General features: G+C 73.1%; 52 protein-coding genes (1 of these 52 cut by a window edge). 23 read left to right on the plus strand and 29 right to left on the minus strand.

What is annotated here, in order from left to right; genetic code table 11:
• Window positions 1–116: 116 nt before the first annotated feature.
• The 3 genes from ACFVGY_RS26125 to ACFVGY_RS26135 all read right to left on the minus strand — a co-directional run bounded on the left by ACFVGY_RS26125 (window position 117) and on the right by ACFVGY_RS26135 (window position 3,472).
• The gene (locus ACFVGY_RS26125) at window positions 117–1,805 is read right to left on the minus strand and encodes a transporter (RefSeq protein WP_385681316.1); all 1,689 of its coding nucleotides are present in this window, start codon (window positions 1,803–1,805) and stop codon (window positions 117–119) included.
• Window positions 1,802–2,644, minus strand: a complete 843-nt coding sequence (locus tag ACFVGY_RS26130) for an ABC transporter ATP-binding protein (RefSeq protein WP_385681318.1) — start codon at window positions 2,642–2,644, stop codon at window positions 1,802–1,804. Before ACFVGY_RS26130 ends, ACFVGY_RS26125 begins: the two co-directional genes overlap by 4 nt.
• A 144-nt stretch (window positions 2,645–2,788) precedes the next feature.
• A complete protein-coding gene (locus ACFVGY_RS26135) occupies window positions 2,789–3,472 on the minus strand; it encodes a bifunctional DNA primase/polymerase (protein WP_385681320.1) in 684 nt (227 codons plus the stop codon).
• Window positions 3,473–3,692: 220 nt separating this feature from the next.
• On the opposite strand from ACFVGY_RS26135, the gene ACFVGY_RS26140 reads away from it, so the two are divergent.
• Both ACFVGY_RS26140 and ACFVGY_RS26145 read left to right on the plus strand, forming a co-directional pair.
• A complete protein-coding gene (locus ACFVGY_RS26140; protein ID WP_385681322.1) occupies window positions 3,693–5,072 on the plus strand; it encodes a transcriptional regulator in 1,380 nt (459 codons plus the stop codon).
• A 130-nt stretch (window positions 5,073–5,202) separates the two neighbouring features.
• Complete coding sequence (locus tag ACFVGY_RS26145; protein WP_385681324.1) at window positions 5,203–6,537, plus strand: hypothetical protein; 1,335 nt, start codon at window positions 5,203–5,205, stop codon at window positions 6,535–6,537.
• A 50-nt stretch (window positions 6,538–6,587) separates the two neighbouring features.
• Here the strand turns inward: ACFVGY_RS26145 and ACFVGY_RS26150 are convergent, their stop codons facing one another.
• The gene (locus tag ACFVGY_RS26150) at window positions 6,588–7,871 is read right to left on the minus strand and encodes an ABC transporter substrate-binding protein (RefSeq protein WP_385681326.1); all 1,284 of its coding nucleotides are present in this window, start codon (window positions 7,869–7,871) and stop codon (window positions 6,588–6,590) included.
• A gap of 196 nt (window positions 7,872–8,067) precedes the next feature.
• On the opposite strand from ACFVGY_RS26150, the gene ACFVGY_RS26155 reads away from it, so the two are divergent.
• Together ACFVGY_RS26155 and purU are read left to right on the plus strand one after the other, a co-directional pair.
• Window positions 8,068–8,514 carry a hypothetical protein gene (locus ACFVGY_RS26155; RefSeq protein WP_360634721.1) on the plus strand — a complete coding sequence of 149 codons (447 nt, stop codon included), beginning with the start codon at window positions 8,068–8,070 and terminating at the stop codon, window positions 8,512–8,514.
• A 14-nt stretch (window positions 8,515–8,528) separates the two neighbouring features.
• The gene (purU, locus tag ACFVGY_RS26160; protein WP_385681328.1) at window positions 8,529–9,404 is read left to right on the plus strand and encodes a formyltetrahydrofolate deformylase; all 876 of its coding nucleotides are present in this window, start codon (window positions 8,529–8,531) and stop codon (window positions 9,402–9,404) included.
• A gap of 55 nt (window positions 9,405–9,459) precedes the next feature.
• Here the strand turns inward: purU and ACFVGY_RS26165 are convergent, their stop codons facing one another.
• Both ACFVGY_RS26165 and ACFVGY_RS26170 read right to left on the minus strand, forming a co-directional pair.
• Complete coding sequence (locus tag ACFVGY_RS26165; protein ID WP_385681330.1) at window positions 9,460–10,776, minus strand: hypothetical protein; 1,317 nt, start codon at window positions 10,774–10,776, stop codon at window positions 9,460–9,462.
• Complete coding sequence (locus ACFVGY_RS26170; RefSeq protein ID WP_385681332.1) at window positions 10,773–11,336, minus strand: RNA polymerase sigma factor; 564 nt, start codon at window positions 11,334–11,336, stop codon at window positions 10,773–10,775. Before ACFVGY_RS26170 ends, ACFVGY_RS26165 begins: the two co-directional genes overlap by 4 nt.
• Before the next feature lie 314 nt (window positions 11,337–11,650).
• Here ACFVGY_RS26170 and ACFVGY_RS26175 point away from each other — a divergent pair, with 314 nt between their 5' ends.
• Window positions 11,651–12,169, plus strand: a complete 519-nt coding sequence (locus tag ACFVGY_RS26175; protein ID WP_385681334.1) for an EF-hand domain-containing protein — start codon at window positions 11,651–11,653, stop codon at window positions 12,167–12,169.
• A 196-nt stretch (window positions 12,170–12,365) separates the two neighbouring features.
• Here the strand turns inward: ACFVGY_RS26175 and ACFVGY_RS26180 are convergent, their stop codons facing one another.
• Both ACFVGY_RS26180 and ACFVGY_RS26185 read right to left on the minus strand, forming a co-directional pair.
• Window positions 12,366–13,643: an acyltransferase family protein gene (locus ACFVGY_RS26180; protein WP_385681336.1), complete on the minus strand. Its 1,278-nt coding sequence runs from the start codon at window positions 13,641–13,643 to the stop codon at window positions 12,366–12,368.
• Between the two features lie 192 nt (window positions 13,644–13,835).
• Window positions 13,836–15,410, minus strand: coding sequence for a class I adenylate-forming enzyme family protein (locus ACFVGY_RS26185; RefSeq protein ID WP_385681338.1), 1,575 nt, complete (start codon window positions 15,408–15,410; stop codon window positions 13,836–13,838).
• Window positions 15,411–15,588: 178 nt separating this feature from the next.
• On the opposite strand from ACFVGY_RS26185, the gene ACFVGY_RS26190 reads away from it, so the two are divergent.
• The 4 genes from ACFVGY_RS26190 to ACFVGY_RS26205 all read left to right on the plus strand — a co-directional run bounded on the left by ACFVGY_RS26190 (window position 15,589) and on the right by ACFVGY_RS26205 (window position 19,774).
• Window positions 15,589–16,806 (plus strand): amidohydrolase family protein, encoded by a 1,218-nt coding sequence (locus ACFVGY_RS26190; protein ID WP_385681340.1) that lies wholly within the window; start codon window positions 15,589–15,591, stop codon window positions 16,804–16,806.
• Window positions 16,806–17,960 carry an acyl-CoA dehydrogenase gene (locus ACFVGY_RS26195; RefSeq protein WP_385681342.1) on the plus strand — a complete coding sequence of 385 codons (1,155 nt, stop codon included), beginning with the start codon at window positions 16,806–16,808 and terminating at the stop codon, window positions 17,958–17,960. The genes ACFVGY_RS26190 and ACFVGY_RS26195 overlap by 1 nt, the downstream gene beginning before the upstream one ends.
• A 4-nt stretch (window positions 17,961–17,964) precedes the next feature.
• On the plus strand, window positions 17,965–19,014 hold the full coding sequence (locus tag ACFVGY_RS26200; protein ID WP_385681344.1) for an acyl-CoA dehydrogenase family protein: 1,050 nt from the start codon (window positions 17,965–17,967) through the stop codon (window positions 19,012–19,014).
• A gap of 289 nt (window positions 19,015–19,303) precedes the next feature.
• Complete coding sequence (locus tag ACFVGY_RS26205) at window positions 19,304–19,774, plus strand: ATP-binding protein (protein WP_385681346.1); 471 nt, start codon at window positions 19,304–19,306, stop codon at window positions 19,772–19,774.
• A 203-nt stretch (window positions 19,775–19,977) separates the two neighbouring features.
• Here the strand turns inward: ACFVGY_RS26205 and ACFVGY_RS26210 are convergent, their stop codons facing one another.
• From ACFVGY_RS26210 to ACFVGY_RS26235, 6 genes are all read right to left on the minus strand, one after another.
• On the minus strand, window positions 19,978–20,679 hold the full coding sequence (locus ACFVGY_RS26210; RefSeq protein ID WP_385681347.1) for a response regulator: 702 nt from the start codon (window positions 20,677–20,679) through the stop codon (window positions 19,978–19,980).
• A complete protein-coding gene (locus ACFVGY_RS26215) occupies window positions 20,676–21,938 on the minus strand; it encodes a sensor histidine kinase (protein ID WP_385681349.1) in 1,263 nt (420 codons plus the stop codon). Before ACFVGY_RS26215 ends, ACFVGY_RS26210 begins: the two co-directional genes overlap by 4 nt.
• 139 nt (window positions 21,939–22,077) lie before the next feature.
• On the minus strand, window positions 22,078–22,809 hold the full coding sequence (locus ACFVGY_RS26220) for a hypothetical protein (protein ID WP_385681351.1): 732 nt from the start codon (window positions 22,807–22,809) through the stop codon (window positions 22,078–22,080).
• A gap of 309 nt (window positions 22,810–23,118) precedes the next feature.
• A complete protein-coding gene (locus ACFVGY_RS26225) occupies window positions 23,119–23,454 on the minus strand; it encodes a hypothetical protein (protein WP_385681353.1) in 336 nt (111 codons plus the stop codon).
• Window positions 23,455–23,797: 343 nt separating this feature from the next.
• The gene (locus ACFVGY_RS26230; RefSeq protein WP_385681355.1) at window positions 23,798–23,995 is read right to left on the minus strand and encodes a DUF397 domain-containing protein; all 198 of its coding nucleotides are present in this window, start codon (window positions 23,993–23,995) and stop codon (window positions 23,798–23,800) included.
• Window positions 23,996–23,999: 4 nt separating this feature from the next.
• Window positions 24,000–24,851 carry a Scr1 family TA system antitoxin-like transcriptional regulator gene (locus ACFVGY_RS26235; protein WP_385681357.1) on the minus strand — a complete coding sequence of 284 codons (852 nt, stop codon included), beginning with the start codon at window positions 24,849–24,851 and terminating at the stop codon, window positions 24,000–24,002.
• A 339-nt stretch (window positions 24,852–25,190) separates the two neighbouring features.
• On the opposite strand from ACFVGY_RS26235, the gene ACFVGY_RS26240 reads away from it, so the two are divergent.
• Together ACFVGY_RS26240 and ACFVGY_RS26245 are read left to right on the plus strand one after the other, a co-directional pair.
• A complete protein-coding gene (locus ACFVGY_RS26240; RefSeq protein ID WP_385681359.1) occupies window positions 25,191–25,616 on the plus strand; it encodes an ATP-binding protein in 426 nt (141 codons plus the stop codon).
• 92 nt (window positions 25,617–25,708) lie between these two features.
• The gene (locus ACFVGY_RS26245; protein WP_385681361.1) at window positions 25,709–26,242 is read left to right on the plus strand and encodes a hypothetical protein; all 534 of its coding nucleotides are present in this window, start codon (window positions 25,709–25,711) and stop codon (window positions 26,240–26,242) included.
• Here ACFVGY_RS26245 and ACFVGY_RS26250 read toward each other — a convergent pair.
• Entirely contained in the window at window positions 26,161–27,087 is a 927-nt protein-coding gene (locus ACFVGY_RS26250) for a cyclase family protein (RefSeq protein WP_385681363.1), read from the minus strand. The two genes, ACFVGY_RS26245 and ACFVGY_RS26250, sit on opposite strands and share 82 nt — an antisense overlap.
• 108 nt (window positions 27,088–27,195) lie before the next feature.
• On the opposite strand from ACFVGY_RS26250, the gene ACFVGY_RS26255 reads away from it, so the two are divergent.
• Genes ACFVGY_RS26255 through ACFVGY_RS26265 form a run of 3 tightly spaced genes read left to right on the plus strand, consistent with a single transcriptional unit; the run spans window position 27,196 to window position 30,523 of the window.
• A complete protein-coding gene (locus ACFVGY_RS26255) occupies window positions 27,196–28,116 on the plus strand; it encodes an SDR family NAD(P)-dependent oxidoreductase (RefSeq protein WP_385681365.1) in 921 nt (306 codons plus the stop codon).
• Window positions 28,117–28,131: 15 nt separating this feature from the next.
• Window positions 28,132–29,451 (plus strand): acyl-CoA dehydrogenase family protein, encoded by a 1,320-nt coding sequence (locus ACFVGY_RS26260; protein ID WP_385681367.1) that lies wholly within the window; start codon window positions 28,132–28,134, stop codon window positions 29,449–29,451.
• Window positions 29,452–29,455: 4 nt separating this feature from the next.
• Window positions 29,456–30,523, plus strand: coding sequence for a Zn-dependent alcohol dehydrogenase (locus tag ACFVGY_RS26265; protein ID WP_385681369.1), 1,068 nt, complete (start codon window positions 29,456–29,458; stop codon window positions 30,521–30,523).
• 186 nt (window positions 30,524–30,709) lie between these two features.
• Here the strand turns inward: ACFVGY_RS26265 and ACFVGY_RS26270 are convergent, their stop codons facing one another.
• Entirely contained in the window at window positions 30,710–31,369 is a 660-nt protein-coding gene (locus tag ACFVGY_RS26270; protein WP_385681370.1) for a flavin reductase family protein, read from the minus strand.
• A gap of 304 nt (window positions 31,370–31,673) precedes the next feature.
• On the opposite strand from ACFVGY_RS26270, the gene ACFVGY_RS26275 reads away from it, so the two are divergent.
• Window positions 31,674–32,471: a VOC family protein gene (locus ACFVGY_RS26275; protein WP_385681371.1), complete on the plus strand. Its 798-nt coding sequence runs from the start codon at window positions 31,674–31,676 to the stop codon at window positions 32,469–32,471.
• A 24-nt stretch (window positions 32,472–32,495) separates the two neighbouring features.
• On the opposite strand, the gene ACFVGY_RS26280 is transcribed toward ACFVGY_RS26275, so the two are convergent.
• The 3 genes from ACFVGY_RS26280 to ACFVGY_RS26290 form a co-directional block, all read right to left on the minus strand.
• Window positions 32,496–33,386, minus strand: coding sequence for an enoyl-CoA hydratase/isomerase family protein (locus tag ACFVGY_RS26280; protein WP_385681373.1), 891 nt, complete (start codon window positions 33,384–33,386; stop codon window positions 32,496–32,498).
• A gap of 271 nt (window positions 33,387–33,657) precedes the next feature.
• On the minus strand, window positions 33,658–35,892 hold the full coding sequence (locus tag ACFVGY_RS26285; protein ID WP_385681375.1) for an acetate--CoA ligase family protein: 2,235 nt from the start codon (window positions 35,890–35,892) through the stop codon (window positions 33,658–33,660).
• A gap of 330 nt (window positions 35,893–36,222) precedes the next feature.
• Complete coding sequence (locus tag ACFVGY_RS26290) at window positions 36,223–37,563, minus strand: flavin-containing monooxygenase (protein ID WP_385681377.1); 1,341 nt, start codon at window positions 37,561–37,563, stop codon at window positions 36,223–36,225.
• Between the two features lie 197 nt (window positions 37,564–37,760).
• On the opposite strand from ACFVGY_RS26290, the gene ACFVGY_RS26295 reads away from it, so the two are divergent.
• Together ACFVGY_RS26295 and ACFVGY_RS26300 are read left to right on the plus strand one after the other, a co-directional pair.
• Complete coding sequence (locus ACFVGY_RS26295) at window positions 37,761–38,213, plus strand: DoxX family protein (RefSeq protein ID WP_385681379.1); 453 nt, start codon at window positions 37,761–37,763, stop codon at window positions 38,211–38,213.
• A 38-nt stretch (window positions 38,214–38,251) separates the two neighbouring features.
• Window positions 38,252–38,668: a Zn-ribbon domain-containing OB-fold protein gene (locus ACFVGY_RS26300; RefSeq protein ID WP_385681381.1), complete on the plus strand. Its 417-nt coding sequence runs from the start codon at window positions 38,252–38,254 to the stop codon at window positions 38,666–38,668.
• Between the two features lie 27 nt (window positions 38,669–38,695).
• Here ACFVGY_RS26300 and ACFVGY_RS26305 read toward each other — a convergent pair whose 3' ends face one another.
• Window positions 38,696–39,373: a pyridoxal 5'-phosphate synthase gene (locus tag ACFVGY_RS26305; RefSeq protein WP_385681383.1), complete on the minus strand. Its 678-nt coding sequence runs from the start codon at window positions 39,371–39,373 to the stop codon at window positions 38,696–38,698.
• A gap of 129 nt (window positions 39,374–39,502) precedes the next feature.
• A complete protein-coding gene (locus ACFVGY_RS26310; RefSeq protein ID WP_385681385.1) occupies window positions 39,503–40,705 on the minus strand; it encodes an acetyl-CoA acetyltransferase in 1,203 nt (400 codons plus the stop codon).
• Between the two features lie 145 nt (window positions 40,706–40,850).
• On the opposite strand from ACFVGY_RS26310, the gene ACFVGY_RS26315 reads away from it, so the two are divergent.
• Window positions 40,851–42,122: an acyl-CoA dehydrogenase family protein gene (locus ACFVGY_RS26315; RefSeq protein ID WP_385681448.1), complete on the plus strand. Its 1,272-nt coding sequence runs from the start codon at window positions 40,851–40,853 to the stop codon at window positions 42,120–42,122.
• Window positions 42,122–42,595 (plus strand): nitroreductase family deazaflavin-dependent oxidoreductase, encoded by a 474-nt coding sequence (locus tag ACFVGY_RS26320; RefSeq protein ID WP_385681387.1) that lies wholly within the window; start codon window positions 42,122–42,124, stop codon window positions 42,593–42,595. The genes ACFVGY_RS26315 and ACFVGY_RS26320 overlap by 1 nt, the downstream gene beginning before the upstream one ends.
• A 149-nt stretch (window positions 42,596–42,744) precedes the next feature.
• On the opposite strand, the gene ACFVGY_RS26325 is transcribed toward ACFVGY_RS26320, so the two are convergent.
• Window positions 42,745–43,392 carry a TetR family transcriptional regulator gene (locus ACFVGY_RS26325; RefSeq protein WP_179176458.1) on the minus strand — a complete coding sequence of 216 codons (648 nt, stop codon included), beginning with the start codon at window positions 43,390–43,392 and terminating at the stop codon, window positions 42,745–42,747.
• 309 nt (window positions 43,393–43,701) lie between these two features.
• On the opposite strand from ACFVGY_RS26325, the gene ACFVGY_RS26330 reads away from it, so the two are divergent.
• The 3 genes from ACFVGY_RS26330 to ACFVGY_RS26340 all read left to right on the plus strand — a co-directional run bounded on the left by ACFVGY_RS26330 (window position 43,702) and on the right by ACFVGY_RS26340 (window position 48,004).
• Entirely contained in the window at window positions 43,702–44,517 is an 816-nt protein-coding gene (locus ACFVGY_RS26330) for a VOC family protein (RefSeq protein ID WP_385681390.1), read from the plus strand.
• A gap of 368 nt (window positions 44,518–44,885) precedes the next feature.
• On the plus strand, window positions 44,886–47,393 hold the full coding sequence (locus ACFVGY_RS26335) for a PQQ-binding-like beta-propeller repeat protein (RefSeq protein ID WP_385681392.1): 2,508 nt from the start codon (window positions 44,886–44,888) through the stop codon (window positions 47,391–47,393).
• A 116-nt stretch (window positions 47,394–47,509) separates the two neighbouring features.
• Window positions 47,510–48,004, plus strand: a complete 495-nt coding sequence (locus tag ACFVGY_RS26340) for a peptidylprolyl isomerase (RefSeq protein WP_385681394.1) — start codon at window positions 47,510–47,512, stop codon at window positions 48,002–48,004.
• A 95-nt stretch (window positions 48,005–48,099) separates the two neighbouring features.
• On the opposite strand, the gene ACFVGY_RS26345 is transcribed toward ACFVGY_RS26340, so the two are convergent.
• The 7 genes from ACFVGY_RS26345 to ACFVGY_RS26375 form a co-directional block, all read right to left on the minus strand.
• A complete protein-coding gene (locus ACFVGY_RS26345) occupies window positions 48,100–48,609 on the minus strand; it encodes a hypothetical protein (protein ID WP_385681396.1) in 510 nt (169 codons plus the stop codon).
• Window positions 48,610–48,611: 2 nt separating this feature from the next.
• Window positions 48,612–49,142, minus strand: coding sequence for a hypothetical protein (locus tag ACFVGY_RS26350; protein ID WP_385681398.1), 531 nt, complete (start codon window positions 49,140–49,142; stop codon window positions 48,612–48,614).
• A gap of 32 nt (window positions 49,143–49,174) precedes the next feature.
• Window positions 49,175–50,515 (minus strand): hypothetical protein, encoded by a 1,341-nt coding sequence (locus ACFVGY_RS26355; RefSeq protein ID WP_385681400.1) that lies wholly within the window; start codon window positions 50,513–50,515, stop codon window positions 49,175–49,177.
• 32 nt (window positions 50,516–50,547) lie between these two features.
• Window positions 50,548–51,012, minus strand: coding sequence for a hypothetical protein (locus ACFVGY_RS26360; protein ID WP_385681402.1), 465 nt, complete (start codon window positions 51,010–51,012; stop codon window positions 50,548–50,550).
• A gap of 286 nt (window positions 51,013–51,298) precedes the next feature.
• Window positions 51,299–52,075 carry an enoyl-CoA hydratase/isomerase family protein gene (locus ACFVGY_RS26365; protein WP_385681404.1) on the minus strand — a complete coding sequence of 259 codons (777 nt, stop codon included), beginning with the start codon at window positions 52,073–52,075 and terminating at the stop codon, window positions 51,299–51,301.
• Window positions 52,072–52,518: a Zn-ribbon domain-containing OB-fold protein gene (locus tag ACFVGY_RS26370; protein WP_385681406.1), complete on the minus strand. Its 447-nt coding sequence runs from the start codon at window positions 52,516–52,518 to the stop codon at window positions 52,072–52,074. Before ACFVGY_RS26370 ends, ACFVGY_RS26365 begins: the two co-directional genes overlap by 4 nt.
• A gap of 33 nt (window positions 52,519–52,551) precedes the next feature.
• Window positions 52,552–53,703: a lipid-transfer protein gene (locus ACFVGY_RS26375; RefSeq protein ID WP_385681410.1), complete on the minus strand. Its 1,152-nt coding sequence runs from the start codon at window positions 53,701–53,703 to the stop codon at window positions 52,552–52,554.
• Window positions 53,704–53,941: 238 nt separating this feature from the next.
• Here ACFVGY_RS26375 and ACFVGY_RS26380 point away from each other — a divergent pair, with 238 nt between their 5' ends.
• On the plus strand, window positions 53,942–55,237 hold the 5' portion of the coding sequence (locus ACFVGY_RS26380; RefSeq protein ID WP_385681412.1) for a FadD3 family acyl-CoA ligase. It continues 318 nt past the right edge of the window; only the first 1,296 of its 1,614 coding nucleotides appear in the window; it begins with the start codon at window positions 53,942–53,944; its stop codon lies off the right edge, out of view.

The raw sequence follows: 55,237 nt of genomic DNA on the forward strand, positions 1-55,237 counted from the left end.
TCCCCCCCCCACCCCCTATATAAACAGTTGTTTGGGGGGCGGCGGGGTATTTTTTTTAAAACACCCCCCCCCCCCCCCCGGGCCGGGTCACCCCCCTTCCCCGTACAAACCGGCGCTCAGCCCTTGCTGACCGCCTGCAGGATCTCCGGCAGCTTCCGGGCCACGACCGGAGCCGCCAGCCGGACACCCGCCCAGGCCGCCACCGCGCCCCAGACCACGCCCAGCGGGAGCAGGATCCAGGACAGCGACTGCATCCCGTCGTCCACCTTGAACCAGATCGCCAGCGCGATCATCGGCGAGCAGATCACCGCCGACGACAGCAGGCCGCCGGCGATGCCCGTCCACGCCAGACCAGCCTGGCCCGGGGCGACGTTCTTGAAGGCGCCGTCCGTCGGGATGGAGTACGGGTAGTGGGCCGAGGCCAGCGCTCCCGTGCCCAGCATCGCCCCCAGCAGGGACAGCGCCATGCCCAGGCCGGCCGGGAGGCCCTGCCAGTTGTCCACCAGCGCGGCGGTGAGCACCGTGACCAGGACCGTGTACGGCACGGTGACCAGGGCCAGGGCGTAGGCGCGGCCGCGCAGCTCCACGAGCGCGTCCCGGGTGCCCCCGATGGTCTGCGCGACCATCCAGAACGCCGAGGTGTCCTGCCCGAACTGGTTGTACATCTGCGCGCCGAGCATGCCCGCGCCGAAGCAGGCCAGGTAGACCGAGCCCGTGCCCTGCAGCGCGTTGAACACCGGGATGATCAGGCCGACCGCCAGGGCCGACACCCACGACATCTTGGTCTTCGGCTCCCGCACCGCATAGCGCAGGGTGCGCTGGACGGTCGCGCTCGTACGTCCCTCCGGCAGCCACGACCAGATGCCGCCGCCAGCCGACTGCCGCTTCTCCTTCGAGCTCGCCGCGGCGAGCGTCGAGCCGTCCGGGGTGACCATCAGCTGGGTCAGGCTGCGCTCCCACAGCCACATCAGCAGCGCCACGGCGAGGACGGTCAGCGCCAGCTGGGCGGTGGCCGTCCCGTACGCGCCCTGGCTCGCCGAGTCCACCATGCCGATGGCCGTGGCGGGCGGCAGCCACTGCACGACTGCCGCGGCCGGCTCCAGCTGGGCCAGGCCCCCGGCCTCCATCAGGCGCTGGCTCGCGAAGTTGGCGAGCTGCGCGCCCACCGCGATCACCAGGCCGCTGAGCACCGCGATGTCGCGGCCCTTGCGGCTGCTCAGCAGCCGGACGTTGGCCGTGGCGACGGTGCGGGCCAGCGCGACGCAGCCGAGCACCAGCAGCGGTACGGCCACCACACCGGCCACGATGCCCGCCCACCCCCGTGCGACGGCCACCACCGAGCCGACCGCCACGCACAGCGTGAACAGCGGCCCGATGCCGATGAGGGAGGAGGCCAGCAGGGCCCGCACCAGCGGGCGCGGCCGCAGCGGCAGCATGACCAGCCGGCTCGGGTCGAGCGTCTCGTCCCCGGTGGGGAAGAACAGCGGCATGAACGACCAGCCGAGCGCCAGGATCGCGGCGAGCAGGACGACGGCGGTGCCGGCCCGCGCGTGCCCGTGCAGCATGGCCAGGCCCAGCGTCACGAGGACGGCCACCGCCAGCGAGAACACCAGCGAGGTGACGTAGGCGGCCTTGCGCTTCGACGACCCCTTCAGGCCGTTGCGTATCAGGGAGAGCTTCAGTCGGACGAACACGGCGGTCGGGTCCACCGCGGTGGCGGCCCGGCCGGCCGCCGCCGTCGTCGTGGGAGCGGGCGCCGGCCCCGGTGCGGGCGCGGAAGCGGAGGGGGAGGCGGTGGTGCTCATCGGGCGGCCTGCCCGCCCAGCCAGTCCAGCGAGTCGCCCGCGGTGCGCCCGCCGGCGCCGACCAGCTCCAGGAACGCGGCCTGCAGCGAGGGCGCTTCGCCCCGTACCTCGGCCAGCGGACCCGCGGCGCGGATCCGGCCGCCGGCCATGACGGCGACCCAGTCGCACAGCGACTCGACCAGCTCCATCACGTGGGAGGAGAAGACGACCGTGGCGCCCGAGGAGGTGTACCGCTCCAGCACCCCGCGGATGGTCTGCGCCGACACCGGGTCCACGCCCTCGAACGGCTCGTCCAGGAACAGCACTTCCGGGTTGTGCAGCAGGGCCGCGGCCAGCCCGATCTTCTTGCGCATGCCCGTCGAGTAGTCGACGACCAGCTTGTGCTGCGAGGCCGCGAGGTCGAGGACGTCCAGCAGCTGTGTGGCCCGCTTGTCGGTCTCCTCGCCGGGCAGGCCGCGCAGCCGGCCCATGTAGCCGAGCAGTTCACGGCCCGACAGCCGCTCGAACATCCGCAGGCCCTCGGGCAGCACGCCGATCCGGGACTTCACCTCGACCGGGTCCGTCCACACGTCGTGGCCGGCCACGACGACCCGCCCCATGTCCGGGCGCAGCAGCCCGGTCACCATCGACAACGTCGTCGTCTTGCCCGCACCGTTCGGGCCGACCAGGCCGATGAACTTCCCCGCCGGCAGCTCCAGATCGATGCCCGCGACCGCCACCTGGTCGCCGAAGCGCTTCCAGAGGCCTTCCACCCGTACCGCTGCCCGCCCGTCGGACGGCGCCGGTCGCGCGCCACCCGTCCCGGAGGTTCCGCCCGTCGCATCACCCTGGTTCGGCATGCGTCTGCCTCTCGTTCTCGTCCCCGTGGTCCTACGCCTTCACCATAGGGCGGCCCCAAGAGGCAGGGCAGTTACGTATGTCATGACTTTCGGCCGCGAAACGCACCTGGTCCGGGGGCGCGCTTCTTCGCGTGTGAGGGGCTGTCAGGGCGTGCGGCGTGCGGTCCGTTCCGCCGCGGCCTCGCGTCCACACGCGTACGCCAGGGCGTCGATCAGCTCCTCGGCATCCGGCAGCCACCGGTTCGCGGGCGTGGGGCGGCGTGCCCACTGGACCGAGCCCCGGCCGCCGAAGCGGGTCGGCGGGGCGGCGACGTACTCGCCCTCACCGCGCACCCGCAGGTCGATCGCGGTCGGTGACCAGCCGTACCGGCGGACCATATCCGGCACCTTCACCGAGGCGCCCGGCAACACGAAGAACAGCATCCGGTGGTCGGGCGTCAGCGTGACCGGTCCGAGGGTGCGCTCCATGCGCTCCAGCCGGGCGAGCGCCAGGAATCCGGCGGAGTCCGGGACGTCCAGTGCGTCGAAGGTGCGGCCCGTCGGCAGCAGGATCGACGCTTCGGGGCGCTTCCCCCACACCTGCCGGACCCGGACGGCGCTGCCCGTGGCGAGCGTCGCCCACTCCTTCACCGCGGGGTGCGCACCCGGCGCCGGGCAGTCCGCCGCCTCGCAGGAGCACAGCTCCCGCCCGTCCGCGTGCTCCAGCCAGGTGCCGGCGAAGACGTCCCAGTGCCGTTCTTCCGTGTACCGCACGGCATGGTCCAGCAGCAGCTCGGAGCGCTGCTTGGGGATGGGTGCGGTCTCCGTGACTCCGATGGTCTCTTCCACGACCATCACAACTGCCGGGGTCAGGTGGGGTTACGGGGGTAAACCGGCCGGTGGGGGCTGCATCGATCCTGCATACGGGGCGCACTGGAGCACGAGTGGGGGCGCGCGGGAGGCCGGGGCGCTGGAGGTGGGTAGCGACACGACGCAGAGCGGATGATTCTCCGCACATCAGGCGGGAAGTGATCATTCCAACGATCACCCGCGGCCTCTGGGGGTTTTCATGGCAGCCAGGCCTCTCGTCGCCCGCCAGCCGAACGAACGGCTGCAGGCACTCATTCAGGAAGCCGGGTGCTCGAACGCCGGGCTCGCCCGGCGCGTCAACATGTGCGGGGCCGAGCACGGTCTCGACCTCCGCTACGACAAGACGTCCGTGGCCCGCTGGCTGCGCGGCCAACAGCCGCGCGGCAGGGCTCCCGGAATCATTGCCGAGGCCCTCGGCCGCAAACTCGGCCGGACCGTCACCATCGACGAGATCGGCATGGCCAACGGCAAGAACCTCGCCTCCGGGATCGGCCTGCAGTTCTCCCCGACCGTCGGCGGCGCCATCGAGCAGGTCAGCGAGCTGTGGCGGAGCGACGTCGGGCGCCGGGACTTCCTGTCCGGGTCGAGCGTGGCCGCGTCCGCGCTGGTCGAGCCGAGCCGGGACTGGTTGATCACCGGCGCCGACCCGCAGGTGGCCCGCAACGGGGGCTCGCGCGTGGGCATGCCGGACGTGGAGGCGGTGCGGGCGACCACCGAGGCCCTCAAGGAGCTCGACCACCGCTTCGGCAGCGGGCACGTCCGGCCGGTCGTCGTGCACTACCTCAACTCCGTGGTGTCCGGGCTGATCGGGGGCTCGTACCGGGAGCCGGTGGGGCGCGCCCTGTTCGCTGCGGTGGCCAGGCTGACGGAGCTGGCCGGATACATGGCGGTGGACACCGGGCAGCCGGGGCTGGCGCAGCGCTACTACATCCAGGCGCTGCGGCTGGCGCAGGCGGCCGGGGACCGGGCGTACGGCGGGTACGTGCTGGCGGCGTCCATGAGTCACCTCGCCGCGGAGCTCGGCAATCCGCGGGAGATCGCCCAGCTCGCGCGGGCCGCCCAGGAGGGGACGCGCGGGCAGGCGACCCCGCGGGTGGAGGCCATGTTCTACGCGGCCGAGGCGCGCGGGCACGCGCTGCTGGGCGATGCCCGGGCGGCGGCGGTGCTGTCCTCGCGGGCGGTGACGGCGCTGGAGCGGGCGGAGCCGGAATCCGGGGACGATCCGGTGTGGATCCGGCATTTCGACCAGGCGTACCTGGCGGATGAGCTTTCTCACTGCCACCGGGACCTGGGGCAGGCGGAGCAGGCTGCCCGGCAGGCGCAGCAGGCGCTGGCAGCCCTGCCGGCCGGGAAGCAGCGGCGCCGGGCGATCGGGCTGCTGCTGCTGGCGGCGGCACAGGTGCAGCAGCGGGAGGTGGAACAGGCCTGCCAGACCGCGGCGCAGGCGGCGGAACTGCTGTCGGGGCTCCGTTCGGGCCGCGGCGCGGAGTACCTGGACGACTTCCGGGCGAGGCTCCAGCCGTACCGGGAGGAGGCGGCGGTGCGGGAGTTCGCGGCGCGGTGGGAGGCCGTTGCCTAGCAGGACTCGTGTCCGGGTGTGACGCGAATCATCCCGGAAGGTGGGCCTGACGGGGAGGGCGGGGTCCGGGTAGCGTGAGGCGGCGTTCCGTAGGTGCGCAGTGTTCGGAGTAGTCGGCGAAGGAGTCCCGGTGACGGAGAACGGACAGGGGAGCGCCCCGCAGGCGGATCCGCAGCCCGGTGCGCCGTGGGGCCCCGATCCGGGGTACGCCCAGTCGCCGCACGCCCCCGGCCAGATGCCGCTGGCGCCCGTGCACGCGGAGCCCGTGCACGCGGAGCCCGGGCACGTGCTCGGGCCCGGCTGGGAGGGCCCCGGCCAGCCGCACGGCTACGGCTACCCGCCGCTGCCGGAGGCCGCGACCCAGTACATCCCGCCGGTCCCGGCGGGCCCGGTGCCCGGCGCGCCCGGGATGCCGTACGCCGCGCCGGTCCCGGGCGCCCCGGCGCCGCAGGCGCCCGCCGGCTACGACGAGGCGGCGACGCAGTACATTCCGCCCGTCCCGGCGGGTCCGGCGGCCCCCGGGCACCACGAGGCGGCGACGCAGTACATCCCGCCCGTCCCGGCCGGCCCGGCGGCTGCCCCGCACGACGAGGCCGCGACCCAGTACATCCCGCCGGTCACCGACGGCTTCGACGGGCTGTTCCGCGACGGCGACGGGCTCGCCGGCAGCGACGGGCACACCCAGCAGCTGCCGCCGGTGCAGGAGCCGGTGCTGCGGCAGCCGCGCCCGTATCCGCCGCGCGGCCAGCACCCGCAGCAGCAGTTCCAGCAGCCGGGCGTGCACCCGCAGCAGCAGTACGTCCCGCCACCTCCGCCCGAGCCTGCGCGGCGCGTGCCGCCAGCGGTCATCGCGGCCGTGGTGATCGGCCTGGCCGTGGTCGGGCTCGGGGTCGGCGCCCTCCTCAGCGACGGCAAGAAGCAGAACAACGACCCGGCCGCGGCGGCGGCCGCACCCACCCCGTCGGCGGGCAGCTCGGCCGCGGCGGCCGTCGAGGCGCCGGTGGACCCGGCGAAGGCCCAGGCCATCCAGCTGGACAAGCTCCTCGCGGACAGCAACGACAGCCGGTCCACCGTGATCAAGGCCGTCGACGACATCAAGAGCTGCCGCAACCTCGGCACCGCGGCGAGCGACCTGCGGGACGCGGCGCGGCAGCGCGAGGAGCTGGTCACCCGGCTCCAGGACGTCAAGATGGACCAGCTCCCGAACAACGCGAGGCTGTCCGCGTCGCTCAACAAGGCCTGGAAGGCTTCGGCGGACGCCGACAACAGTTACGCGGCCTGGGCGGACGACCTCGCCGGGGAGAAGAAGGGCTGCAAGGACGGTCGGGCCCGGAGCACGGACGACGCCAACGACGGCAACAAGTCGAGCGCGGAGGCGACGCGGGCGAAGGAGTCGGCCGCGGCCATGTGGAACACGATCGCGGCCAAGTACAACCTCACGAAGCGGGACAAGTCACAGCTCTAGCGCCCCGCAGCCAGCGCCCCGCGCCCCGCAGCCGGCCCCGCGCGCCCCGGTCACGCGGCCCGCGGGGCCTGCTCCAGGGTCTGCGTCATGTCCATCGGCTGCTCGCCCGGCTGGGCGACGAGCCGGCCGGACTGGACGACCTGGAAGGTGACGCGCCCGTTGACGATGCGCGGGAAGCCGGCGAGCGCGCGCATGTTCTCGTACCGCCAGTTCAGGTCGGGGGTGAGGCCGCCGGTCCGGACCGGCTCCGTCTGGTTCAGGGCGCGCGTCACCTTGTGCGGGGTGACGGACTCGCCGGACTTCAGGCGCTTGAGGGCCTCGCCGAGCACGGTGTACGCGATCCAGGTGGTCTGCGTCCCGCTGTCGTCCGGGTCCACGGCGTCGTTGCCGAAGGCGTGCTCGGAGATCACCTTCCGCATCGGCTGCCACAGCGGGTCGCTCGACACCGGGTACCAGCTGGTGACGAGCGCGCCCTCGAACGGGCTCTCCCGGCCGCCGGTGCGGTCGATGAGGGCCTGGCTCACGCTGCCCAGCACGGAGGCGATCTGCGGGTTCTTCTTCTTCTCGTCGGCCCGGCGGAAGGCGTCGAAGAACGTTTCGGTGCGCTGGCCGAGCACGGCCGTCACACAGCCGCGCTCCTTGCCGCCGGAGGAGTTGGCCAGGGCCTCGCGCGCCTGCGGCATGAGGTCGGCGGAGTCCTCGGCGGCGCGGATGTCGGAGGCGTCGCCCGCCTTGCCGGCGCCGTCGGACTTCAGGCCGGCGTTGAGCAGGATCGGCATGGAGTCGCCGGCGAGGGTGTCGGGCCGGACCAGCGCCACCTGGCTGCAGGCGCGCCCCAGCTGGCGGCCGGCGCCGGCGAGGAGCACGGGCTGGCCGCCGTTGACGGGGAAGGAGAGGTTGCTCTGGAACTCCTCGGCGGAGACCCCGTACCCGCCGATGAAGGGGATGCCCTCGACCTCCAGCGGGGCCATGAAGGCGCGGCCGTGCTGGCTGTAGGAGCCGACGACGGCGACGGCCTTCTCGACGATGGCCTTGCGGGCGCAGTCGGCGGCGCCCGACGGGGTGTTCTTCTCGTTGCACGTGATGACGCGCAGTTTGCGGCCGTTGATTCCGCCCGCCGCATTGACCCAGCTCTCGTACGCCTTGGCCATACCGGTCATTCCCGGCATATTGGTTGCCTTGGTGTCCTGCGGGGCGAAGGTCATGACCGTGATGGTGCCCGTGGGGCCGCCCGAGCCTCCGGGGAGCACGCCGCAGCCGACGAGGAGGCTTGCGCCCATCGCGGCGGCAATGGCGGTTCGGAAGCGGTGAGTTGTGCGTCTCCGGTCGGTCATGTCCCAGCACCCTTCCGCCCCACGGGTAACTGGGCAGTGAGACGGGCATAACAGCCGGTGACATCCGGGTGAATGACAGGGGTGTGCTCCTGCACAGGTGCTTCAAGATCGCGTCAGGCCGGAACGTACGATCGAAAGCGTGACATTCGCCCAAGGTTCGAAGAACTCTTCCCGACGCGGCGGCCGCTCCTCCACCATGGGCGGCATGCCCCTGAACGACATGCCGTGGTGGCGCTGGCGCTGCACCGTGCGCTCGGCGCTGCACATGCTTTCCGATCCGGCCTTCCAGGAAGAGGTCTGGCTCGCGGGCGTCGAGGGATACGGGGACGTCACCGACGCCGTGTACCGGCTCGTCGAGGACACCTGGCTCGACAGCTGGTCGGCCGAGAAGTACGTCGGCACGATCTTCCGCGACGTGCAGGAAGCCACCCTCGTCGACGTCGCCGTGCTCCGCGTGCTCCGCATCCTCCACCAGGTCGGCCCCGACGCCCCCGTCTCCGCCTACCTGGAGCACCACGCCTGGCCCGAGGCCGTGCGCGCCGCCCGTGAGGCGCACGTACGGCTGGCGCAGGCGGACGGCGAGGACCCGGACGCGGCACCCCGTTCCCTGGAACTGCTGAGGATCCTCACCCGCCCGGTGTGAAAGGCTGTGGTGCCATGAGCGACGACCCGCAGCCCCAGGCACCCCAGCAGTACGTACTGACCCTGTCCTGCCCCGACAAGCAGGGCATCGTGCACGCCGTGTCCAGTTACCTCTTCATGACCGGTTGCAACATCGAGGACAGCCGGCAGTTCGGCGACCGCGACACCGGCCTCTTCTTCATGCGGGTGCACTTCTCGGCCGAGCCGCCCGTCTCCGTGGAGAAGCTGCGGGCCAGCTTCGCCGCCATCGGCGACTCGTTCCGCATGGACTGGGAGATCCACCGCTCCGACGAGCGCATGCGGGTCGTGCTGATGGTCTCGAAGTTCGGGCACTGCTTGAACGACCTGCTGTTCCGCACCCGGATCGGCGCCCTGCCGGTGGAGATCGCCGCCGTCGTCTCGAACCACACCGACTTCGAAGAGCTGGTCCGCTCGTACGACATCCCCTTCCACCACATCCCGGTGACGAAGGACACGAAGGCGGATGCGGAGGCGCAGCTGCTGGAGCTGGTCCGCGACGAGAACGTGGAGCTCGTCGTCCTGGCGCGCTACATGCAGGTGTTGTCGGACACCCTGTGCAAGGAGCTCAGCGGCCGCATCATCAACATCCACCACTCCTTCCTGCCGAGCTTCAAGGGCGCCAAGCCGTACCACCAGGCGCACGCCCGGGGCGTGAAGCTGATCGGCGCCACCGCGCACTACGTGACGGCCGACCTCGACGAGGGGCCGATCATCGAGCAGGAGGTCGAGCGGGTCGGCCACGAGGTCACGCCGGACCAGCTGGTCGCGATCGGCCGGGACGTCGAGTGCCAGGCGCTGGCGCGGGCCGTGAAGTGGCACAGCGAGCACCGCGTGCTCCTCAACGGCACCCGCACGGTCGTCTTCGCCTGACGCCTCCGAAGGACCGCCGGCCGGGCTGCGCGGGCCCCGCGGCCAGAGGCGGCTGCTAGAGGTGGCTGAGGGAGGCGGCTGCGAAGAGCACGTCGCGGATCGCCTCCCGGTCACCGTGCTGCCCGACGGCCGCCTCCTCCGGCGAGATGTGCCCGGCGGCCAGCTGGCAGAACTCGGCCCCATCCAGTGCGATGCGCGCCACCGTGTGCTCCGCGGACGGCTTCGCCGCCGGCGAGTCCAGGGCGATGTCCCAGCTCCCGCCGCCCGAGCCCTCGATCTCCAGGTGCAGGGTCCGGCCGGGCGCCCCGGCCGCGACCAGCCCCCGCGCCGGGGCCGCCAACCCGGCCCGGCGGCGGTGGGCCAGCGCGCTCGGCAGGAGCCGGGCCGCCAGGTCGATCATCCGGTGCAGGTCCGGCCCCGACGGCGGGTCGTACGGGTAGTCCACCGCCTCCGCGATGTCCCAGGCGTGCACCCAGCACTCGAAGGCCCGCTCCAGGAAGGCGTCCCCGAGCGGCAGTGCGAAGTGCCCGTAGTCCACGGACAGCTCCGCGACGCCGCGGCCCGCGAACGACACCGTCCGCACCAGTGTGTGGCCCTGCTCCCGCCACGGCTCGCGCACCTGCCGGGTGATGGGCTGCACGGCGGAGCCCCAGTAGCGCTCGGTACGGGCCGCCGGGCCCCGCTCCTGCGCTGCCCCCGGACCCAGCGGGTCGTCCAGGCCCAGTGCGGTCGCGATCATCCCGTCCACCGTGAGCAAGTGGCCGATCACCCCGGCGACCGTCGTGCGGCGGGTCTGCCGGCGCTCCTCCTCGAACCACTTGAGCCGGACCGGGGTCTCCCACTCGGAGTCGCCGAAGTCCCGCAGCAGCGCGTCCAGCCGTGCGGTCTCCGTGTCGTACGGGCGCGCCCACGCCGGGACCGGGATCCGGGCGGGCCGTTTGCCCAGGCAGTCCTCCAGCACCCGCGACCGCAGCAGCGGCTTGAGGTCCAGGCTGTCCTCCGGGTGCAGCAGCCCCACTGCGTCGCGTAGCCGCAGCGCCTCCTCCGCGCACGGCGCGCACTCGGTGAGGTGGTCCTCCACCGCCTGGATCTCCTCGGTGGAGCAGGCGGCCAGCGCCCACGCGCCGAGCAGCGACTTGAGCACGGCGTGCGAGCGGGGCTCGGGGGACCGCCCGGGCCGTGCGGGCTGTGCGGGAGGCGCCGGTTCCGGGAGCGGTCGGGGCAGTGGCCGGGGCGCGCGCTGCGGGTCGAGGTCGTCGGCGGGCCCGCGCGGACCCGGTATCCGGGGCGGCCCGCCGATCTGCCGCTCCTCGTGATCGTCGGGTCCGTCGTGCTCGTCGCGTCCGTCGCGTCCGTCGTCGGGACCGTTCATCGGGGCGTTCCATATCCGGGCGGGGCGGCGTCCCCCGGCGGGAGGACGTTGGCGGTCGACAGCAGCTGCAGTCCCAGGCGCAGCCGGCGCCGGGCCTCGTCCTCGCTGATCTGCAGGTCGGCGGCGGCCTGCCGGTAGTCGCGCCGTTTGAAGTACGCGAGTTCCAGGGCGGCGCGCAGCGGCGCGGGCATCGAGGTGACGATGTAGTCGGCGCGGGCGGCGGCGCTGGCGCTGCGCACCTTCTGCTCCAGTTCCTCGCGGGAGCCGCGCCCCCGTTCGGTCTGGCGCAGCCGGGCGACGGCCTGGCCCTGGGCGATCCGGGCCACCCAGGAGCGCATGGAGCCCTGCTTGGGATCGTAGGCGTCCGGGTTCTCCCAGATGTAGCCGAACACTTCGCGGGTGATCCGGTCGGCGGCGGTCTCGTCGCCGAGGACCCGGTGGGCCAGGCTGTGCACGAGCGAGGCGAAGCGGTCGTACAACTCGCCGAGCGCGGCGGCTTCGCCGCGGGCGAGCCGCTGCTGCATGCGGCGGTCCCAGCGCGGTGGTACGTCCTTCGGCATCGTGCCCCCAGCCGTGTGTCGACGCATCGAATGTAATGGGCACGTGCCAGTGCGCGCCTGTTTTGCGGCAACCTCGCCCTGGAAGAGTGGCAGGCCGGGAACGGGCTGTGACGGAATGTGAACGCAGGGGCGCGGCGCGGCACATGAGCCCGGCACATGGGCACGGATGTGCGCGCCCCACCGCGCTTCCCGTGCGCGGGTTCGATGCGGCAGCCTCCTTGACACCTTCGCTTAACGCGCGGGCCGTGAAGGGCTTACGCTCCCGCTTGTCTTGAACTGCACCCCACCGCACATGTGAAGGCGGAACCCCCGATATGGACAGCGCAGAATACGAGCGCAAGATCGCCTCCCGATTCGCCACGTTCGATCAGGACGGCAACGGATATATCGACCGCCAGGACTTCAGCGCGGCCGCCAAGGCGGTGCTGGCCGAATTCGGCACGGCCCCGCGGTCGGAGAAGGGCCAGGCCGTGTTCGCGGGCGCGGAGGCGTTCTGGCAGGGGATGGCCGGTATCGCGGACGTCGACGGCGACCAGCGGGTGACCCGGCAGGAGTTCATCACCGGGGCGGCGAAGCGGCTGCGGGACAACCCGCAGCGGTTCGCGGAGATCGCGCGGCCGTTCCTGCGCGCGGTGATCGCGGTGGTCGACGGTGACGGCGGGGGCGTGACCCCCGCAGAGGCGGCCCGCGTCCTGCGCGTCCTGGGCACCCCGGCGGAGGTGGCCGGGCCGGTGGCGGCGGCCCTGGACGCGGACGGTGAAGGCCGGCTCTCGGAGGACGGCCTCCTGGCCGCCTTCGCGTCGTACTGCGGCGTGGAGGCCCCGGACGCCTGACCCGGGGCACCTGACCCGGGCCGCCCGACCCGGGCTGCCCGACCCGGGCCGTCCGCGGGCTGCCCGACCCGGTGGCCCGACCCCGGGCGTCCGGTCCGCGGGCGGTCCGGGGGCGAGGCCCCGCCCGCGGCCCGGTCCGGGGGTGAGGCCCCCGCGTCGGGAGGCGAGGCCCCGCCCGCGGCGCGGGGCCGTGGGGTTACGGGACCCGCGTGCCCGCGCGGGCCAGATCCTGGTCGCGCTCCGGGTCCGCGCCCGTCCGCGCCTCGTCGCCGCGGTCCGCCTGCCGCGGCAGGACGGGGCGGGACAGGCCGATGTCCTTCAGGCGCATGGCGGGGCGTTCGACGAGGTGCCAGGACAGCACCGCCGCGACCAGGGTGCCGGCCACGCAGAGCGCGAGGTAGGCGGCGAAGCCCCAGCGCGCGCCGCCGAGTGCGACCACGGCCTGTTCCACGACGAAGCCGTAGATGTAGATGCCGTACGAGTAGTCGTGCTTGGCGCCCACCTTCCGGAAGGGCCTGGGCAGCCGGATGGCGAGCCACAGCAGCAGGTAGGCGAGGGCGGGCACGCCCAGGATGTACAGCCAGCCGTAGTGCAGGGCCGCGAGCAGCGTCAGGCCGCTGAGCACGCCCAGCAGGTCGCTGACCGGGATCCGCTCCTTGTAGACCTCGATGAGCGCGCCGATGGCGAAGGCGAAGCCGAGGTAGAAGACCCACGGCACGACGTAGCCGCCGACGACCGCCGCGGTCATGCCCTCGCGCGCCGGGTGCTCCATGATGTTCAGCCGGGGCTCGGTGAGCGCCTCGCCGAGCACGTAGCAGCCGAGGACCGCGGTGACGGCCAGGACGGCGCGCCGTGCGCGGACCACGCCGCCGGCCCGTGCTCCGGCGAGGGCGAGGAGGGCGACGCCGAGGTAGCAGAGGACCTCGTACTCCAGGGACCACAGGGCGCCGTCGAAGGCGCGGTTGTACGCGAGCCCCTTGCTCTCGGCGGTGTCGAGGATCCCCGAGATGCCCCACTGCTGCACCCGGATGGCGAAGTTGGCCCGGACGTAGTCCAACGGGCCGTCGCTGTGCCCCAGGAATCCGGCCAGACCGTGGTGCTGCCGCCAGTACAGGAACGGCGCGACGGCGAAGGCCGTCACCACCAGGCACACCCACAGTCCCGGCAGCAGACGCAGCGCCCGGTGCCACAGGAAGCGGCCGACGGGGAGCCGGTTGCCGCTGCGGGTGACGAGCATGCCGGACAGGATGAAGAAACCGAACACGGACAACTTGCCCATGTCGGTCTGTCCGGCGGAGAAGCTGTAACCGAACTCACGCTGCCCGAAGCCGAGGACGCGCGCGTGGGACAGGACCACGGCGGACGCCAGGAGCAGCCGGAGCAGGCCCAGGCTGTTGTCCCGACCTGAGAAGAGTTCCGCAACGCTTCCGCGGGACCAGCGGAAACGGCTCTGGCGGGGGGTGCGTATGCGCATGACGCCTCTCGAGAACGGACCCGAAGGGCGCTCTGGTGGGTATGAGGAAGACTGATCATTGTGACACGTGGCGCACCGGGGCGGGTGTGCGTGGCTGGAAATCGGCGACCGCCACGGCTGGCCGCCCGGAGTGGCCGGTCCCCGGGCGGGCGCGGACGGCCCCCCGGGCGGGCGCGGACGGCCCCCGGCGGGCTATGCGAAGCGCTCGCGGAGCTTGTACTTGAGGATCTTGCGAAGGGCTTCGTTGCGGGGGAGTGCGTCGAGCAGCTCCAGCTGCTCGGGGAGCTTGTGGGGGGCCAGGCCCTGGGCGCGGAGGTGGTCCGTCATCCGCCGCAGGGTCAGGGGGGCGGCGCCCGGAGGCTGCTCCACGACGGCGCAGACGCGTTCGCCGCGCTCCGGGTCCGGCAGTCCTATCACGGCGACGTCGCCGACCTCCGGGAGCAGGTGGACGAGGTCCTCGATCTCCTTCGCCGAGATGTTCTCCCCCTTGCGGATGATGACGTCCTTGCTGCGGCCGGTGAGGACCAGGTAGCCGTCGGGGGTCAGCCGCCCGAGGTCGCCGGTGATCAGGTAGCCGTCCGTGTCGAAGGGCGACGCCGTGCCGTCCTGGTTCAGGTAGCCCCGGCAGACGGCCTCGCCGCGCAGCCGGACCTCGCCCTCCGTGCCGGCGGGCAGCGGGGTGCCGTCGGGAGCGGTGATGCGGATCGACATGCGGGCGGGCGGGCGGCCCTCGGTGGTGGCGAGGTGCTCCGCCGTGTCGTCCGGCGAGCCCATGGTGATCATCGGGACCTCGGTCATGCCGTAGCCGTGGGTGAGCTGGCAGCCCAGCTCGCGGACCACGGCGTGGTACAGCTCCGGCGGCTTCGGGGCGCCGCCGCCCGCGAGCAGGCGGAGGGCGGGGAGGAGCGGCTCGGACGGGTTCTTGCGCTGCTCGGCGAGGAACATCGAGTAGAAGGCCGTCGAGCCGCCCGCGACCGTGACGCCGTGGCGCCGGTAGCCGTCCAGCGCGTCCGGCATCGCGAACTTCTCGAAGAGCACCGCCGGGAACCCGTACAGGAGCAGCATCACGGTGTAGTCGGGGCCGGCGATGTGCGCGAAGGGGAACGCCATCGACCCGACGTCCCGCGGGCCGAGGTGCAGGGCGTGGGCGAGGCAGGAGCCGCCCGCGATCAGCGAGCGGTCGGTGTGCAGGACGCCCTTGGGGTCCGAGGTGGTGCCGGAGGTCCAGTAGATCCAGCGGACGGAGGTCCCGTCGGCGGGCGGCGCCGGCAGGACGGCCGGGTCCCCGTCCGGGAGGTCGGCGGCCCCGTAGACGCGGAACACGCCGCGCGCCCCGAGCCGCCCGGCCATCGCCGTGTGGTCGAAGCCGCGCCAGACGCCGGGGACGGCGAAGAACTCGGCCTTGGCCTCGCGCAGCGCGAAGCCCACCTCGCGGTCCCGGTAGAAGGGGATCACGGGTGACTGCACGGCCCCGATGCGGGCCAGGGCGAGCGAGAGCAGGACCGTCTCGATCCGGGTGGGCAGCTGCCAGGCGACGACCGTGCCCGGGCGCACCCCCATCCCGTACAGGCCCGCCGCGACCCGTTCGGCGCGGTCGCGCAGCCCGCCGAAGGTGATCGTGCGGTCGTCGGCTGGGGCCGGGGCGGCCTGGATGAGGACGGGTGCGTCGGGGGTGAGCTCCGCCCGGCGGGCGACGAGCGCCCAGAGGGTGGGGGAGTCGTCCAGTTCCCGCGCGGTGTCGGTCGGCGTCCGCGTCGTTCCCGGCATGGCAGCCCTCCGTTCGACCGGTTGCTGACGTTCCGTCAGATGATGGGCAGAGCGTAGGCCCGTGGCGCTTGTCGGTCCAGGGGTGGCGGGGCTAGCGTGGAGCGACCGCATTTCCTGACGGTCCATCAGATCTTCCAGGCTCGATCCGGCTCGATCCGGCTCGCGGTGAGGGGACACAGTGGAACTGCCTCGGATCATCAGCGTCGACGACCACGTCATCGAACCCGCGCACCTCTTCGAGGTCTGGCTGCCCGCCAAGTACCGCGACCGCGGACCCCGGCCGCTCACCGCCGGCATCGGCGAGCTGGAGTACCGGGGCGGCAAGTACGTGATCTCCATGGACCCCGACGGCCCGCCGACCGACTGGTGGATCTACGAGGACCTGAAGTTCCCGTACAAGCGGAACATCGCCGCCGTCGGCTTCGACCGCGACGACATGACCCTGGAGGGCATCACCCGCGCCGAGATGCGCCGGGGCTGCTGGGACCCCGTGGCCCGGCTCGCCGACATGGACCTCAACCACGTCGAGGCCTCCCTCTGCTTCCCCACCTTCCCCCGCTTCTGCGGGCAGACCTTCGCCGAGGCCCACGACAAGGAGGTCGCCCTCGCCTGCGTGCGCGCGTACAACGACTGGATGGTCGAGGAGTGGTGCGGCGACAGCGGCGGTCGGCTGATCCCGCTGTGCATCATCCCCCTGTGGGACATCGACCTGGCCGTTGCGGAGATCCGCCGCAACGCCGCCCGCGGGGTGCGCGCCGTCACCTTCTCCGAGATCCCCACCTACCTCGGTCTGCCCTCCATCCACTCCGGCTACTGGGACCCCTTCTTCGCCGTCTGCCAGGAGACCGGGACGGTCGTCAACATGCACATCGGGTCCTCCTCCCAGATGCCGGCCGCCTCCCCCGACGCCCCGCCCGCCGTCCAGGCCTCGCTCAGCTTCAACAACGCCATGGCCTCGATGATGGACTTCCTGTTCAGCGGGGTCCTGGTGAAGTTCCCGCAGCTCAAGCTCGCGTACAGCGAGGGCCAGATGGGCTGGATCCCGTACGCCCTGGAACGCGCCGACGACGTCTGGCAGGAGCACCGGGCCTGGGGCGGGGTCCGCGACCTGATCCCGGAGCCGCCGTCCACGTACTACTACCGGCAGATGTTCTGCTGCTTCTTCCGGGACAAGCACGGCATCGCCTCGCTCGACGTCGTCGGACGCGACAACGCCACCTTCGAGACCGACTACCCGCACGTCGACTCGACCTTCCCGCACACCAAGGAGGTCGCCCTCGACCACGTCGAGGACCTCGACGAGGAGACGGTCTACAAGCTGATGCGCGGCAACGCCATCCGCATGCTCGGCCTCGACCTGGACCGCGATCGGGCCGGGACCAGGGCGGCACGGTAGTGGACCTCGCGTACACGCAGGAGGAGCAGGAGTTCCGGGCGCGGCTGCGCGAGTGGCTCGCCAAGGTGCTGCCCGAGCTGCCGCCCCAGCCGTCCCCCGACGACTGGCCGGGTCGCCGCGCCTACGACCTCGGCTGGCAGCGCAGGCTGTACGACGCCGGGTACGCCGGCCTGCACTGGCCCGTCGACGCCGGCGGGCGCGGCGCCAGCCCCACCCAGCACCTGATCTTCCTGGAGGAGACCGAGCGCGCCGGGGCGCCCTACGTCGGCGCCAACTTCGTCGGACTGCTGCACGCCGGTCCGACCATCGCCGCCGAGGGCACCGCCGAGCAGCGGGCCCGCTGGCTGCCGCCCGTGCTGCGCGGCGACGAGGTCTGGTGCCAGGGCTTCAGCGAGCCCGGCGCAGGCTCCGACCTGGCCTCCCTGCGCACGCGCGCGGTACGGGACGGCGATGCGTACGTCGTCACCGGGTCGAAGATCTGGACCTCGCACGCGGAGATCGCCGACTGGTGCGAACTCCTCGTCCGCACCGACCCCGGGGCCCCGCGTCACTGGGGCATCTCCTGGCTCGCCCTGCCGATGGACGCCCCCGGCGTGACGGTCAGACCGCTGCGCACCCTCGCCGGGAGCACCGAGTTCGCCGAGATGTTCCTCGACGAGGTGCGCGTCCCGGTCGCCCACCGGGTCGGGGAGGAGAACGACGGCTGGCGGGTCACCATGGTCACCCTCTCCTTCGAGCGGGGCACGGCCTTCGTCGGCGAGGTGGTGGCCTGCCGGCGCACCCTGGCCGGGCTCGCCCGCACGGCCAGGGCCAACGGCCGGTGGGACGACCCGGTGCTGCGGCGCCGCCTCGGCCGGCTGCACGGGGAGTTCGGCGCGCTGTGGCGGCTCACGCAGTGGAACGTGAGTGCGGCCCAGAGGTCCGGCGGGGTCCCCGGGACGGGTGGATCGGTGTTCAAGCTCGCGTACTCGCACGCGCGGCAGGAGCTGTACGACGCGGCCGCCGAGGTGCTGGGCGCGGGCTCGCTCGCACTGGAGGAGGAGTGGGTGCGCGAGCGGCTGTCCTCCCTGTCGTACACGATCGCGGCGGGCACCTCCCAGATCCAGCGCAACATCGTCGCCGAGCGGATCCTCGGCCTTCCGAAGGGCCGGTGAGGGCATGGACTTCCAGCCGACGCAGGAGCAGCGGGACCTGCGGGCGGGCGTACGGGAGCTGCTGGCGCGGCGGTACGGGCGGGAGGTGCTGCGGGCCGCGGTGGACGGCCCGGTGGGCGGCAGCGGCCCGGCGGGCGGCGCGGCCGGCGGTCCGGCAGGCGGTCCGGCCGGGGCGGTGGTCGACCGGGGGCTGTGGCGGGAGCTCGGCGAGGCCGGTTTCTTCGCGCTGCGGCTGCCGGAGGCGGCCGGCGGGGTCGGGCTCGGGCTCGCGGAGGCCGTGCTCGTCTTCGAGGAGGCCGGGCGGGCGCTGCTGCCGGGGCCGCTGGTGGCGACGCACCTGGCGGCCGGGACGGTCCCGGGCGCGGCGCAGGGTACCGCGGTGGTCACGGCCTTCGACCTGGGCGGGGCGCTGGTGACGCACCTCGGCGAGGCGGACGCGGTGCTCGGGTCGGCGGTGCCCCCGGCGGCACTGCTCCGCACGGGTGAGCCGGTCCGCTCGGCGGATCCCCTGACCCCGCTGCACCGCGTGCCCCCACCCGTGGACGCCGCCGGGGCGGACGCGGAGGGACGGGCGCAGGGACGAGCGGAGGCGCGGGCGGAGGGGCGTACGCAGGGGCGGGCGACTGCGTACGGCGACGAGGGCGCGCTGCTGACGGCCGCCCTCCAGCTCGGCAGTGCCCTGCGCACCCTGGAGCTGGCGGTGCGCCACGCGAAGGAGCGCGAGCAGTTCGGGCAGCCGATCGGGGCGTTCCAGGCGGTCAAACACCTGTGTGCGGGGATGCTGGTACGTGCGGAGGTGGCCCGTACGGCGGTCTACGCGGCGGCGGTGACGGCGGACCCCGGGGAGATCGCGGGGGCGAAGCTGCTCGCGGACGGGGCCGCCGTGAGCAATGCGCGGGACTGCCTCCAGGTCCACGGCGGAATGGGCTTCACCTGGGAGGCCGACGTCCACCTGCACCTGAAGCGGGCCTGGCTGCGGGCCGAGCAGTGGCGGACGGCCGGCGAGGCGGAGGAGGCGCTGGCGGCCGATCTGCTGGCCACCGCGGGGCCCTGACGCGGGACGCATGTCCGATTACGGAGAGTTGATATCGGTTTGTGTCCTTGGTTGGGCCCCATGCGGCCCGGATGCGGGGGACTGCTCCGGTACGCTCCCGGGAATGCGAGCGGTAGCGCGGCGTGAGCGCCGCACAGTATGCACCAGGCCTCGTTCTTCGCGCTGGAATATGCCCGAAGCGCTTGTTGTGGTGACTGTACGTCAACCATGCTGCTCTGCAGAGGGGTCACGTTCGGTGATCCCGTCCTGTCACAAGGCGACGTGTCCGCCGGTTCGGATGGTGTGAGCGGTGCAGGTGCTTCAGGTGCAGCTGGAGGTAGGACCGGACCCCGCCGAGGTCGGCCGGGCCCGCCGGTGGGCGCGTTCCCGGCTGGCGGGGTGCGGGATAAAGGACGACGAGCCGCTCGCCGAGACGCTGATCCTGCTGATCTCCGAGCTGGTCACCAACGCGGTCGTGCACACCGGGTGTCCGGCCGTCCTGCGGATGCTGTTCGGCGGGCCGGGTGTGCGGGTGGAGGTCGCGGACGCCAGTGACCGCGCCCCGGCTCGGCGGCAGGCCTGTGGGGAGGACACCGGCGGGCGCGGGCTGGAGCTGGTCGACGGGCTGGCCGACCGGTGGGGCTGGCAGCGCGAGGGCGCGGGCAAGCGGATCTGGTGCGAGGTCGACCGGGCGGACGGGGCCGGCGGCCGCGCCCCGACCTGCACGGACGGCCCGCGGGAAACTTTCGGGTCGAACCGGGAACCGCGCGTGTACCTCTAACGAGGTGTTGACGGTTCGTCAACTGTTGATCACCCTGGTGTGGAGCGATTCGTCGCGAGGGGACGCCAAGGGCAGGCCTTGACGAGTGCGGGTCGCGGGGGTGGCGGCTGCCGTGCCGCGCTCGGGGCGTGCGCGACTGTACGCCGCCACCCGCTGTACCGCACCCGGGCGTGCCCGGCTCCGCTCCGACGGTTGAGCGGTCGTCACCGTGGCGGGCTGACGAGCCCCATCTCGTAGGCCTTGATCACCAGTTGGACCCGGTCGCGGGCGTCCAGCTTCGTCAGCAGCCGCGCCACATGTGATTTGGCGGTGGCGATGGAGATGAACAGGCTCTCCGCGATCTCGCTGTTCGACAGGCCCCGTCCGACGAGTGTGAGGACCTCCTGCTCCCGCTCCGTGACGACGGGGACCCGCTCCGGGGCGGGCGCCGGGGCCGCGGCGAAGTCCGCTATCAGGCGCCGGGTGACGCCCGGTGCGAGCAGAGAGTCACCGGAGGCGACGACGCGGACGGCCGCCAGGATGTCGTCCAGCGCCATGTCCTTCACTGCGAAGCCGCTCGCGCCGGCGCGCAGCGCCCCGTAGACGTGGTCGTCTTCGTCGAAGGTGGTCAGGATCAGCACGCGGGCCCCAGCCCCGGCCGGGGCTCCGGCCCCCTCCCGGCCCTGACGCCCGCCCGGGCGGGCGGCGGTGATCTGACGCGTGGCCTCGATGCCGTCCATCTCCGGCATCCGGATGTCCATCACCACCACGTCGGGATCGAGCTCGGCGGCGAGCCGGACCGCCTCGGCGCCGTTCGCAGCCTCGCCGACGACTTCCAGGTCCGGGGTGTCGGCCATCAGGACACGCAGCCCCGACCGCACCAGCGGCTGGTCGTCGGCCAGCAGGACGCGGATGCTGCCGCTCATCGCTTCCCCTCCTTCACGTACGCGTGCTCGTGCTCGTGCTTGCGGTGGTCCTCGTCCTCGTCCTCGCCCTCGGTGTCCTGTGGGCCGGCCGGGTCAACGGGCAGGCCGGCCGTGACCCGGAAGCCGCCCCCGGGTATGGGCCCGGCCTCGAACCGGCCGCCGAGCAGAGCGGCACGCTCCCGCATGCCGGTGATCCCGAACCCGCTGCCGGAGTGCTCCACCGTGGCCCCCTGCCCATCGTCGGTGATCTCCAGGGCCAGTTCCCCCTGCCCGTACCCGACGGCCACCCGGCAGGTGCCGGCCCCGGCGTGCCGGACGACGTTGGTCAGGGACTCCTGCACGATCCGGTACGCGGCCAGTTCGATGTCCTGCGGCAGGGGCCGTCGTTCGCCCGACCGGACCACCTCGATCTCGACCCCGGTGTCGCTCGCGGTCGCGGCGGCGAGCTCCTCCAGTCCGTCGAGGCCGGGCGTGGGGGCCAGCGGGGCGGGCCCGCTGCGGCGCAGCGCCACCAGCGTGCGCCGTAGGCTCGCCAGGGTCTCCCGGCTCGTGGCCTCGATGGCTTGCAGGGATTCGCGGGCCTGCGCGGGCTGCTTGTCGATGACGCGGCTGCCGACCCCGGCCTGGATGGCGATGATGCCGATGCTGTGGGCGACCAGGTCGTGCAGCTCGCGGGCGATGCGCAGCCGTTCCTCGGTAAGGGCCTGCTCGGTGGCCCGGGCCTGCTCCTGCGCGGCGGACTCACGGCCGCGCCGCACCGAGTCGCCTATCAGCCAGGCCAGTACGACGATCGGCAGCTGGCTCTGCGCGAGCACGAGCGCGGGTCCGCCGAGGATGGGCCGAGCGAGCTGCCCCAGGAGCACGGCCAGCACCGTGACGGCGACCGCCGTCAGTGCCACCCGCCGGGGCCGGGAGGAGGCGACGCGACCGAGCGCGACAGCGCCGGCCAGCACCGGGACGAACGTCATCTCCGGCGTGTTCGTCACGAATATCAGTGCGCACGCGGTGAGCAGCATCAGCGAAAGGGTGACGAGCGGCGCCCGCCGTACCAGGACCGCGGCGACCGCGAGCCCGATCACGACGAGCAGCGGCCCCGGCCCGAAAACCTGATCGCCGACCCCGAGCGGTACCCGCAGCACTATGTTCGACAGCACGAGCGTGATCAGCCCGGCCCCGACCCAGAGCGCCGCCGTCTGCCACCGGTGTCCGGCCCCTACCTGCCGCGCACCGCCTTCTGCCTTCCCCCGTGAGATTTCCATGCCACGAACTTAACCACCGCCCCGCAGGCGGGACATCGGTCCGTGGGCTGCATCCCGGAGGCGGAGCCGCCGCGCATCCCTGCCCGGGCGGGCTGGGCCCGGGCAGGGACGCGCCGCGCCGTGCCGGCGGGTCGTTCGGCTACATCGGCTGCGGAACCACGACCGCGCACGCGCACTGGCCGGCGCTTCCCGCGCCGCAGGAGCAGGCAGCGGGCTCGGCTGCGTGGCGTTCGGCCTCCGGTGCGGGGCCGCCGCGCTCCCTGCGGGCCGCGTCCGCCTCGTCGCGGACCTTGTCGAGACGCTCCTCGAGGTGGGCGACGCGATCCCGGTAGCGTTCGAGCTCGGCACGCACGAACTCGACGTCGGCGACCCGCTGCGCGGCTTCGTTGCGGATCTTCTCCGTCTCCTCCTCGAACTGCTGCTTGGCCGCGTCCAGCTCGGCGATGGCCATCTCCACGGCCTCCTCCGCCAGCATCGCGCGCTCCTCGGCGGCCAGGGTGCGCTGGGTCGAGGCCTTGACCACCGTCTCGATGCGCGCCTCGGCGGCGGCCGAGTCCGTGATGACGGCCAGTTCTTCGAGGTAGCCGGGCAGCTCCGTGGCCAGTTGGGTCAGGAGCGCCACGAGGTCCTCGCGGCCGCCGGAACCGTCCTGCGGGGCCTGTGCAGCCGCGTCGGCCTGGGGCGCGACGGTCATGCCCGGCACCTGGGCCGTTGCGGCCGCCGCCGTGGCCGCCTTCTTGAGCTCGGCCGCCTGCCGCTTCTCTTCCTTGCGCTGCTGCCTCCTGGCGCGGAAGGCGCGGAACGCCCCCAGCGCGTTGTGGTCCGGGTGAGCGCAGTATCGGGGCGTCGGGGCATCGGGCGTCGGCGCCACGGGAGGGTGGGTGCATTCCGGGTAGGCACAAACCGGAAGGGTCTCAACAGTCATCTTCGCGCCTTTCCGGCGATGTCGGCTTTTCCGAAGTCCAACCGCCGATCGGCACGGCCTGCGCCGGACCGACTCACCAGGGGATGCCGACCACGCTAGATGCCGGCGCGGCCTTGCGGGAGCCGCGCCGGGGCCACGTCATCATTCGGTAAGAGTCTGCTCGTGGGACGCGGTAGCGCGGACGGCAACGGCGGCTGCGCGGCCGCGGCTTCGGCGAGTTCCAGTGGGTGACCGCGTCCGTGTGCGGCCCTCTCCTCACGCGTGGCCGACGGCCAGGGTGAGGTGCCGAACGGGCTGGACGCGCCACTCGGGCCTGCGCCCGTCACGCAGGACGATGCTGAACCCGGCGGGCTCGCCGCGGTGCAGGGCGGCGAGGGCCTGTACGCGCCCGCCGCCGTCGGCCCAGGCGAGGGCACGGTCGACCTCGGCGGGGGACAGGGCGAAGGGGTGTGTGGTCCGGATCTGCATCCGGACCAGCCGGATAGCCCTCTCCGGTGTCTCCAGCACGGTCCGGTACAGCAGTTCGGGACACCGGTCGCCACCGTCCCGGTAGCAGACGGCCTCGAACCAGTACCCGGTGTGGATCCCCACCGTGCAGTCCCGCGGCATTCGGGGAGAGGGTGGGGGCGGGTGGTCATGGCTGGTGCGACACATGCGCGGTACTCCTGCCCGTGCGGCGGGTTGCCCCCTCCTGGCCGATGCGAGCAGCGGGGAGGGGGCAACGATGCGCCCTCCCCAACTGGCGCAGGGCTGAGGAGGGTTGCGCTGCCCAGTCGGCTTCGGGCGGCGCACTGCAGACGCTAACGCTGTCGACAGATCGGTAGCAATGGTTTGACGTCTAACGGGTGAGACTGGCATATGCCGCAGTGATGAGCGGGCACGGCGCGACCCCCTGGCCTGGGTGGGCAGGGGGTCGCGAAGGGCGTCGTGCTGTTCAGGCGAGGTCGTCGAACTCGCCTGCGGCGGCGCCGTCGAGGAACGCCCGGAGCTTCGCCCGGGTGGTTCGGATGATGACGCCGGGGTCATCGCTCTCGCGGATCAGGACCTCGCCGTCCTTCACCGCCACTTCGAGGCAGTTGCCCGTATCTGCCGACTTGGAGGACTTGCGCCAGTTGATTTCCACTTTTCTCACGCCTTCACAGTTGTTGCGCCATCTCGCGGATGAAATCACGAGACCGTTCAGGGTCGTACGCCCGCTTCTCCGTCCGGTCCAGCACCGCCCGGTAGTTGGCAAGGCGCGTTTCGGCATCGAGCAGGACGGACCCTGTCGGAACGTCGGTCTGAACGGTGTCGAGCTGGGGCACCAGCCCGTACGCGTAGAGCGTCGGTCCGCCCGCATTGGGAAAGCCGCCGGCCTCGAAGGGGATCACTCGGACGGTTACGTTGTCCCGTTCGGACTGCTCCAGCAGGTAGGCGAGTTGGTTGACCGTGATTTTCCGGCTGCCAAACCGCATTCGCAGGGCGGCTTCGTGGATCAGGAAGCTACAGCTGAGAGTGTCCTTGCGGTCGAGTACATCGCGGCGCCGCATCCGCAGTGACAGGTAGCGTCGCAGGTCCACGGGCCGCAGGGCCGGAACTGCCTCCTCGAAAACGGCGCGTGCGTACTCCTCGGTCTGGAGTAGCCCGGGAACGTGCATGATCTGCACGCTGCGGAGCGCCGCGGCATGGTGCTCCAGTTCGCACAGGTCGAGCAGGCTCGCTGGAAGGTCGTCGCGGTAGTCGTCCCACCAGCCTCGTCCGCGCTCCTCGGCCATGGCCGCGAGTGCTTCCACGTAGGCCGGGTCGGGGCAGCCGTAGTGCCTCGCCCACGTGCGCACGCGTTCGCTGCTGACGCCGAACCGGCCGCTCTCGACGTTGCTCATGTTGGTTCGGTCGGTGCTGAGTTGGGACGCGGCTTCGGTCATCGAGATGCCGGCTTGTTCCCGGATCTTGCGAAGCTCGCTACCCAGTCGGCGCTGCCGAGCGGTCGGAGCCTTCCTTGGCGGCATCGGTTTCCCCTCTGTCGGCTCTCATCTTGGCGTGCTGCCGGGAGCAGGGTCCACCCGTCGCACCCGTCTTACTGAAAGCGTAGAACCTCCATGACGGACCGGCTACAGTCGGTGCCCGCACCACGCCGCACAGCGACGAGGCCGAAGTGCAGCCGCTGGCGGGGCGCGCCGGCCGCCGCGGCCCCCCCCCCCCGGGGCCCCCCCCGCCCCCCCCCCCGCGAGGCGCCCCACGGGCCGCCGCGGGCGCGCGCCCGGGCGCGCCCTGCCCGGGGCGGCCGGAGCCACGGCACGCAGCGCACGGCGGGGCGCGCGAACCCGTATCGCGTTGGGAGGGGCAGCATGAACACGAGCGTCTTGATCCCCATCGAGCCCGCGGCAGAACAGGGCCTCACCTACCGCATGGTCGCACCGAGCCGACCGGACACACCCCGCATCGCCAGGGACTGGGTGGTGTCGATCCTGCGCGGCGCCGGACACCCGCAGCTCGCGGACCGGGCACGGCTGTGCACCTCGGAGGTGGTGACCAACGCCCACCGGTACACGGACACGCCGGAGATCGCCGTGGAGTTGGTGCTGGTCGGAGGCCGTGTCACGGTCTCCGTGTACGACTCGGCGGTCGAGCGGTGGCCCTCCGGCCGCGGTAAGGGCCTCCCGGGTCCGCTCGATGCGCACGGCCGCGGTCTCGCGCTCGTCGCGGCGTACGCCGACGACTGGGACGTCAGTGCCCGGCCGGACCGCAAGGCGGTGTGGTTCCGGCTGGTGTGAGCTGCGGGGCGCGGCTTCCTCCCCCGTGCGGGGGAGGGAGTCCGTACGGGCGGAGGACGCGGCCCGGCGGCTGCTCGCCGCAGGATGGACCCATGCCCCGATTCCGCACGACGCACAGGATCGCCGCGCTCACCGCCTGCCTCGGTGCCCTCGCCTACACCGTCAGCAAGGTGGACCTGGCGAGGGACGGCGAGCTCGGCATGCCGGGCTTCCCCGCACCGGCCGACGCCTACGGTGCCGTCGCGGACGTCGCGACCGCCCAACTGGCCAACGCGGGCCTGGGCCTGCTCATGGCCGTCGTGGCGCTGCTCCTCCTCCGCCTCCCGCGGACCCGGTTCATCCGCTGGCCGGTGCTCGCCGCCTCCTGGGCGGGCATCGCGATGGTGGGAGCGGGCGTCCTCGGGTTCGGCGCCCGCGCGGCCGGCTTGGCGCCGGGCCTGGGGCCCACCCCTCCCCACCTGCCCACCGCGCTCGCGGCACTGCTCGTCGGCACCGTATGGGCGGCGGCCTGGGCCGTTGCATCGGTCTCCGCGGTCCGCACCGGTCAGAGAACGGCCACCGGGGCGACCGGGGTGCCGACCGCGCCGACGAAGGGTTCCGGCATGGCGGAGAGGAGGAACGCGTAGCGGCCCGTTTCTGCACAGGCTGTGGACAACGCCTCCAGGTTCCAGTTCTGGCCCTGGTGCATGCCCATCTCGACCAGGTGCAGGGCGTGGACGGGCAGCCAGAGGTTCTCGATCTCCGGCGGGAAGACCTCGAAGGTCAGGGTGTCGTTGGCCACGGCTGCCACGTCCCGGGCGTGGAACCACTCCGGGGTGCGGACCGACAGCCCCGGGGAGGGGAAGCCGTAGCCGTGCTTGTCGCCGGCCAGGTAGACCTGGACCTGGCCGGTGCGGACCAGGACGATGTCCCCCGCCCGGACCGTGGTCCCGCCGAACTCCTCCGCCTCCACCAGGTCCTCCGGGGTCACGGCGTGGCCGCCGGGAAGCCGGTCCAGCCCCTTGGCGCGGGCCACGTCGAGCAGGACCCCGCGCGAGACGATCGGCGCGGCCTTGTCGATGCCGCTGAACGCCGCCCGCCCGTGCGCCGTGATGGTGTCGGCGGGGCGACCGTTGTAGATGCGGCCGGAGTGAGAGACGTGGGTGAGGGCGTCCCAGTGGGTGCCCGCCTGGAGTCCCATGGTCACGGCGTCGTCGCTGCACGCCACCGTGCCCGGGCCGAACAGCTCCTGGTTGATCTGCACCATCGTGTGCAGGGGGTTGATCCGCCCCGGGATCAGCCCCGCCTGGACGCCGTCCTCCTCCAGCGGGAGCGCCAGCGGGATCCGGCGCCCGGTGCGCACCTCGGCGGCTGCCGCCCGTACCACCTCGTCGGTGATCAGGTTCAGGGTGCCGGTCTCGTCGTCGGCGCCCCAGCGCCCCCAGTTGTTGACGCGCTTGGAGATCTCGTGGAACTCGGCGGGCAGGGCCACGGTCCATCAACTCCTCGGCCGCGATTGCGGCTGCGGCGGGCTTGTGCGGCGGCGTCCGACTGCCCATAAAATCTAACGGTCCGTCAGAAACCGCGGGAAGGGGTCGGCGTGGGGAACTTCTTGGCAGGCAAGGTCGTGGCGGTCACCGGCGCCGGACGCGGCATCGGCCGCGCCGTCGCCCTCGCCGCCGCAGCCGAGGGCGCCAGGGTCGTCGTCAACGACTACGGCGTCGGCATCGACGGCGGCGCACCGACGAGCGAGATAGCCGAGACGGTCGTGAAGGAGATCCTCGCCGCGGGCGGCGAGGCCGTCGCCGTCGCCGACGACATCTCCACCATGGACGGCGGGCAGCGCGTCGTCGACACCGCACTCACCCGGTACGGCCGCATCGACGGCGTCGTCTGCGTCGCCGGCATCCTGCGCGAACGGATGCTGTTCAACATGTCCGAGGAGGAATGGGACCCGGTCCTCGCCACCCACCTCAAAGGGACCTTCACCGTCTTCCGCGCCGCCTCCGCCGTCATGCGCCGCCAGGGCTCCGGCACCCTCATCGGCTTCACCAGCGGCAACCACCAGGGCTCCGTCGCCCAGGCCAACTACAGCGCCGCCAAGGGCGGCATCATCTCCCTCGTCCGCTCCGCCGCCCTCGGCCTGCACAAGTACGGCGTCACCGCCAACGCCGTCGCCCCGGTCGCCCGCACCCGCATGTCGGCGAACGTCCCCATGGAGCTCAAGGAGATCGGTGAGCCCGAGGACGTCGCCGCCCTCGTCACCTACCTGCTCAGCGACAAGGCCCTCGCCCCCGGCGGCGAACGCATCACCGGGCAGGTGTACACGATCGCCGGCCCGAAGATCGCCGTCTGGGCCCAGCCGCGCGAACTGCGCGCCGGATACGCCGAGGGCCCCTGGACCCCCCAGAAGATCGCCGACTTCCTGCCCGGCACCGTCGGCACCGACCCGATGCCGATGCTCGCGCAGCTGGAGGCCATGGCCAGGGCGGCGGCCGCCAAGGGCCGCCCCAACGCCTAGGAGGGGCGGCACACCGTGGACTTCAGCTTCGGCGCCGAGGACGAGGAGCTGCGCGGCCGTGCCCGGGCCTGGCTCACCGGGCACCTCATGGGCCCGTACGCGCAGGCCGCCGGACTCGGCGGGCCCGGCAGCGAACACGAGGGAGTGGGGCCGCGCCGCGCATGGGAGCGCGAACTGGGCCGCGGCGGCTGGCTCGGCCAGGGCTGGGACCTGCCGCCCGGGGCGTACGGGCAGCAGCGGCTCTCCCTGACCGGGCAGGTGGTGTGGGCCGAGGAGTACGCCGCCGCGCGCGCCCCCGCCCGCGTCGGCCACATCGGCGAGAACCTCCTCGCCCCCACCCTCATCGCGTACGGGAGCCGGGAGCAGCAGGACCGCTTCCTGCCCGGCATCGCCCGCGGCGAGGAACTGTGGTGCCAGGGGTACAGCGAGCCCGGTGCCGGCTCCGACCTCGCGGGCGTACGGACGGCCGCGGTACGGGACGCCGCCGACGGCCGGCTGCGCGTCACCGGCCAGAAGACGTGGACCTCGCTGGCCCGGGACGCCGACTGGTGTTTCGTGCTGGCCCGCACCGAGCCCGGCTCCCGGCGGCACCGGGGGCTGTCGTTCCTCCTCGTGCCGATGGACCAGCCCGGCCGGATCGAGGTGCGGCCCATCCGGCAGATGACGGGGACCTCCGAGTTCAACGAGGTCTTCTTCGACGGGGCGGTCGCGGCCGAGGTCGTCGGCGGGGAGGGCGACGGCTGGACCGTGGCCATGGGCCTGCTCGCGCTCGAACGCGGGGTCTCCACCCTCGTGCAGCAGATCGGCTTCGCGGCGGAGCTGGAGCGCGTCCTGGCCGCGTACGCCGCCACTGCGTACGCCGCCACTGCGCACGGCGCCACCGCGCACGGCGGGCCCGGTGCCGGGCCCGGTGCGGGGGACCCCGTACTCCGCGACCGGCTCGTCCGCCAGTGGGCCGAGCTGCGCACGATGCGCTGGAACGCACTGCGCACGCTCGGCGGTGCCGGCACCGGCGGCGCGTACGGCACCGCCGGTGAGGGCGGTGCGGCCGGTGCGGCCGGTGCTGACGGCGATCCGGGTGCGCCCAGCGTGGCCAAGCTGCTGTGGGGCGGCTGGCACCGGCGGCTCGGTGAGCTGGCGGTTGCGGTCCGGGGCGCGGCGGCCACGGCCGGGCCCGCGGCCTGGGCGCCGGACCTCCCGTACGGCTCCGGACTCGACGAGGACCAGCGCCTGTTCCTGTTCACCCGCGCCGACACGATCTACGGCGGCTCGGACGAGATCCAGCGCGACATCATCGCCGAGCGCGTGCTCGGCCTGCCCAGAGAGGCGCGGTGAAGGCATGAGGGGCGTCGTGTTCGACGGCAAGCAGGCCCGGGTGGTGGACGATCTGGAGGTCCGCGATCCGGGACCGGGGGAGGTCCTTGTCGCGATAGCGGCGGCCGGGCTGTGCCACAGCGACCTGTCGGTGATCGACGGCACGATCCCGTTCCCCCCGCCGGTGGTGCTGGGGCACGAGGGGGCCGGGGTCGTCGAGGCGGTGGGGGCGGGGGTGACGCACGTGGTGCCCGGGGATCACGTGTCGCTGTCGACGCTCGCCAACTGCGGGGCCTGCGCCGACTGCGACCGGGGCCGGCCGACCATGTGCCGCAAGGCCATCGGGAGGCCGGGGCAGCCGTTCTCGCGCGGCGGGAAGCCGCTGTTCCAGTTCGCCTCGAACTCCGCCTTCGCCGAGCGTACGGTCGTCAAGGCCGTGCAGGCGGTGAAGCTCCCCGACGACATCCCGATGGCGTCAGCGGCACTGATCGGCTGCGGCGTGCTGACGGGCGTCGGTGCGGTGCTGAACCGGGCCCGCGTCGACCGGGGCGAGTCGGTGGTCGTCATCGGCGCGGGCGGGATCGGGCTCAACGTGCTGCAAGGGGCCCGGATCGCGGGGGCGACGACCATCGTGGCGGTGGACGCGAACCCGGCCAAGGAGGCGGTGGCCCGGCAGTTCGGGGCGACGCACTTCGTGGACGCCTCGGCGGTCGCGGACGCGCCGGCGGCGGTGAAGGAGATCCTCCCGACGGGCACGGACCACGCCTTCGAGTGCGTCGGCAACGTCCGGCTGATCCGCCAGGCGATCGACCTGCTGGACCGGCACGGGCAGGCCGTACTGCTGGGCGTGCCCGGCTTCGAGGAGGAGGCCTCCTTCAAGGTGTCCTCGATGTACCTCGACAAGACCGTGATGGGCTGCCGGTACGGATCCTCCCGGCCGCAGCGGGACATCGCCCTGTACGCGGAGCTGTACCGGAAGGGGCAGCTGCTGCTCGACGAGCTGGTGACCGAGGTCTATCCGGTCGAGGACTTCGCGAAGGCGGTGGACGACGCACAGCACGGGCGGGTGGCGCGGGGGGTGCTCACCTTCTGAACGGAGGCACGGGCTGTACCAATGCCGGGGCCGGCGCGGGTTCGCTCCCGAGCTCCCGCCGCACACGCGGTACGCCCCTCCGGCCGACCGGAGGGGCGTACCGCTGCCGGAACCCACGCCCGGGGGCCGGGGCGGGGCGGGCCGAGGGCGACGCAGGAGGGTGACGCGGGAGGTGACGCAGGGGGCTCAGCCGTCCTCCGCGAGCCGGCCGAAGCGCCCCCGGTGGAACAGCAGCGGACCCTCGTCGCCGACCGCCCCCAAGGCCTCCACCCGGCCGACGACGATCAGGTGGTCGCCGCCGGTGTGCACGGCGTGGATGCGGCAGTCGATCCAGGCGGACACCCCGTCGAGCAGCGGGGATCCGGTCGCGGGGGCGGGGGAGTGGGAGACCCCGGCGAACTTGTCGGCGCCGCTGACGGCGAACCGGCGGCACAGCTCGCCCTGCCCGGCGCCCAGGACGTTGACGCAGAACACGCCCGCGCGGGCGATCCGCGGCCAGCTGGTCGACGTACGGCCCACCATGAAGACGACCAGCGGCGGGTCCAGTGACAGCGAGGCGAACGACTGGCAGGCGAAGCCGGCCGGGCCGTATTCGCCCTCGCCCTCGCCCTCGTCTTCCCCGGGCGGGGCGGTGACGACGGTGACACCGCTGGCGAAATGCCCGAGCACGGTCCGGAACTCGGCGGGGCCGACGGGCGCGCGCTCGTCCTCGCCGACGGCCCTCAGGTCGGGACGGGGCAGAACGGCGGACTCCGGCTCGTACGCGGCGGAGCCGGGGCCGGAACCCGGTGCGCCGACTGACCTGAGGTATCGGACGACGGTGGCCGCCATCCCTGCGTGTCCCATCACACGACGATTGAAACTGACGGTTCGTCAGATGGGAAGGGGTTGGTGGACGGCAGGGTCTCGGCGGTGCTCTTCTGTCCGACCGTGTACATCGGCCCGGGGCGGCGCATGGCGCGGAGGGCGCGGCGCGCCCCCGTGTCCGCCGAACGGGTGAATCGGGGGCGGTGGCGCGCGCTGCTGGGACGGGCGCGCGCGCCGGCTCGGCAAGGTGTCCCCGGACGCCCGGACGGCACCGCCGTGCGCGTACCCGTATCCCGTTCCGTACCCGTACCCGTACCCGCACCGCCGACCCGCCGGAGGAACCGTGCTCGGAACCGACTTCAGCAAGGGCTCACCCAACTGGCTCGACCTCGGCAGCCCCGACACCGCCGCGGCCGCCGCCTTCTACGGCGCTGTCTTCGGCTGGACCCACGCCTCCGCCGGGCCCGACGCGGGTGGGTACGGCTTCCTCCAGCGCGACGGCAAGACCGTCGCCGGGCTGGGGCAGCTGACCGAGGAAGGCGCGAGGTCGGCCTGGATGGTCTATTTCATGACCCCGGACATCCGGTCCACCGTCGAGGCGGTCAAGGACGGCGGCGGGACGATCCGCATGGAGCCGGAGGACGCCATGGCGGAGGGCTGGCTCGCGCAGGCCACGGACCCGCAGGGTGCGGAGTTCGCGCTGTGGCAGCCCGGGAAGACGGCCGGGTTCGAGGTGGCGTCCGCCGAGAACACCCTGCTGTGGGCCGAGCTCCACGTGCCGGACCCCGCCGCGGCCTTCACCTTCTACCGCGGGCTCTTCGGCTGGCGCGGCGAGGAGATGCAGGCGCCCGGGATGACGTACCAGGTGCTCAGCGTCCAGGAGGGCGACCAGAAGGAGGCCTCGTTCGGCGGGATCGCCCCGATGGGCGACGCGGCGGGCGGCGAGAGCGGCGGGGAGCGGCCGCGCTGGGTGCCGTACTTCAACGTGGCGGACGCCGACGCGACCGAGGCCGCCGCGGTGAACGCGGGCGGCACGGTGCTGATGCCCTCGACGGACGTGCCGGACGTCGGCCGGATCGCGTGGCTGGCGGACCCCTTCGGCGCGGTGTTCGCCCTGCTGAAGCCCAACCCGCAGATGTAGCCGCCGGCGGGCCCGGCGGGCGGGTCAGCGGCCCAGGTACTTCGGGGTGCGGCGCTCCACGAAGCTCGCCACGCCCTCCACCGCGTCGGCCGTCGTCATGTTGATCTCCTGCGCGGTGGCCTCCGCGGCCAGGGCCGCCGCCCGGTCACCGTCCAGGGAGGCGTTGACCAGTTGCTTGGCCAGGGCGATGGCCCGGGTCGGACCCTGGGCGAGCCGTTCGGCCCACTCCCGCGCGCGGGCCTCCAGCTCCCCGTCGGGGACGACCCGGTTGACGAGCCCGAGCCGCTGGGCGTCGGCCGCCGGGACGGCATCCCCGAAGAAGATCAGCTCCTTGGCGCGCTGCGGGCCGACCAGCCGGGGGAGCAGGTAGGCGCCGCCACCGTCGGGGACGAGGCCGCGGCGGACGAACACCTCGATGAAACGGGCCGACTCGGCCGCCAGGACCAGGTCGCAGGCGAGCGCGAGGTGCGCGCCGATGCCGGCCGCGGTGCCGTTGACGGCGGCGACGACCGGTTTCTCGCAGTCGAGCACGGCAGTGATCAGGCGCTGCGCCCCGAGCCGGATCATCCGGGCCACGTCGCCGGCGACGCGCTCGCCGCCGGCTGGGGGTGCGCCGCCGGCCGCCGGCGCGCTGCCGGTTGCGGGTGCGCTGCCGGTTGCGGGTGCGCCGCGCAGGTCGGCGCCCGCGCAGAAGCCGCGGCCGGTGGCGGTGATGACGACGGCCCGGACGGCGGGGTCGGCGGAGGCCTCGGCGAGCAGCGCGATGACGCGTTCGCGCTGCTCCCAGGTCACGGCGTTCATGGCCTCGGGGCGGTTGAGGGTGATCCACGAGACCCCGTTGTCAGTGCGGTGCAGTACCAATGTGTCGAGGGGTCGTGTTGCCGCTGCGGGTTCGACTTGGGGGGAGTCGGTCATGGGGGAGTTGCTCCGATTCGGGGTGCGGACGGAACGGGTTGCGCGGGCTGTGTGTGCCGTACGGGCTGTGTGTGCCGTGCGGGCTGGATGCGCCGTGCGGGCTGGACATGCGGTCGGGGCTGTACGTGGCCTACGCGGACTGCCTGCTGCCGTACGGCTCTTACGGGGGATCTCAGCCCGGCCACCGGACCCGCCACCGGACCCGCCACCGGCGCGGCAGCCTGGCCGCGTCCCGGCCGCCGGGGCCGCGCTGTTGCCGCTGCCCGCGGTGTCAGCGGCAGATGGCCAGCGCGTCCAGCGCCACCGCTCCCTGCCCGCGAGGGAGCACCATCAGCGGGTTGATGTCGAGCTCCGACAGGACACCGCCCAGCTCCAGCGCCATCCGCTGCACCCGCAGCACGACCTCGACCAGCGCGTCGGCATCGGCCGGGGGCGCCCCCCGGACCCCGTCCAGCAGGGCCCGGCCGCGCAGTTCGGTCAGCATCGCCCGGGCCTGGTCCTCGCCGAACGGCGGCACCCGTACCGCCGCGTCGTGCAGCACCTCGACCAGGACCCCGCCCAGCCCCACCGTCACGGTCGGGCCGAAGAGCGCGTCCTGCGTGACGCCGACGAACATCTCGACCCCGCGCCGCACCATCTGGCAGACGAGGATCCCGTCCAGCGGGATGTTCTCGTACCGTGCGATGTCCGTGAGCTCCCGGTACGCGTCCCGGATCTGGCTCGCCGAGGTCAGCCCGACCTTCACCAGCCCGAGCTCCGTCTTGTGCGCGAGCTGCGGGCCCGAGGCCTTCATCACCACCGGGTAGCCGACCAGGCCCGCCGCGCGGACCGCGGCCGCCGCGCTGGTGACGAGCTGCTCGCGCGGCACCCGGATCCCGTACGCCCGCAGCAGCTGCTTCGCCGCGTGCTCGCTGAGCTGCTGGCCCGGGCGCATCAGCGCCTGCGCCTTGCGGTACGAGGGGGACGGGGTCCGCGGGGCGTCGGCGAAGGGGGACCGGTAGCCGGTGGTGAAGCGGTGGTGGTCGAGGTAGGCACGCACGGCGGTGATGCAGTTGCCGAAGGTGCGGAAGGTGGCCACGCGGGAGGAGCCGAGCAGGGTGGTGCGGTAGGCGTCCTCGGTGCCGACGGGCGAGCCCCAGACCACGCAGATCAGCTTGTCGGTCTCCTCGGCGGCGTCCACCAGGTCCTGGGCGAGCCGGTCGCTCATCGGCGGGAAGGGGCCGGTGATCGGACAGATCAGCACGCCCACGGACGGGTCGGCGAGCATCGCGTCGATGATCTTCCGGCCGCGCCAGTCACCGACCGGGTGTCCGCCGTTGTCGATGGGGTTGGCGACGTTCAGATAGTCCGGGATCCACTGGTGCAGCTCGTCCTGTTTGGCCTGCGAGAGCGTGGGCAGGTGGAGGCCGGCCTCGCTGGCGAGGTCGGCGAAGTGGGCTCCCGTGCCACCGGAGATGGAGTAGACGACCACTCCGTCGGTCAGGGGCCGCCGGGCCCGGGCGAGCAGCGCGGCGGTGTCCTGGAGCTCGTCCAGGGCGTCGACGCGGATGACGCCGAACTGGCGCATCGCGGCGTCGACGACGGCATCGGCGCCGGTGAGCTTGCCGGTGTGGGAGGCGGCGGTCCGGGCGCCGGTCTCCGTGCGGCCGACCTTGACGGCGACGACCGGGACCCCGTTGCGGGCGGCCCGGTCTGCGGCCAGGAGGAACGACCGGCCGTCCTTGAGGCCCTCCACATAGCAGGCGATCGCGCCGACCTCGGGCTGCTCGGCGAAGTAGGAGATGAAGTCGGCGGTTTCGAGGTCCGCCTCGTTGCCCGTGGGAGCCCAGTGGGAGAGCCGTATGCCCAGATCCTGGAGGGTGTACACGGGCCGGCCCTGGTGGCCGGACTGGGTGATCAGCGCGATGGCCGGGCCCTGGAGGTCGTCCCGGAACTCCTGGAAGGCGTTGAGGTTGGTGTTGGGGCCGAGGAGGCGAAGGCCCGATCGCCGGACCGCGGCGGCGAGCCGCGCCTGGGCGGCGGCGCCGGACGCGCCGGTCTCGGCGAAGCCGGAGGCGAACGCGACGGCGAACTTCACCTTGGCCTCGGCCAGCTCCTCGATCACCGGGACGGGGTCGCCGACGAGCAGCACCGCGAGGTCCACCTGTTCGGGCAGCGCGGCCACGGAGGCGTGGCAGGGCAGCCCGAAGACGGTGGTGCGGGTCGGGTGCACGGGATGGATCCGGGCGCCGACGCGCTCCGCCCAGACGATGAGCTGCCGGGTGATGCCGGTGTTGGGCCTGCCCTCGGCGTCGGAGGCACCGATGACGGCGACGGACACGGGCCGGAAGAACCGGTCCAGGTCCGGCACCTCGGCGTCCAGGGGCCGTCCGCTCACGTCCAGGGCGATGGCGTCCTCGGCGGAGGCCGGTGCGGTGGAGTGCACGGCCTCCCGGGGGGTTTCCCCGCAGGCCTCGACACGCGCACGGAAGTCGGTGGTCAGGGTGCCGTGAGTAGATCCAAGCATCGCTTCGCCCGCTCCCTGCTCGATGGACGATCAGCCTCAATGGCGATTACTGACTTGCAGTCAGATTCTCGGCCAGACCCAGACTACTGAACTGACAAGTCGTCAGGAACACTGCGGCGCAGGAAAGGTGGTGGAGGAGATGTGTGGAAGGGAACGGTGACAGATGCGGGAGGCGCGGGTCCAGGGGTGGATTCGGACGAGGTTGGGGCGGGGGTGTTGGGGTGCTGGGGTACCGGGGGCTGGGGTGCTGGGACGCCGGGGTGGCGAGGTGTTGGGGTGTTGGGGTGGCCGGGTTTCAGGGTTTCAGGGTTTCCGGGTGTCGGGGAGGGCTCAGGCGAGGGGGTCGACGGGGCGCAGGCCGGTGTCCGGCAGGGCCTCGTCCCGCTCCAGGGCTCCGGGCCGGACGCCGAGGCGGCGGGCCACCACCTTGGCGATCTTCTCGGCGTCCCGTGCCATCTCGCGGAACATCCCGCTGATGGGGTTGCCGAAGCCGGTGAAGTGCAGGCCGGGTGTGTGCGGCAGGGTGCGCGCACCGTGCGCGCGGGGCCGGCCGCGCTCGTCGAGTACGTCCAGGTGCCCGACCAGGCCCTCCAGGGCGCGCCGGTAGCCGGTGGCGGCGATTACCACGTCCGGGGTGATCCGCGAGCCGTCGGCGAGCACCACTTCCGCCGCGTCGAAGGAGTCCACCGCGGCGACGGGCTCGACCCGGCCGGCGCGGACCGCGTCGATCAGACCGACGTCCTGTACGGGGATCGCCCCCTGCTTGACCCGGCTGTACAGGCCGGTGGCGGGGCGGGGCAGCCCGTGTGCCGACAGGTCCGGGACGGACGCTTTGGCGATGAGCGCGCCCAGCCGGTCCACGAGGGGTACGGGCAGTCGTCGCACCAGGATCCCGCTGCGCTGGGCGGGCCAGCCGGCAGTGGAGCGGTGCACGATGTGCGGTGCGGTCCGCACGGCGAGCCGCACCCGCGCGGCACCGCCCTCGGCGAGGTCGACGGCTATCTCGGCGCCGGTGTTGCCGACGCCGACCACGAGGACGTCCAGGCCGGTGTACGGCTCCGGGTTCCGGTAGTCGCGGGCGTGCAGCAGCTGCCCGCCGTACGTGTCGCGGCCCGGCCAGTCGGGGACCACGGGCGTGTGGTTGAACCCGGTGGCCACGACCACGGCCCGGCCGGTGAGCACGCGCCCGCCGGTCGCGTGCAGGAGCCACGCGTCGGAGTCGGGGCTGCCGGCCTTGGTGGTGCGGGTGCGCTCGGTCTGGTGCTTTGCGTCGGTGCTGGTGTCGGTTTCGGTTTCGTTGTCTTTGGTGCTGTCGGTGTGCGGGGCGCGCTCGATGCGGGTCACCTCGACACCGGTGACGAGCTCCAGCTCGTGGAACTCTGCGTACTTCTCCAGGTAGCGCACCACGTTGTCGCGGGACACCCAGCGGCCGAACCGGCGGGGTATGGCCAGGCCGGGCAGGGCGGAGAGCCGGCGGGTGGTGTGCAGGTGGAGGCGGTCGTAGTGGCCGCGCCAGGAGGATCCGACCGTGTCGGTCTTCTCCACGACCACCGCGCGGATTCCGCGGGCGCGCAGCGCGGCGGCCGCGGCGAGACCGCCGGGCCCGGCGCCTATCACGTACACGGGGCGGGGGTCGGTGGTCAGGTCTGGGGTGGTGGGGACTCCGGGCATGAGGAGTGAGCGTATCGACACACAGTGTTGTTGGGGATCTCGGGGAAGGAGGGAATCGATTGCGGATCGGTCACGGTGGGTGTGGAGCGTTGATCCGTCGGAGGGGGTGGGCGGGTAGAGGGCCTTGCGGGATCGACCCGGATCCGCTCAACTGACGTACCGTCAGATTGGCTGGAGAGGGAAGGCGGCGACTGCCGATGCAGACCGTCTGGCTCAGTGGGGCCGAGTGGCTCGCCGTGCTCCGGATAGGCCTCGGCCTGTGGTGGCTGGAGAGCTGGCGGCACAAGGACAAGAAGGGCTGGTTCGAGCGCGGTACGGGCATCGCCTGGGCCGCCGACGTCGCGGGCAAACACCGCTGGCCCTTCGTGAAGCACGGCTTCGAGAAGGTCGTCCAGCCCAGGCCGCGGCTGATGGCGTACGTCGTCGTCTACGCGGAACTCGCACTCGGCCTGGGCCTGGTGCTCGGATTCCTCACGCCGGTCGCGCTGGTGGGCGGGCTGCTGCTGAACCTGCTCTACCTGCTGCTGATGATCCACGACTGGGCGGAGCAGGGGCAGAACGCGATGATGATGCTCACATCCCTCGTCGCGCTCCTGGCCATGGGCTGGCAGGCCTGGTCCCTCGACTCGGCGCTGGGACTGTTCCTGTGAGCGCGGGTGCGGGTGTCGGCGGGGGTGCGGGTGCGGGGGTGAGTGGTGGGGTGCGGTACGACCTGCCGGACGTGGACGAGTTCACCCGCCCCTACTGGGAGGCGGCCGCCGAGGGGCGGCTCCTGCTGCGCCGCTGCGCGCAGTGCGGGCGGGCGCACCACTACCCGCGGGAGTTCTGCCCGTTCTGCTGGGCGGGGGAGGAACAGGTCGGCTGGGAGCGGGCCGGCGGACACGCCGCCCTCTACACCTGGTCCGTGGTGTACCGCAACGACCTGCCGCCGTTCGGGCAGCGGGTCCCGTACACGGCCGCGGTCGTCGACCTGGCCGAGGGGCCGCGGATGATGACGGAGGTCGTCGACTGCGACCCGGCGGACCTTCGGGTGGGGATGCCGCTGGAGGTGGCGTTCCGCGAGGCGGCGGAAGGCGTGTGGGTGCCGGTGTTCCGCCCACGGTGACCCGCCCGCCGGAGGTGGGCGAGCAGGTCAGGGCCAGAGCAGCTCACGGACCCACGCGGAGGCGTCAGGCGTGCGGCGGTAGCGCAGTCGGACGTGCCGGCGGGCGGCGTCGCCCTGGAAGAACTCGACCTCGCAGGGGGCGAGGACGTACCGCGTCCAGGTCGGGGCGGGGGCGTCCGGCTCCGTACCGGCCCGCTCCCAGGCGGCGGCCGAGGCTTCCGCCAGCTCCGGTACGGAACCGAGCACCTCGCTCTGCCGGCCGGTGAGCGCCGCGGCGAGCGCGCCCCGCGACCGGACCGCCAGGTCCGCCCGGCTCTCCTGCGGGCCGCACGCGGTGACCCGCCCCCGGATCCGGACCTGGCGGCCGACCGAGGCCCAGTAGAACACCAGCGCCGCATCCGGCTGCCCGGCCAGCTGGCGGCCCTTGGCGCTGGTGGCGTGCGAGGCGAAGTGCCAGCCGCGCGAGTCGGCGTCGTGCAGCATCAGGATCCGGACGTCGGGCCGTCCCTCCGCGTCCACGGTGGCCAGACTCATCGTGTGCGGCTCGATCTGCCCCGCCCGGGCCGCGTGCACGAACCACTCCCGGAACAGCGGCACCGGCGCGTCGGGCGCGACTTCGGGGTCGAAGGCGGGGAGCTGGGTGTCCCACACGCGGAGCGAGTGCAGGGTGCTGTGGAACTCGTCGTCGTGGGTCTCACCGTGCATGGGGCCAGGGTAGGGGGCGGGGCGGGGTGGTGCCGGGTGGGGTCGGGTCGGGTGGTGCGGGTGGTGGGGGCGGGCTGGCCGGGAGGGGGCCCGTACCAGGTGGACCGGGGCGACCGTCCCCCCGCCCCCTCACCCCCTGCCCAGGATCACCGTCCCCGACGAGCAGAACCAGCCTCCCGTGCCCGAGGCCACGGCCACCTCCGGGAGGGTGCCGTCGCGGCGGGTGACCTGGCCCGGGCCGCGTTCGCCGCGGAGCTGGCGGACCGCCTCGACCAGCAGGAACAGGCCGCGCATGCCGGGGTGGCAGGCCGAGAGGCCGCCGCCGTCGGTGTTGACCGGCAGCTCGCCGTCCCGCAGCAGGCGGCCCTTTTCCACGAAGGCTCCGCCTTCCCCCTTCGCGCAGAATCCGAGGTCCTCCAGGGTCACCAGGGTCATGTACGTGAAGGCGTCGTACAGCTCGGCGAGGTCCACGTCCGCCGGGGTGAGCCCTGCCCGCCGGAAGGCCAGGCGGCCCGAGACGGCGGCCGGGGACACCGTGAAGTCGTCCCATTCCGACATGGTGGTGTGGGACACGGCGGTGCCCGTTCCCAGGATCCAGACCGGCTTCTTGGCGGTGTCCGGTACGCAGTCCTCGGCGGCCAGCAGCACGGCGCAGCCGCCGTCGGAGCGGATGCAGCAGTGCAGCTTCGTGAAGGGGTCGGCGATCATCTCGCCGGACAGCACCTCGTCGGCGGTGATCGGGTCGCGGAACATCGCGTCCGGGTTGGTGGCCGCGTTCGCGCGGGCCTGTACGGCGACGGAGGCGAGCTGTTCCAGAGCGGTCCCGTACTGGTGCATGTGGCGGCGGGCGGCCATCGCGTACTTGGCGACGAGCGTGTGCCCGTACGGGACCTCGAACTGCAGCGGCCCGCGCGCGCCGAAGGAGAGGTTCGAGGTGCGGCGCCGGGCCTTGATGTCCGCCCGGGCGGTGGATCCGTAGACCAGGAGGACGGCGCGGGCGTGGCCGGCGGCGATGGCGTCGGCCGCGTGCGCGGCCATGACCTCCCAGGTCGAGCCGCCGACCGAAGTGGAGTCGACCCAGGAGGGGCGCAGGCCCAGGTACTCGGCCACCTCGACCGGGGCGAGCGTGCCGAGGCCGGCCGAGGCGAAGCCGTCGATGACGGAGCGGTCCAGGCCGGAGTCGGCCAGGGCGCGCCGGGCGGCCTGCGCGTGCAGGGCGTACGGGGTGGGGCCATCGACGCGGCCGCAGTCCGAGAGGGCGACGCCGACGACCGCGACCCTGCGGCGCGGCGCGGCGGAGGAGGGGGCGGGTCCCGACAGAGGTCCAGGCATGGGGAGACCGTACAGCTGACTGTTCGTCAGTTTCTAGGGTCACCCGTCACGGTCGTTGCCCGTCGCTCGCGGCGTTGCGCCTCTGGGCATCTGTGGGTAACGGGCCTAATATGACGCGCCGTCAGATACGGGGAGGAGCCCGATGATGGATGCCGCCTTCACCGCGGAGCAGGACGGCATGCGCCGCACCCTGCGCGAGATCCTGGCCAAGCGCTGCGGCCCCGACGAGGTCAAGGCCGCCGTCCGCACCCCCGACGGGTACGACCGGGAGCTGTGGGGGCAGCTGGCGCGACAGGTCGGCCTGCCCGGCATCGCGGTGGCCGAGGAGTACGGGGGTGTGGGCTGCGCCCCCGGTGACCTGGCACTGGCCTGCGAGGAGACCGGGCGGGCGCTGCTGCCCTCGCCGCTGTTCGCCACCGCCGCGCTGGCCGCGCCGCTGGTCACCGCCCTCGGTAGTGCAGCCCAGCGCTCCGCGCTGTTGCCCCGGCTCGCCTCCGGCGGGCTCACCGCCGCGCTGGCGGTCCCCGGCCCGGCCCTGTCCACGGCCCTCGGGCTGACCGCCGACAACACCCCGGGCGACTGGGCCGGCGGGGGTCGGGCCGGCGGGGTGCAGGCCCGGCGGGGCGAGCGGGGCGGCTGGCGGCTGTACGGGGAGGCCGTGCAGGTGCTCGACGGGCACAGCGCGGACCTGTTGCTGGTCCCCGCGCACGCGGGTGGGTTCGCCCGGAGCCGGACCCTGCTGTTCCTCGTCCGGGGGGACGCGCCCGGGCTCGTTCGGTCGCGGCAGACCGCCCTGGACGAGACGCGGCCGCAGGCTTGCGTCCAACTGCGTGACGTCGACGCCGAGTTGCTGGGTCGCTCCGGCGGTTCCGGCGACGCGGGCGCCGACGGTTCCGGCGGTCGCGTCCTGCGCGCGCTCGCCGCCACCGGGCGCACCGCCGCCGCCGTCCTCGCCGCCGAGGCGGCCGGGGCCGCCGGTCAGGCGCTGGACCGGACGGTGGAGTACGTGCGCACCCGGGAGCAGTTCGGCCGGGCCATCGGCTCGTTCCAGGCGGTCAAGCACCGGCTCGCCGACCTGTACGTACAGGTCCAGGCGGCCCGCTCGGCCGCGTACTACGCCGCATGGGACCCGGGGCAGGGCGGCCTCGCCCTCGCCCAGGCGCTGGAGGCCCTGCGGCTCACGGCGGGCGAGGCGATCCAGCTGCACGGCGGCATCGGCTTCACCTGGGAGCACGACGCCCACCTGTACTTCAAGCGGGCAGCGGCCGACGAGCTGCTCTTCGGCCCGGCCCACCGGCTGCGGGCACGCGCGGCCCACCAGGCAGGCCTGTTCGGCGCCGGGGCACCGGCGTCCGCGTCCGCGCACGCGCCCGTCCCCGCGCACCCCCTCCACCCCAGCGAGAAGGCGGCCGTCTGATGGCTCTCGGCGTCAAGATCGTCCAGAAGGTCTCGTCGACCGTGCTGTTCGCCCGCGTCGCACCGCACGTCATCCCCGCCCTCGACAGGGCCGTGCACCGCCTCACCCGCGGCAGGGTCATTCCCAGCGCCCGCATGCTCCCCGGGTTGATCCTCACCGCCAAGGGTGCGAGGACCGGGCAGCCGCGCAGCACGCCGCTCGCCTGCATGCCGGAGGAGTCCGGCGCCGGGTGGATCCTGATCGGCTCCAACTTCGGCCGCCCCGGACACCCGGCGTGGACCGCGAACCTGCTCAAGCACCCCGATGCGCAAGTGAGTTGGAAGGGGCAGGACATCGCCGTACGGGCACGGCTGCTGCAGGGCGCGGAGCGCGCCGCGGCGTGGCGGGCCGTGCTGGGGTTCTGGCCGCCGTACGCGACGTACCAGGCGCGCATCGAGCGCGAGATCCGGTTGTTCCGCCTGGAGCGTCGTTGATCGCGGCGGACCCCCGTCGCAGCGGATCCGGTCGCGACTGACGACGCCCGCGACTGACGACGCCCGCGACCTTCTGCGACGACGGCTTCCGTGACGGTGGATTCCGGCAACGGCGGACCCCGCGGCGGCAGCGGTCCGGAGGTGCGCCGTTACCTGGTCGGCTTCTTGCCGGTCATGCCCAGATGGACGAGCAGCGCCAGGTTCGGCTTGAGCTCGGCCTGCTTGACGCCCCAGGTCTGGAAGCCCTTCTGGTGCGAGGCGACCGCGGCCAGCATCGCGACCAGCGAGCCCGCCATCGCCGCCGGGCTGAGTTCCTTGTCGACCTTGCCCTTGGCCTGGAGCTCCTTGATCGACTCCGTAAGGGAGTTGGTGACGGAGTTCAGGATCTTCATGCGGATCTTGTAGAAGCGCTTGTCGCCCTCGGCCGCGCCGAGGTCGACGACGCGCAGGATCGCGTCGTTGCGCCGCCAGAAGTCCAAGAAGCCCTCGACGAGCTCCTCGGCCGCCTGCCAGCCGGCCTTGCCGACCCAGCTGCGCCCCTCGACGAGCGAGGTCAACTGCGCGCCCTCGGTGGCCATTTGCTCGGCGATCTCCAGGACGGCGCCCTCCACGTCCGGGAAGTACTGGTAGAAGGTCGCGGGGGAGGTTCCGGCCTTGCGGGCGACGTCGATGACCTTGACGTCGCGGTACGGCGAGGAGCTGAGCATCTCGCCGAGGCAGTCGAGCAGCTTCTGCCGCGTCGCCTGACCGCGTCGGCCGGCAACGCGGCCGTCGACGGTGCGTACTTGTCCTGTCATGCCGTCAGCTTACCGAGGGGTGATCGGGGCGCGATTCGGCCGCCTGCAAATGGGGTTACGTGATACCTGGCCTGGCCAATGGGCGCTCCCGAGGGGTCCGGCGGGCGGTTTCCGGCCGGATTCCTGCCGTGGGCCCGGTCCGGTCCGGCCGCCCGAGGGGGTGGTCGCTTTCTTCCAGTATCCCCCAATTAGTCTTATCAACAGGCTGTGGACAAGTCTTCGGGCGGATCATGGCCGAAGGGCATCGCTGGGAGCTGCGCGGGAGCGTACGGAGGGTACACACCCCCGCACAACGGAAGGAAACGGGCCATGGCCGCATTCGCGGAAGGCACACCCTGCTGGGTGGACGCCTCGCTTCCGGACGTCGAGGCGGGCAAGCGCTTCTACGGCGAGCTCTTCGGGTGGACCTTCAGCGAGGGCGCCGGCGCCCAGTACGGCGGCTACACCCAGGCCTACAGCCGCGGCCGCAACGTCGCCGGCCTCGCCCCGAAGCCCGACGGCCGCATGCCCACCGTCTGGGGGATCTACCTCTACACCCGCGACGCCTACGCCTGCGCCGCCCGCATCCGCGCCTCCGGCGGCCAGATGGTGATGGACCCGCAGCCCGTCGGCCCGTACGGCACCGCGGCCCTGGCCGCCGACCCCGGCGGGGCCGTCTTCGGCTTGTGGCAGCCCGGCACCCACCACGGCTTCGAGGCCCAGCAGGAGCCGTACACCTACTGCTGGGCGGAGCTCTACACCCGGGCCCGCGACGCCGTCGACGTCTTCTACGCCAACGTCTTCGGCTTCGTCCCCGAGGACCAGGACGACGACGGCTCCGGCGTCGAGTACCGGCTGTGGTCCCCGCCCGGCAGCGCGCCCGGGGCCGAGACGGCCATCCTGGGGCGCAGCCTGATCACCGACGCCTTCCCGGAGATCATGCCGGCGCACTTCCTCGCGTACTTCGCCGTCCCTGACTGCGACCGGTCCGTCGGGATCGTCAAGCGGCTCGGTGGCCGTGTCACCGCCGATCCGTTCGACACGCCGTACGGGCGGATCGCCGTCGTCGCGGACAACCAGGGTGCGGTCTTCGCCCTCCTCTCGGAATCCGCCGAGCAGCCCGCCGCCCCGCCCGGGCCGGCCTGAGCCCGCCTGGGACCGGCCCGAGCCCGCCCGGGCCGGCCCCGAGCCCGCCCGGGACCGGCCCGAGCCCGCCCGGGACCGGCCCGAGCCCGCCCGGGACCGGCCCGAGCCCGCCGTGGACCGGCCAGAAGCCGCCGGAGATCGCGTCTGATGCGGGCCGGAAACGGCCTCCCCGGCCCTTTCTGGGCGACGCGTGCGCACCCGGCCCCGACTGTGACGACACGCCCTGCGCGCGGGCCTGACAGAATCGGGGTTGCGCGATTCCGGGCGGCGCCCGGAATGCAACGCTGCACGGAGGCCGACCACCGTGATGGCGCGCGTGCAGGTGGAAACGGGCCAGGCCAAGGCCCGTACGGGGAGGTGTGAGGCGAGTGGTGGAGCAGCTGACGCAGCACGACCCGAGACGGATCGGCCCCTTCGAGGTGCTGGGACGGCTCGGCGCCGGCGGCATGGGGCTGGTCTATCTCGCACGGTCGGCGTCCGGACGCCGGGTGGCGATCAAGACCGTGCGGACCGAGCTCGCCGAGGACCAGCTGTTCCGGGTGCGCTTCACCCGTGAGGTGGAGGCGGCGCGCGCCGTGTCCGGCTTCTACACCGCGGCCGTGGTCGACGCCGACCCGCGGGCCGCCGTGCCCTGGCTGGCGACCGCGTACGTCCCGGCGCCCTCCCTGGAGGAGATCGTCAACGAGTGCGGGCCGATGCCCGTCCAGGCCGTACGGTGGCTCGCGGCCGGCATCGCCGAGGCGCTGCAGTCCATCCACGGGGCGGGCCTGGTCCACCGAGACCTGAAGCCGTCGAACGTGCTCGTCGTCGAGGACGGCCCGCGCGTGATCGACTTCGGTATCGCGAGCGGCGTCTCCAACACCCGGCTGACCATGACGAACGTCGCCGTCGGCACCCCCGCTTACATGTCGCCCGAGCAGGCGAAGGACTCGCGGAGCGTCAAGGGCGCCAGCGACGTCTTCTCGCTCGGCTCGACGCTCGTGTTCGCCGCGACCGGGCACCCGCCCTACCACGGGGCGAACCCGGTGGAGACGGTCTTCATGCTGCTGCGCGAGGAGCCCAACCTGGAGGGGCTGCCCGAGGAGCTGCGCCCGCTCATCGAGTCCTGCATGCAGATGGAGGCCTCCCAGCGCCCCACCCCGGCCGACCTCCAGGCCCAGCTCGCCCCGCACCTCTTCGACGGCGGCGACGACAGCGGCACCGCGTCCGCCTGGCTGCCCGGGCGGGCCGTCGCCCTGATCGAGGCCCGGCGGGCCGGACAGCGCACGGTGGCCGGACCCGTTCCGGCGCCCGGCCGCGGCCCCGGCGGTCGCGTCGCAGGCAGCCCCGGCGGCCCCGGCGGCCCCGGCGGCCAGGGCGGCCAGGGCGGCCAGGGCCGGCCCGCCGACGTGCCCACGCACCGCCACGCACCCCGCGGCCTCGCCGAGCCCGGTGTCGACCCGCGGACCGGCCAGCCCATCCCGCAGCGCCCCCAGCACCCGCCCCGGCCGACGTCGGCGCCCTCGTCGGCGCCCGGCGCCGTGCCCGCGCCCTCCGGCGAGCCGGTGCGCCTCGGCGGCTCCCCGGTGCCCATCGGGCCCGGGCCGCGGGCGAGCGCGTCGGCGCCCGCCGCGCACGCCGGATCCGCCGACTCCGCGACCGGCTGGGTCCGCCCGCCGGGCGGTGCCTCCGCGGCCCCCGTGGCCCCGGCGTCGCCGTCGTCCGCGGCGACCTCGGCGGCGAACCCCGGCCCGGCCCCCGACAGCGGCCGCTGGCGCCCCTGGCGGTTCCGCATGTCCAACGAGGTCTGGGGCACTCCGACCGTCGCCGGCGACCTGCTCTACGTCACCTCCTTCGAGGTGCACGCCCTGGACGTCGCCACCGGCCGCCGCCAGTTCAAGACCCGCGACGTCGCCTGGTCCATGGCCGTCTCCGACGGCCGCATCCACGCCTCCGACGGCCCCTCCCTCTACGCCCTCGACGCCTCCGACGGCACCGAGCGGTGGCGACTGTCCACCGACGCCTGGGTGTACGGCCTGCGCGCCGACCGGGGCACCGTCGTCACCGCCACCCGCGGCGGCGGCGTCCAGGCCTGGGAGGCCTCCAGCGGCCAGAAGCTGTGGGAGCTGTCCGGTGCGCAGAGCGACTTCGAGACGCCGGAGGCGGCCCCCGTCCTGCACGAGGGGACGGTGTACGTGTGGCAGGACGCGCGGCTGCGCGCCCTGGACGCCCGCAGCGGCCTGGAAGCGTGGTCGTATCCGATCGGCGACGCGGCCGCCTGCGGCAACGTGCCGGTGCGCGTCACCCCGGCCCCCGACGGCAACACCTACGTCGCCGCCGGCACCCGCGTGCTGTCCGTGGACCGGGCGTCGGGCCGGGTCCGCTGGCACTTCGAGGCCCCGGCCGTGTTCCTGGCCCCGCCCGCGTTCGCGCCGGGAGCGGCCGTCACCGGCGGAGGCGTGTACCTCGTGGACTACCTGGGCACCGTGTACGCGCTGGACGCGATCACCGGCAAGGACCGCTGGCGCATCGCCACCGAGTCGCGCTCGTCCTCGGACCCGGTGCTGATCGCGGCCGGCAGCATCCACCTGGGCGCGGGCAGCGCCGTGTACACGCTGGACGCGGTCACCGGCACCCCGAAGTGGCGGTTCGCGGCGGGCGGCGAGATCACCGGCTCGCCGGCGGTCGCCGACGGCCGGGTGCACTTCGGCTCCGCCGACCACTGCCTGTACACCCTGGACGCGGCCGGCGGGCAGCTCCGCTGGAAGCTGGCCACGGGCGGCGAGATCACCGGAGCACCGGTCGCGGAGGGCGGCGTGGTGTACGCGTGCAGCAAGGACCGCTGCGTGTACGCGCTCGACGCGGCCAAGGGAACGGGGACGCGTACGGCCGGGTGACCGCCGAGCTGCCGGGCTGCCGAGCTGCCGGGCTGCCGAGCTGCCGGGGCGCGACCGAGGCCGGGTTCCGGCCCCGCCGAGTCGCGCACGGCACCGGGAGTGACAGGATGGACCCCATGAGCAACGTTTACTTCGACATCAACATCAACGGCGAGGCCGCCGGCCGGATCGTCTTCCGCCTCTTCGACGAGGTCGTCCCGAAGACCACCAAGAACTTCCGCGAGCTGGCCACCGGCCAGCACGGCTTCGGCTACGCGGGCTCGCCGTTCCACCGCGTCATCCCGCAGTTCATGCTGCAGGGCGGTGACTTCACCAACCAGAACGGCACCGGCGGCAAGAGCATCTACGGCGAGAAGTTCGCCGACGAGAACTTCCAGCTGAAGCACGACCGCCCGTACCTGCTGTCGATGGCGAACGCCGGCCGCAACACCAACGGCTCGCAGTTCTTCATCACCACGGTCGTCACCCCGTGGCTGGACGGCAAGCACGTCGTCTTCGGCGAGGTCGTCCAGGGCACCGAGGTCGTCGACGCGATCGAGAAGCTGGGTTCGCCGTCCGGCTCCACCCGCGCCAAGATCGAGATCGCGGCCTCGGGCGTCGTCGAGGCCTGATCCCTCCCGTTCCGGGCGAGCGCCCGATACGGCCGGAGGCCCTGCCCCCTTTCGAGGGGCGGGGCCTCCGCCGCGTGTCCTTCAGAACACCCCGGTCACAGCTTGTAGACGCCGCGCCAGGTCCATCCCGCGCCGAGGACGGCTTTGCGCAGGGGGTCCTTCATGTCCCGCGTGATGTCCACGTTGAACGACTCGACCTTCTGCCGGCTCCCGTCGGGCCCCTTCTCGTAGTGCCACTGCTTGTGGGTCCAGCGGACGGGGCCCTTGCCGTGGCCCTTGCCCACGGTCCGGCCGGGCGCGGGTCCTGCCCGCGTCACTTCCCACTGTTCGTCCATGGCCCGCACCTCGCGGTCCTTGGCCAGCAGGCACATGGAGATCCTGACGGTCCGCTCCACCTGCTTGCGGGTCAGGCCGGAACCCGTGGCCGGCTCCAGGTACTTCCACTCCGCCAGCAGATCGACGCCGCCGCCGGCCTCGCGCACGCTGAACGGCACACCGGTGCCGTCGAGGGCGAGCAGCGCGGCCCGCAGTTCCTGGGTGGGTATCGCCTCGGCACCGCCGTCGGCGTGCAGCGTGCCCATCCACTTGTCCCAGAGGCGGCCCATCCCTAGGCCCCTTCCTCTTCCCCGGACTCCTGGCCGACGGCGCCGCCGGTGTCCGGGCCGACCGAGCGCAGGAACTCCTGGTAATCGGCCTGAACGCTCTCCTCCTGGGCCGCGGTGACGGTCAGGATCAGCCGGATCACCACCCGCTTGTGCGGGTCCGTCACGTCCTGCATGGCCAGGTAGACCTGGGACTGGACGAGCTCGCGCGGCACGCCGCCCACGACGGCGGAGAACGTCAGCCTCTGCCCGAGGCCGGGCGAGTCCCCGGAACCGAACTCGCGACGGCCGGCCACCGCCACCGACTCGGCGACCTGGCGCAGCCGCTCCACCGACCCGTCGGCCATGTCGGCGAGGGTCTCCTCGTCGTCCGTCCAGAAGTCGCCGTCGATGGTGATGTTGGCGGTGAATCCCGCATCCGGCTCCGGATGCAGGGCGACGAACGCCGCGCCGGGAGCGCCGACCTCGTCCGGAGGGGCGGGCCTCCAGCCCTCCGGCAGGCTGAACTCGATCGGAATCGGCAGGGTTGTGGGCATGGTGTCAGGCCCTCCTTCCACTGAGAAGTACGTCAGTCGAACAGGCCAACGACGCCGTCCTTGATGTCACCGGCGGTGTCGCCCACCCAGTCCGCCGCATCAGTGGCGGACTTCTTTATCTTGTCCCCGTCGAACGTGAACTCGCCGCCCACCGAGCCGCCGATCCCGACGGCGATACCCAGCTTGCCGCCGACGTGCCACTTGCCGTCGTCACCCTTGCCGAAGGTTCCCTTGGCCTCCGCGCCGATGCCGGCCCAGCCCTCGGCCGTGGCGCCGGCGCCGATGCCGGCGAGCTCGCCGCCTCCGGCGACGCCGGCCTTCCCGCCGGCGAAGGCCTTCGCGCTGCCGCTGACGCCGTCCCACCGTGCCGTGCCGCTGAGGGCGGCCTCTCCACCGCCGAATCCCTCGAAGCGGCCGTAGCCCCCGGCCCAGTGGCTGTAGTCGGCGCGCCCCTCGACCACGGCCCTGACGCCCGCAGACGTCTCGGCCTTGACGGCGAGACCCTCGTGGGTGAAGCCGTAGGTCGCGCTGGCCCTGGCTCCCAGGGTGATGTCGTCGACACCGGAGAGCGTCAGGTCACCGTTCTGGTACTTGCCCTCGGTGGTCATCTTGAAGAGGTCGGCGTACACCTTCGCCGAGCCTTCCTTGCCGTACTTCTGGCCGCTGGCCTGGGCACCGGCGGTGGGCCCGGTGAACTTGATGCCGCCTTCGGCCTTCGGCCCGTTCTTGGCCGCCTCCGCTTCCTTGGCCGCTGCTTCCTGTGCGGCCTTCTCGGCCTTCAGGGCCTGGTTCAGGTCGCCCGTGGCGCCGGCGTTGAACCCGCTGAGCGACAGGTCGGCGCCCTTGCCGAAAGCGTCCTTGTTGCTGTCGGTGACGGCGGTCTCGAGAACGGCCTTGATGTTCTGGTCGAGTTCGGTGACGGCCTTCACCCGGTCGTCGATGTGCTTCTGCCACTTGTCGACCGCTTCGGTGATCGTCTTCTGGCCGTCGGGGTCGTGGCGGTAGGCGCTGCGCTCGGCCGGGGTGAGCTTGGAGTAGTCGAAGGCGACGCGCCCCTCCCCGGAGACGGTCATGCCGGCGGCTATCGCGTCGTCGCGGGCGCTTTCGAGCTTCTTCTTCAGGTCGGTGAACTTCTCCTGGGCGTCGCGCAGCAGGCTCGCGATCGCCTTCGCCTGTACCTGGGCCGCCGAGAACTCGTAGCGGGTCGCCGCGAAGCCCTTCTGGGCGCTCACGGCGCTGAAGCCGGCCCAGTTCTCGGTCGTGGTGATCTTCTGGACGGTGTCGCCGTAGCGGGTCTCGACCTTCTTCAGCTCGCCGGCCATCGTCTCCCACTTGCCGGCGGCCGTTCCGAGCAGGCCGAAGTTCGTGGACATGACTTCTTGGTAGTTGACTGCCACAGCTCCCCCTACAGGCCGTTCAGCTTCGACTTCGTCGCGAGGAAGTCGTTGCCCAGTCCGACGTCGTTGCGAGCGAAATAGCCCGAGGCCCCGCGCAGGGAGTTCTTCTCCGCTTCGAGGCGGGCGATCAGGTTCTTCACCTGCTGGTCCCAGGTCTCCGCCACCTTCTTCAGGCCCGCGGCGGTCTCCCAGCCGTCGAAGCCCTTCTGGGCGGCGCCGGTCGAGTCGTCCGCATGCGTCGAGGCCGTCTTCGTGTTCGGCTGGAGCTCGGTCTCGATCGTGTTCGCGGCGGCCTTCTTCTCGGCCGGTGTGGAGGCGAAGTCCTGCCCGCCCGGCGCCTGCAGCAGCGGCGGCGGCGTCAGGCTTGGAGACTGCAGCAGCGGCGGCGGTGGCGCGGTGGCGCCGGGGGCCAGTGGCCCCTCGCCGTTCAGCCGCATGCTCACCTGCTGGTCCGGACCGAGTACATCTGACATGTCTGCGCCTCCCCGTCGGCTGGCGCTGATCATATGCATGGCAACTGCGAACCGGACAAGCCGCCCTGCACGCCCGGGCGGGCGGAGGAAGGCGCCCGGGTGGGCGGTCGGTGCCGGGCGCGACGGGGAGCGCGGAGGGCCGTAACGTCGGCCGGACACGGGCCGAGCTGCGGGTTTCCGGCGGCTCACCGGCATGCCGGCGCCGACTGCCGCGGTCGCCGTCGTGGCGACGACGGCACGGCCCACGGGCTGTTGGCGTGGCAAAGAACTCGCCAGGTGCGAGCCGTCACCGCACCCGGGGCTCCGGTGCCGTCCGTCGGTCCGCGAACAGGGCCGCCTGCCGGTCCGGGGGCAGGTTGCCCAACGCGATCAGTGCCGGCGCCTGCGCCAGCGCCTGCTGCAGGGCCACCTGCTTCGCCGACCACAGGGCCCGTACGGTGCCCTGCACGGCCTCCGTCGGGAAGCCGGCCAGCGTCCGTGCCGCCCGCAGGGCCGCCTCGGTCAGCTCGGCGGGCGCGGCCAGTTCCGAGACCAGCCCGATCTCGTACGCCCGCCGGGCCGAGAGCCGTTCCGCCGTTCCCATCAGGGACAGCCGGGCGGCCTCGCCGAAGGGCATCCGCTGGGCCATGTACACGGCCTCGTAGGCGCTGACCATCCCGTACGAGGTGTGCGGGTCGAAGAAGGTCGCCGTGTCGGAGGCGATGACGAACTCGGCCTCGCCCAACAGGTAGAACGCCCCGCCGCAGGCCATGCCGTTGACGGCGGCGATCACCGGCTTCCACAGGTCGCCCGCCTTCGGGCCGATCGTCGCCAGCGGGTCGTCGGCCGAGTACGGGGAGGCCGGCTGCGGGACGGACGCGCCCCGGTCGATGCCGGTGCAGAACGCGGCCCGGCCCGCCCCGGTCAGCACGACCGCCCGGACCTCGTCGTCGTAGCGGAACCCCCGCCACACCGCCGTGAGTTCGGCGGCGGTCTCCAGGTCGATCGCGTTGTGCCGGTGTTCCCGGTCCAGGGTGACGACCGCGACCCCGGCCGCCTCGTCCCGCTCCACGCGCAGCGTCATGCCTTCTCCAGGACCCAGCGCGGCACGGTGATCCCACCCGCATCGGCGAACACCGCCTGGACCCGCGCGCCGATGCGCAGCCGGGCCGGGTCCACCGAGTTCAACGGGGCGTCGGCGGAGGTGACGAGGTTCCCGGCGAGCCGGATGTGCGGAGCGTCCGCGAGCTCCACGAGGACGACGTTGTACGGGGCCTGCGCCGCGTAGGCGGGCAGCAGCGGCGGGTGCGGTCGGACGTACGACCAGATGCGGCCCCGGCCGCTGGTGGGGCGCCACTCGGAGCCGAACGACTGGCAGTGCGGGCAGCAGGGGCGCGGCGGGAAGCGGAGTCTGCCGCAGGCGGTGCAGGCCTGGACGCGGAGCTCGCCGCGGGCGGCGTACTCCCAGAAGGGGGCGCCGTCGGCGTCCGGGACGGGCAGGAGCAGTTCTTCGGCGGCTGCGGTCACGGGGGTACCTCGTCTCCTCGGTCGCGGGTGGGTTCAGGCGCGCAGCAGGAGCGCCGACGTCGGGACGCCCTCGCCGGCCGTGACCAGGCAGGTCGCGGCGCCGGGCACCTGGGCGGTCGACGTGCCGCGCAGCTGCTTGACGCCCTCGTTGATCAGGTTGAAGCCGTGGACGTAGGCCTCGGACAGTCCGCCGCCGCCGGTGTTGATCGGGAGCCGGCCGCCGGTTTCCAGCGCGCCGCCTTCGGTGTAGGCGGCGCCCTCGCCGCGCGCGCAGAAGCCGTAGCCCTCCAGGGACAGCAGGATCAGCGGGGTGAAGGCGTCGTAGATCTGGGCGACGTCGATGTCCTGCGGGCCGAAGTCGGCGTGCTTCCACAGGTGCCGGGCGGCGGTCCAGGCGGGCCCGGTGAGCGGGTCGTCGTTCCAGTAGTTGACCATGCCGTGGTGCTGGGCGGGCAGGCCCTGGGCGACGGAGTGCACGTACACGGGGCGCTGCCGGCAGTCCCGGGCGCGTTCGGCGGAGACGATGACGCAGGCCAGCGCGCCGTCGGTCTCCAGGCAGTTGTCGAACAGGCAGAGCGGTTCGCTGATCATGCGGGAGGTCATGTACATCTCGCGGGTCAGCGGCCGGTCGTACATGATCGCGGCGGGGTTCTCGTTGGCCCGGTTGCGGCAGGCCATGGCCACGTTGAAGAGGTGGTCGCGGGTGGCTCCGTACTCGTGCATGTAGCGGCGGGCCAGCATGGCGATCTCGTCGGCGGGCCGGAGCAGGCCGAAGGGGCGGGTCCACTGGCCGGGGGTGGGCAGTTGGGCGGCGGTGTTGGTCCAGGGGCGCGGTCCGGAGCCGCGTTTGCGGGAGCGCCAGGCGACGCCGACGGTGGCCTGGCCGGTGGCGACGGCGGCGGCGAGGTGGCCGACGGTGGCGCAGGAGCCGCCGCCCCCGTAGCCGATCTTGGAGAAGAAGGTGGCGTCGCCGGCGCCTATGGACTTGGCGACCTCGACCTCGTCGGTCTCCTCCATGGTGTACGAGGCGAAGGCGTCGACCTCGGCGGGGGCGATGCCGGCGTCCGCGAGGGCGGCGAGGACCGCGCGGCAGGCGAGCTCCTTCTCGGACTCGGGCAGGTGTCTGGCGAAGGGCGTCTGGCCGATTCCGACGATCGCCGTAGCGTCCTTGAGTGTTGCCGCCATCCGCCACCTCCGGGGCCGCGCCAGTGCTGACAGCCGCGAAGGCTACAGCTAATCTGACGGATAGTCAGCTACTGGTGTCGTGGGGAGGCGGACGATGGGCGAGGGCGTACGCGAAACCGGGCACGGACCGGGACCCGGTTCCGGGCACGGGGCGGGCCATGAGCCGGGACCGGGTTCCGGACCTGGAGCAGGTCGCGGGCCGGGACCCGGCACAGGCCACGGGGCTGCGGGCGAGGCCGTGCGGGGCGACCTGCGCTGGGGCAGCATCGCCGGGCTGGTGCGCGCGGCCGCCGCCCGCCACGCCGACCGCGAGGCCGTCGTCGACGGCCGCACCCGGCTCAGCTACGCGCAGCTCGGCGAGCGCATCGAACGCGCCGCGGCCGCCACCCTCGCCGCCGGCATCGAGCCGGGCGACCGGGTCGCCGTCTGGGCCCCCAACACCCTCGACTGGATCGTCTCCGCCCTGGGCGCCGTCTCCGCGGGCGCCGTCCTCGTCCCCCTCAACACACGGTTCAAGGGCACGGAAGCGGCCTACGTCCTCCAGCGCAGCCGGGCCCGGCTGCTCTTCGTCACCGGCACCTTCCTCGGCACCTCCTACGTAGCCTCCCTGCGCCGGGCCGCCGCACAGGGCCCCGCCGGCCCCGCCGGAGGCCGCGGCCCGCTGCCCGGTCTGCCGCACCTGGAACAGGTCGTCGTCCTCGCCGACGACGCCCCCGCCGACTTCCGCACCTGGAAGGACTTCCTGGCCGGCGGCGACACCGTACCCGCCGGGGCCGTCCGCCGGCGTGCCGAATCGATCCGCCCCGACGCCCCGTCCGACATCATCTTCACCTCGGGCACCACCGGGAGACCCAAGGGCGCCGTCATCACCCACGCCCAGTCCCTGCGCTGCTACGCGGTGTGGAGCGAGCTCGCCGGGCTGCGCGAGGGCGACCGCTACCTGATCGTGAACCCGTTCTTCCACACCTTCGGCTACAAAGCCGGCATCCTCGCCTGCCTGATGCGCGGCGCCACGATGGTCCCCCAGCCCGTCTTCAACGTGGACACCGCCCTGGCCAACATCGCCGCCGAGCGGATCTCCGTCCTCCCCGGCCCGCCCACCCTCCACCAGTCCCTCCTCGACCACCCCCAGCGCAACCACCACGACCTGTCCACCCTCCGCCTGGTCGTCACCGGCGCCGCCGTCGTCCCGCTCCGGCTCGTCGAGCGGCTCCGCGGCGAACTGCGCATCGACACCGTCCTCACCGCCTACGGGCTGTCCGAGGCCGGCGGCATCGTCTCCATGTGCCGCCGCGGCGACCCGGCCGAGGTCATCGCCGCCACCTCCGGACGGGCCGTCCCCGGCACCGAGATCCGCATCGCGGACGGCGACGGCCGGCCCTTGCCCGCGGGAGAGGCGGGCGAGGTGTGGGTACGCGGCCACCACGTCATGCGGGGCTACTTCGAGGACCCGGACGAGACGGCCCGCACCATCACCCCCGACGGCTGGCTGCGCACCGGCGACGTCGGCGTCCTCGACGGCGGGGGCAACCTG

The sequence above is a fragment of the Streptomyces sp. NPDC127106 genome (assembly GCF_042677605.1).
Classification (GTDB): domain Bacteria; phylum Actinomycetota; class Actinomycetes; order Streptomycetales; family Streptomycetaceae; genus Streptomyces.

Bases quoted from the DNA above. Each gene is read 5' to 3' on its own strand.
- ACFVGY_RS26320 (WP_385681387.1), top strand. From the start codon at position 42,122: ATGGCTCTCGGCGTCAAGATCGTCCAGAAGGTCTCGTCGACCGTGCTG.
- ACFVGY_RS26200 (WP_385681344.1), top strand. From the start codon at position 17,965: ATGGACTTCCAGCCGACGCAGGAGCAGCGGGACCTGCGGGCGGGCGTA.
- ACFVGY_RS26290 (WP_385681377.1), bottom strand. From the start codon at position 37,563: ATGCCCGGAGTCCCCACCACCCCAGACCTGACCACCGACCCCCGCCCC.
- ACFVGY_RS26150 (WP_385681326.1), bottom strand. From the start codon at position 7,871: ATGACCGACCGGAGACGCACAACTCACCGCTTCCGAACCGCCATTGCC.
- ACFVGY_RS26360 (WP_385681402.1), bottom strand. From the start codon at position 51,012: ATGTCAGATGTACTCGGTCCGGACCAGCAGGTGAGCATGCGGCTGAAC.
- ACFVGY_RS26130 (WP_385681318.1), bottom strand. From the start codon at position 2,644: ATGCCGAACCAGGGTGATGCGACGGGCGGAACCTCCGGGACGGGTGGC.
- ACFVGY_RS26185 (WP_385681338.1), bottom strand. From the start codon at position 15,410: ATGCCGGGAACGACGCGGACGCCGACCGACACCGCGCGGGAACTGGAC.
- ACFVGY_RS26345 (WP_385681396.1), bottom strand. From the start codon at position 48,609: ATGGGCCGCCTCTGGGACAAGTGGATGGGCACGCTGCACGCCGACGGC.
- ACFVGY_RS26215 (WP_385681349.1), bottom strand. From the start codon at position 21,938: ATGGAAATCTCACGGGGGAAGGCAGAAGGCGGTGCGCGGCAGGTAGGG.
- ACFVGY_RS26180 (WP_385681336.1), bottom strand. From the start codon at position 13,643: ATGCGCATACGCACCCCCCGCCAGAGCCGTTTCCGCTGGTCCCGCGGA.
- ACFVGY_RS26125 (WP_385681316.1), bottom strand. From the start codon at position 1,805: ATGAGCACCACCGCCTCCCCCTCCGCTTCCGCGCCCGCACCGGGGCCG.
- ACFVGY_RS26310 (WP_385681385.1), bottom strand. From the start codon at position 40,705: ATGCCTGGACCTCTGTCGGGACCCGCCCCCTCCTCCGCCGCGCCGCGC.
- ACFVGY_RS26175 (WP_385681334.1), top strand. From the start codon at position 11,651: ATGGACAGCGCAGAATACGAGCGCAAGATCGCCTCCCGATTCGCCACG.
- ACFVGY_RS26210 (WP_385681347.1), bottom strand. From the start codon at position 20,679: ATGAGCGGCAGCATCCGCGTCCTGCTGGCCGACGACCAGCCGCTGGTG.
- ACFVGY_RS26240 (WP_385681359.1), top strand. From the start codon at position 25,191: ATGAACACGAGCGTCTTGATCCCCATCGAGCCCGCGGCAGAACAGGGC.
- ACFVGY_RS26280 (WP_385681373.1), bottom strand. From the start codon at position 33,386: ATGACCGACTCCCCCCAAGTCGAACCCGCAGCGGCAACACGACCCCTC.
- ACFVGY_RS26270 (WP_385681370.1), bottom strand. From the start codon at position 31,369: ATGGGACACGCAGGGATGGCGGCCACCGTCGTCCGATACCTCAGGTCA.
- ACFVGY_RS26315 (WP_385681448.1), top strand. From the start codon at position 40,851: ATGGATGCCGCCTTCACCGCGGAGCAGGACGGCATGCGCCGCACCCTG.
- ACFVGY_RS26340 (WP_385681394.1), top strand. From the start codon at position 47,510: ATGAGCAACGTTTACTTCGACATCAACATCAACGGCGAGGCCGCCGGC.
- ACFVGY_RS26170 (WP_385681332.1), bottom strand. From the start codon at position 11,336: ATGCCGAAGGACGTACCACCGCGCTGGGACCGCCGCATGCAGCAGCGG.
- ACFVGY_RS26265 (WP_385681369.1), top strand. From the start codon at position 29,456: ATGAGGGGCGTCGTGTTCGACGGCAAGCAGGCCCGGGTGGTGGACGAT.
- ACFVGY_RS26295 (WP_385681379.1), top strand. From the start codon at position 37,761: ATGCAGACCGTCTGGCTCAGTGGGGCCGAGTGGCTCGCCGTGCTCCGG.
- ACFVGY_RS26235 (WP_385681357.1), bottom strand. From the start codon at position 24,851: ATGCCGCCAAGGAAGGCTCCGACCGCTCGGCAGCGCCGACTGGGTAGC.
- purU (WP_385681328.1), top strand. From the start codon at position 8,529: ATGAGCGACGACCCGCAGCCCCAGGCACCCCAGCAGTACGTACTGACC.
- ACFVGY_RS26330 (WP_385681390.1), top strand. From the start codon at position 43,702: ATGGCCGCATTCGCGGAAGGCACACCCTGCTGGGTGGACGCCTCGCTT.
- ACFVGY_RS26305 (WP_385681383.1), bottom strand. From the start codon at position 39,373: ATGCACGGTGAGACCCACGACGACGAGTTCCACAGCACCCTGCACTCG.
- ACFVGY_RS26155 (WP_360634721.1), top strand. From the start codon at position 8,068: ATGGGCGGCATGCCCCTGAACGACATGCCGTGGTGGCGCTGGCGCTGC.
- ACFVGY_RS26165 (WP_385681330.1), bottom strand. From the start codon at position 10,776: ATGAACGGTCCCGACGACGGACGCGACGGACGCGACGAGCACGACGGA.
- ACFVGY_RS26350 (WP_385681398.1), bottom strand. From the start codon at position 49,142: ATGCCCACAACCCTGCCGATTCCGATCGAGTTCAGCCTGCCGGAGGGC.
- ACFVGY_RS26140 (WP_385681322.1), top strand. From the start codon at position 3,693: ATGGCAGCCAGGCCTCTCGTCGCCCGCCAGCCGAACGAACGGCTGCAG.
- ACFVGY_RS26355 (WP_385681400.1), bottom strand. From the start codon at position 50,515: ATGTCCACGAACTTCGGCCTGCTCGGAACGGCCGCCGGCAAGTGGGAG.
- ACFVGY_RS26325 (WP_179176458.1), bottom strand. From the start codon at position 43,392: ATGACAGGACAAGTACGCACCGTCGACGGCCGCGTTGCCGGCCGACGC.
- ACFVGY_RS26375 (WP_385681410.1), bottom strand. From the start codon at position 53,703: ATGGCGGCAACACTCAAGGACGCTACGGCGATCGTCGGAATCGGCCAG.
- ACFVGY_RS26245 (WP_385681361.1), top strand. From the start codon at position 25,709: ATGCCCCGATTCCGCACGACGCACAGGATCGCCGCGCTCACCGCCTGC.
- ACFVGY_RS26365 (WP_385681404.1), bottom strand. From the start codon at position 52,075: ATGACGCTGCGCGTGGAGCGGGACGAGGCGGCCGGGGTCGCGGTCGTC.
- ACFVGY_RS26285 (WP_385681375.1), bottom strand. From the start codon at position 35,892: ATGCTTGGATCTACTCACGGCACCCTGACCACCGACTTCCGTGCGCGT.